The organism is Vibrio sp. FF266 (assembly GCF_041439695.1).
GTDB lineage: Bacteria > Pseudomonadota > Gammaproteobacteria > Enterobacterales > Vibrionaceae > Vibrio > Vibrio tasmaniensis_A.
The window spans coordinates 1-57,671 of record NZ_JBGOOO010000008.1; the positions used below are offsets into that span (position 1 = coordinate 1).

At 43.8% G+C, this 57,671-nt stretch carries 51 protein-coding genes, 1 tRNA gene and 2 rRNA genes (1 of these 54 running past the window's edge); 39 read left to right on the forward strand and 15 right to left on the reverse strand.

Going from position 1 to position 57,671, the window contains the following annotated elements:
- From ACED59_RS08435 to ACED59_RS08455, 5 genes are all read left to right on the forward strand, one after another.
- A 23S ribosomal RNA gene (locus ACED59_RS08435) occupies nucleotides 1–750 on the forward strand; the annotation flags it as partial.
- 147 nt (nucleotides 751–897) lie between these two features.
- Nucleotides 898–1,013, forward strand: a 5S ribosomal RNA gene (gene rrf / locus ACED59_RS08440).
- A gap of 43 nt (nucleotides 1,014–1,056) precedes the next feature.
- Nucleotides 1,057–1,133: transfer RNA gene (locus tag ACED59_RS08445), tRNA-Asp, on the forward strand.
- Between the two features lie 347 nt (nucleotides 1,134–1,480).
- Nucleotides 1,481–2,320: a penicillin-insensitive murein endopeptidase gene (mepA, locus tag ACED59_RS08450; RefSeq protein ID WP_017098092.1), complete on the forward strand. Its 840-nt coding sequence runs from the start codon at nucleotides 1,481–1,483 to the stop codon at nucleotides 2,318–2,320.
- A 278-nt stretch (nucleotides 2,321–2,598) separates the two neighbouring features.
- Complete coding sequence (locus ACED59_RS08455) at nucleotides 2,599–2,907, forward strand: hypothetical protein (protein WP_009848260.1); 309 nt, start codon at nucleotides 2,599–2,601, stop codon at nucleotides 2,905–2,907.
- Nucleotides 2,908–2,949: 42 nt separating this feature from the next.
- Here the strand turns inward: ACED59_RS08455 and ACED59_RS08460 are convergent, their stop codons facing one another.
- The 3 genes from ACED59_RS08460 to rdgC form a co-directional block, all read right to left on the reverse strand.
- Nucleotides 2,950–3,204 carry a YfhL family 4Fe-4S dicluster ferredoxin gene (locus tag ACED59_RS08460; RefSeq protein WP_004735061.1) on the reverse strand — a complete coding sequence of 85 codons (255 nt, stop codon included), beginning with the start codon at nucleotides 3,202–3,204 and terminating at the stop codon, nucleotides 2,950–2,952.
- Between the two features lie 20 nt (nucleotides 3,205–3,224).
- On the reverse strand, nucleotides 3,225–4,643 hold the full coding sequence (yegQ, locus tag ACED59_RS08465) for a tRNA 5-hydroxyuridine modification protein YegQ (RefSeq protein ID WP_017098091.1): 1,419 nt from the start codon (nucleotides 4,641–4,643) through the stop codon (nucleotides 3,225–3,227).
- A 205-nt stretch (nucleotides 4,644–4,848) separates the two neighbouring features.
- Nucleotides 4,849–5,763 (reverse strand): recombination-associated protein RdgC, encoded by a 915-nt coding sequence (gene rdgC / locus ACED59_RS08470; RefSeq protein WP_004735063.1) that lies wholly within the window; start codon nucleotides 5,761–5,763, stop codon nucleotides 4,849–4,851.
- Between the two features lie 193 nt (nucleotides 5,764–5,956).
- On the opposite strand from rdgC, the gene phoB reads away from it, so the two are divergent.
- From phoB to ACED59_RS08485, 3 genes are read left to right on the forward strand one after another with little or no spacing between them, the layout of a single operon-like run.
- The gene (phoB, locus tag ACED59_RS08475) at nucleotides 5,957–6,646 is read left to right on the forward strand and encodes a phosphate regulon transcriptional regulator PhoB (RefSeq protein WP_004735064.1); all 690 of its coding nucleotides are present in this window, start codon (nucleotides 5,957–5,959) and stop codon (nucleotides 6,644–6,646) included.
- A gap of 33 nt (nucleotides 6,647–6,679) precedes the next feature.
- Complete coding sequence (gene phoR, locus ACED59_RS08480; RefSeq protein ID WP_009848263.1) at nucleotides 6,680–7,978, forward strand: phosphate regulon sensor histidine kinase PhoR; 1,299 nt, start codon at nucleotides 6,680–6,682, stop codon at nucleotides 7,976–7,978.
- Between the two features lie 17 nt (nucleotides 7,979–7,995).
- A complete protein-coding gene (locus tag ACED59_RS08485) occupies nucleotides 7,996–8,952 on the forward strand; it encodes a PstS family phosphate ABC transporter substrate-binding protein (RefSeq protein ID WP_029223961.1) in 957 nt (318 codons plus the stop codon).
- Nucleotides 8,953–9,030: 78 nt separating this feature from the next.
- Here the strand turns inward: ACED59_RS08485 and ppx are convergent, their stop codons facing one another.
- Nucleotides 9,031–10,542: an exopolyphosphatase gene (gene ppx / locus ACED59_RS08490; protein ID WP_017098090.1), complete on the reverse strand. Its 1,512-nt coding sequence runs from the start codon at nucleotides 10,540–10,542 to the stop codon at nucleotides 9,031–9,033.
- Complete coding sequence (gene ppk1 / locus ACED59_RS08495) at nucleotides 10,533–12,629, reverse strand: polyphosphate kinase 1 (protein WP_371704880.1); 2,097 nt, start codon at nucleotides 12,627–12,629, stop codon at nucleotides 10,533–10,535. The genes ppx and ppk1 overlap by 10 nt, the downstream gene beginning before the upstream one ends.
- A 200-nt stretch (nucleotides 12,630–12,829) precedes the next feature.
- Here ppk1 and ACED59_RS08500 point away from each other — a divergent pair, with 200 nt between their 5' ends.
- The 4 genes from ACED59_RS08500 to phoU all read left to right on the forward strand — a co-directional run bounded on the left by ACED59_RS08500 (nucleotide 12,830) and on the right by phoU (nucleotide 18,459).
- Entirely contained in the window at nucleotides 12,830–15,046 is a 2,217-nt protein-coding gene (locus ACED59_RS08500) for an ABC transporter permease subunit (RefSeq protein WP_371704881.1), read from the forward strand.
- Nucleotides 15,047–15,156: 110 nt separating this feature from the next.
- Nucleotides 15,157–16,866, forward strand: coding sequence for a phosphate ABC transporter permease PstA (gene pstA / locus ACED59_RS08505; protein WP_017098087.1), 1,710 nt, complete (start codon nucleotides 15,157–15,159; stop codon nucleotides 16,864–16,866).
- Nucleotides 16,867–17,685, forward strand: a complete 819-nt coding sequence (pstB, locus tag ACED59_RS08510) for a phosphate ABC transporter ATP-binding protein PstB (RefSeq protein ID WP_004735071.1) — start codon at nucleotides 16,867–16,869, stop codon at nucleotides 17,683–17,685. It abuts the gene before it with no gap.
- Nucleotides 17,686–17,760: 75 nt separating this feature from the next.
- Complete coding sequence (gene phoU, locus ACED59_RS08515; protein WP_017098086.1) at nucleotides 17,761–18,459, forward strand: phosphate signaling complex protein PhoU; 699 nt, start codon at nucleotides 17,761–17,763, stop codon at nucleotides 18,457–18,459.
- Between the two features lie 9 nt (nucleotides 18,460–18,468).
- Here the strand turns inward: phoU and ACED59_RS08520 are convergent, their stop codons facing one another.
- Nucleotides 18,469–18,960, reverse strand: a complete 492-nt coding sequence (locus ACED59_RS08520; protein WP_029223960.1) for a hypothetical protein — start codon at nucleotides 18,958–18,960, stop codon at nucleotides 18,469–18,471.
- A gap of 382 nt (nucleotides 18,961–19,342) precedes the next feature.
- Between ACED59_RS08520 and ACED59_RS08525 the strand changes: the two genes are divergently transcribed.
- Nucleotides 19,343–20,038 (forward strand): hypothetical protein, encoded by a 696-nt coding sequence (locus tag ACED59_RS08525; protein ID WP_017098084.1) that lies wholly within the window; start codon nucleotides 19,343–19,345, stop codon nucleotides 20,036–20,038.
- Nucleotides 20,039–20,065: 27 nt separating this feature from the next.
- On the opposite strand, the gene ACED59_RS08530 is transcribed toward ACED59_RS08525, so the two are convergent.
- The 3 genes from ACED59_RS08530 to ACED59_RS08540 form a co-directional block, all read right to left on the reverse strand.
- Entirely contained in the window at nucleotides 20,066–20,995 is a 930-nt protein-coding gene (locus ACED59_RS08530; protein WP_017098083.1) for a LysR family transcriptional regulator, read from the reverse strand.
- Between the two features lie 100 nt (nucleotides 20,996–21,095).
- Complete coding sequence (locus ACED59_RS08535) at nucleotides 21,096–21,839, reverse strand: copper homeostasis protein CutC (RefSeq protein WP_017098082.1); 744 nt, start codon at nucleotides 21,837–21,839, stop codon at nucleotides 21,096–21,098.
- 317 nt (nucleotides 21,840–22,156) lie between these two features.
- Nucleotides 22,157–22,765, reverse strand: a complete 609-nt coding sequence (locus tag ACED59_RS08540; RefSeq protein ID WP_009848275.1) for a peroxiredoxin C — start codon at nucleotides 22,763–22,765, stop codon at nucleotides 22,157–22,159.
- Nucleotides 22,766–22,974: 209 nt separating this feature from the next.
- Here ACED59_RS08540 and ACED59_RS08545 point away from each other — a divergent pair, with 209 nt between their 5' ends.
- On the forward strand, nucleotides 22,975–23,880 hold the full coding sequence (locus ACED59_RS08545) for a hydrogen peroxide-inducible genes activator (RefSeq protein WP_009848276.1): 906 nt from the start codon (nucleotides 22,975–22,977) through the stop codon (nucleotides 23,878–23,880).
- A gap of 126 nt (nucleotides 23,881–24,006) precedes the next feature.
- Here ACED59_RS08545 and ACED59_RS08550 read toward each other — a convergent pair whose 3' ends face one another.
- From ACED59_RS08550 to ACED59_RS08565, 4 genes are all read right to left on the reverse strand, one after another.
- Nucleotides 24,007–25,947: a methyl-accepting chemotaxis protein gene (locus ACED59_RS08550; protein ID WP_017098081.1), complete on the reverse strand. Its 1,941-nt coding sequence runs from the start codon at nucleotides 25,945–25,947 to the stop codon at nucleotides 24,007–24,009.
- A 309-nt stretch (nucleotides 25,948–26,256) separates the two neighbouring features.
- Entirely contained in the window at nucleotides 26,257–27,183 is a 927-nt protein-coding gene (locus tag ACED59_RS08555) for an aminoimidazole riboside kinase (protein WP_029223959.1), read from the reverse strand.
- Nucleotides 27,184–27,272: 89 nt separating this feature from the next.
- Nucleotides 27,273–28,643, reverse strand: a complete 1,371-nt coding sequence (locus tag ACED59_RS08560) for a PTS transporter subunit EIIC (protein WP_017098079.1) — start codon at nucleotides 28,641–28,643, stop codon at nucleotides 27,273–27,275.
- A 16-nt stretch (nucleotides 28,644–28,659) separates the two neighbouring features.
- Nucleotides 28,660–30,102 (reverse strand): glycoside hydrolase family 32 protein, encoded by a 1,443-nt coding sequence (locus ACED59_RS08565; RefSeq protein WP_017098078.1) that lies wholly within the window; start codon nucleotides 30,100–30,102, stop codon nucleotides 28,660–28,662.
- A gap of 198 nt (nucleotides 30,103–30,300) precedes the next feature.
- Between ACED59_RS08565 and ACED59_RS08570 the strand changes: the two genes are divergently transcribed.
- A complete protein-coding gene (locus ACED59_RS08570; RefSeq protein WP_017098077.1) occupies nucleotides 30,301–31,314 on the forward strand; it encodes a LacI family DNA-binding transcriptional regulator in 1,014 nt (337 codons plus the stop codon).
- A gap of 43 nt (nucleotides 31,315–31,357) precedes the next feature.
- Here the strand turns inward: ACED59_RS08570 and ACED59_RS08575 are convergent, their stop codons facing one another.
- Nucleotides 31,358–31,798 (reverse strand): CBS domain-containing protein, encoded by a 441-nt coding sequence (locus tag ACED59_RS08575; protein ID WP_017098076.1) that lies wholly within the window; start codon nucleotides 31,796–31,798, stop codon nucleotides 31,358–31,360.
- 334 nt (nucleotides 31,799–32,132) lie between these two features.
- Here ACED59_RS08575 and queA point away from each other — a divergent pair, with 334 nt between their 5' ends.
- The 5 genes from queA to secF all read left to right on the forward strand — a co-directional run bounded on the left by queA (nucleotide 32,133) and on the right by secF (nucleotide 37,795).
- Entirely contained in the window at nucleotides 32,133–33,185 is a 1,053-nt protein-coding gene (queA, locus tag ACED59_RS08580; RefSeq protein ID WP_017098075.1) for a tRNA preQ1(34) S-adenosylmethionine ribosyltransferase-isomerase QueA, read from the forward strand.
- 194 nt (nucleotides 33,186–33,379) lie between these two features.
- Nucleotides 33,380–34,516, forward strand: coding sequence for a tRNA guanosine(34) transglycosylase Tgt (tgt, locus tag ACED59_RS08585; RefSeq protein WP_009848280.1), 1,137 nt, complete (start codon nucleotides 33,380–33,382; stop codon nucleotides 34,514–34,516).
- Nucleotides 34,517–34,626: 110 nt separating this feature from the next.
- Nucleotides 34,627–34,956, forward strand: coding sequence for a preprotein translocase subunit YajC (gene yajC, locus ACED59_RS08590; RefSeq protein WP_371704882.1), 330 nt, complete (start codon nucleotides 34,627–34,629; stop codon nucleotides 34,954–34,956).
- Nucleotides 34,957–34,976: 20 nt separating this feature from the next.
- Complete coding sequence (secD, locus tag ACED59_RS08595) at nucleotides 34,977–36,833, forward strand: protein translocase subunit SecD (RefSeq protein ID WP_371704883.1); 1,857 nt, start codon at nucleotides 34,977–34,979, stop codon at nucleotides 36,831–36,833.
- Between the two features lie 14 nt (nucleotides 36,834–36,847).
- Nucleotides 36,848–37,795, forward strand: a complete 948-nt coding sequence (gene secF, locus ACED59_RS08600) for a protein translocase subunit SecF (RefSeq protein WP_012603308.1) — start codon at nucleotides 36,848–36,850, stop codon at nucleotides 37,793–37,795.
- 335 nt (nucleotides 37,796–38,130) lie between these two features.
- Here the strand turns inward: secF and suhB are convergent, their stop codons facing one another.
- Complete coding sequence (gene suhB, locus ACED59_RS08605) at nucleotides 38,131–38,934, reverse strand: inositol-1-monophosphatase (RefSeq protein ID WP_009848284.1); 804 nt, start codon at nucleotides 38,932–38,934, stop codon at nucleotides 38,131–38,133.
- A 181-nt stretch (nucleotides 38,935–39,115) separates the two neighbouring features.
- Between suhB and trmJ the strand changes: the two genes are divergently transcribed.
- From trmJ to ACED59_RS08700, 19 genes are all read left to right on the forward strand, one after another.
- Complete coding sequence (trmJ, locus tag ACED59_RS08610; protein WP_004735091.1) at nucleotides 39,116–39,844, forward strand: tRNA (cytosine(32)/uridine(32)-2'-O)-methyltransferase TrmJ; 729 nt, start codon at nucleotides 39,116–39,118, stop codon at nucleotides 39,842–39,844.
- A gap of 116 nt (nucleotides 39,845–39,960) precedes the next feature.
- Nucleotides 39,961–40,482 (forward strand): Fe-S cluster assembly transcriptional regulator IscR, encoded by a 522-nt coding sequence (gene iscR, locus ACED59_RS08615; RefSeq protein ID WP_012603310.1) that lies wholly within the window; start codon nucleotides 39,961–39,963, stop codon nucleotides 40,480–40,482.
- A gap of 27 nt (nucleotides 40,483–40,509) precedes the next feature.
- Nucleotides 40,510–41,724 carry an IscS subfamily cysteine desulfurase gene (locus tag ACED59_RS08620; RefSeq protein ID WP_009848287.1) on the forward strand — a complete coding sequence of 405 codons (1,215 nt, stop codon included), beginning with the start codon at nucleotides 40,510–40,512 and terminating at the stop codon, nucleotides 41,722–41,724.
- A 33-nt stretch (nucleotides 41,725–41,757) separates the two neighbouring features.
- On the forward strand, nucleotides 41,758–42,135 hold the full coding sequence (gene iscU, locus ACED59_RS08625; protein ID WP_004735094.1) for a Fe-S cluster assembly scaffold IscU: 378 nt from the start codon (nucleotides 41,758–41,760) through the stop codon (nucleotides 42,133–42,135).
- A 101-nt stretch (nucleotides 42,136–42,236) separates the two neighbouring features.
- Nucleotides 42,237–42,560, forward strand: a complete 324-nt coding sequence (iscA, locus tag ACED59_RS08630; protein WP_004735095.1) for an iron-sulfur cluster assembly protein IscA — start codon at nucleotides 42,237–42,239, stop codon at nucleotides 42,558–42,560.
- Between the two features lie 80 nt (nucleotides 42,561–42,640).
- Nucleotides 42,641–43,156 carry a co-chaperone HscB gene (gene hscB / locus ACED59_RS08635; RefSeq protein WP_371704884.1) on the forward strand — a complete coding sequence of 172 codons (516 nt, stop codon included), beginning with the start codon at nucleotides 42,641–42,643 and terminating at the stop codon, nucleotides 43,154–43,156.
- Nucleotides 43,157–43,178: 22 nt separating this feature from the next.
- Nucleotides 43,179–45,029 carry a Fe-S protein assembly chaperone HscA gene (hscA, locus tag ACED59_RS08640; protein WP_017098074.1) on the forward strand — a complete coding sequence of 617 codons (1,851 nt, stop codon included), beginning with the start codon at nucleotides 43,179–43,181 and terminating at the stop codon, nucleotides 45,027–45,029.
- A 20-nt stretch (nucleotides 45,030–45,049) separates the two neighbouring features.
- Nucleotides 45,050–45,388, forward strand: coding sequence for an ISC system 2Fe-2S type ferredoxin (fdx, locus tag ACED59_RS08645; protein WP_017098073.1), 339 nt, complete (start codon nucleotides 45,050–45,052; stop codon nucleotides 45,386–45,388).
- A 92-nt stretch (nucleotides 45,389–45,480) separates the two neighbouring features.
- Complete coding sequence (gene iscX, locus ACED59_RS08650) at nucleotides 45,481–45,681, forward strand: Fe-S cluster assembly protein IscX (protein ID WP_017098072.1); 201 nt, start codon at nucleotides 45,481–45,483, stop codon at nucleotides 45,679–45,681.
- 206 nt (nucleotides 45,682–45,887) lie between these two features.
- The gene (gene pepB / locus ACED59_RS08655) at nucleotides 45,888–47,183 is read left to right on the forward strand and encodes an aminopeptidase PepB (protein ID WP_017098071.1); all 1,296 of its coding nucleotides are present in this window, start codon (nucleotides 45,888–45,890) and stop codon (nucleotides 47,181–47,183) included.
- 106 nt (nucleotides 47,184–47,289) lie between these two features.
- Complete coding sequence (gene ndk, locus ACED59_RS08660) at nucleotides 47,290–47,724, forward strand: nucleoside-diphosphate kinase (RefSeq protein ID WP_004735101.1); 435 nt, start codon at nucleotides 47,290–47,292, stop codon at nucleotides 47,722–47,724.
- A 473-nt stretch (nucleotides 47,725–48,197) separates the two neighbouring features.
- Entirely contained in the window at nucleotides 48,198–49,340 is a 1,143-nt protein-coding gene (locus ACED59_RS08665; protein ID WP_004735102.1) for a bifunctional tRNA (adenosine(37)-C2)-methyltransferase TrmG/ribosomal RNA large subunit methyltransferase RlmN, read from the forward strand.
- A gap of 440 nt (nucleotides 49,341–49,780) precedes the next feature.
- Nucleotides 49,781–50,716 (forward strand): cytoskeleton protein RodZ, encoded by a 936-nt coding sequence (rodZ, locus tag ACED59_RS08670; RefSeq protein ID WP_017098070.1) that lies wholly within the window; start codon nucleotides 49,781–49,783, stop codon nucleotides 50,714–50,716.
- Nucleotides 50,717–50,723: 7 nt separating this feature from the next.
- On the forward strand, nucleotides 50,724–51,845 hold the full coding sequence (ispG, locus tag ACED59_RS08675; RefSeq protein ID WP_004735104.1) for a flavodoxin-dependent (E)-4-hydroxy-3-methylbut-2-enyl-diphosphate synthase: 1,122 nt from the start codon (nucleotides 50,724–50,726) through the stop codon (nucleotides 51,843–51,845).
- A 70-nt stretch (nucleotides 51,846–51,915) separates the two neighbouring features.
- Nucleotides 51,916–53,184: a histidine--tRNA ligase gene (hisS, locus tag ACED59_RS08680; RefSeq protein WP_004735105.1), complete on the forward strand. Its 1,269-nt coding sequence runs from the start codon at nucleotides 51,916–51,918 to the stop codon at nucleotides 53,182–53,184.
- Nucleotides 53,185–53,263: 79 nt separating this feature from the next.
- Nucleotides 53,264–53,878, forward strand: coding sequence for a YfgM family protein (locus tag ACED59_RS08685; protein WP_004735106.1), 615 nt, complete (start codon nucleotides 53,264–53,266; stop codon nucleotides 53,876–53,878).
- A 10-nt stretch (nucleotides 53,879–53,888) separates the two neighbouring features.
- Nucleotides 53,889–55,049 (forward strand): outer membrane protein assembly factor BamB, encoded by a 1,161-nt coding sequence (gene bamB, locus ACED59_RS08690; RefSeq protein WP_017084409.1) that lies wholly within the window; start codon nucleotides 53,889–53,891, stop codon nucleotides 55,047–55,049.
- 158 nt (nucleotides 55,050–55,207) lie between these two features.
- Nucleotides 55,208–56,689: a ribosome biogenesis GTPase Der gene (gene der, locus ACED59_RS08695; protein ID WP_004735108.1), complete on the forward strand. Its 1,482-nt coding sequence runs from the start codon at nucleotides 55,208–55,210 to the stop codon at nucleotides 56,687–56,689.
- A 133-nt stretch (nucleotides 56,690–56,822) separates the two neighbouring features.
- A protein-coding gene (locus ACED59_RS08700; protein ID WP_017098068.1) for a metal-dependent hydrolase crosses the window boundary here: on the forward strand, nucleotides 56,823–57,671 show its 5' portion. Its footprint extends 72 nt past the window's final position; the window shows 849 of its 921 coding nt (coding positions 1–849); it begins with the start codon at nucleotides 56,823–56,825; its stop codon lies beyond the right edge, outside the window.

Sequence of the window (57,671 nt, forward strand, 5' to 3'; positions counted from 1 at the left end):
GGAGTCGTCCTTGAAATACCACCCTTGTAGTTTTGATGTTCTAACGTTGGTCCCTGAATCGGGATTACGGACAGTGCCTGGTGGGTAGTTTGACTGGGGCGGTCTCCTCCCAAAGAGTAACGGAGGAGCACGAAGGTGGGCTAAACACGGTTGGACATCGTGTGGTTAGTGCAATGGCATAAGCCCGCTTGACTGCGAGAATGACAATTCGAGCAGGTGCGAAAGCAGGTCATAGTGATCCGGTGGTTCTGAATGGAAGGGCCATCGCTCAACGGATAAAAGGTACTCCGGGGATAACAGGCTGATACCGCCCAAGAGTTCATATCGACGGCGGTGTTTGGCACCTCGATGTCGGCTCATCACATCCTGGGGCTGAAGTCGGTCCCAAGGGTATGGCTGTTCGCCATTTAAAGTGGTACGCGAGCTGGGTTTAGAACGTCGTGAGACAGTTCGGTCCCTATCTGCCGTGGGCGTTGGAAAATTGAAAGGGGCTGCTCCTAGTACGAGAGGACCGGAGTGGACGAACCTCTGGTGTTCGGGTTGTCATGCCAATGGCATTGCCCGGTAGCTAAGTTCGGAATCGATAACCGCTGAAAGCATCTAAGCGGGAAGCGAGCCTTGAGATGAGTTTTCCCTGGCACTATAAGTGTCCTAAAGGGTTGTCGTAGACTACGACGTTGATAGGCAGGGTGTGTAAGTGCTGCGAGGCATTGAGCTAACCTGTACTAATTGCCCGTGAGGCTTAACCATACAACACCCAAGGGGTTTTGTGGACTCAGATATACCAGACCTTGAATGCGTTTGAAGAGAAACTTTTATAGCTCTATTAAATAGAGAAGCAGTTTTCCAGATTATTTTGCCTTCAGTTTTTAAAACTGAAAGTAAAAGCAAAATTTGCTTGGCGACCATAGCATTGTGGACCCACCTGATTCCATGCCGAACTCAGAAGTGAAACACAATAGCGCCGATGGTAGTGTGGGGCTTCCCCATGTGAGAGTAGGACATCGCCAGGCTTTAAATTTGAACACTTGTCAGCGACGACAAGTATTCCACTGCGGAGTGGTAGTTCAGTTGGTTAGAATACCGGCCTGTCACGCCGGGGGTCGCGGGTTCGAGTCCCGTCCACTCCGCCACTTATAAGACAAAGCCCTAACAGAAATGTTAGGGCTTTTTCGTGTCTAGTGTTTTGGTCTGCGACCAACGAGTCCCGGTGCCTGCAACCCCAGCCGTTCCGCCATTTATTAGAAAGCCTAGTCTTATGACTAGGCTTTCGTCGTTTCAGGGCTGTGAGTTTTTGTCTTCGACTACGATAATATCGCTACAGATTGAGAAGATTCGCTAGGAATAGTGAAGCTTTTTCACTTAAATATCTAAAGTCAGTAGATAACTCTCAAGCTATCCCAAAAATATCACTCTCGACATACACCAATTCCCTAATGACGACTAGTATAAAAACAGTGATCGTTTATTTGGAATTGTTATGAGGTTATTTTGTACATTGGCTCTTATCTTTTGTTCGTTTGTTGTATCTGCAACCTCGTGGGAAAAAGAGAAAAGCCCAACAAGAAATTCAACCTCATCCATAGGTAGTTACGCTAATGGTTGTCTTGACGGGGCGCAAGCTTTGCCAATTAATGGGCAAGGTTATCAGGTGATCCGCCCTCAGAGAGAGCGCTATTATGGCCACACAGAGTCAATTCAGTTTATTGAAAGGCTAGGTTTAACTACAAGCAAACAACTCAACACAAATCTATTGGTGGGTGATATTTCTCTGCCTCGTGGAGGGCGTTTTTCTTCGGGTCATTCAAGTCACCAGACTGGTTTGGATATTGATATATGGTTAAGGCTCACTGATAAAAAACTTTCAGAGAATGAACTTGCCGTACCTAAGCCATTGAGCGTTGTCGATCTCACTAACTACAAATTGCGTGAATCGAATTGGACCGATGATCATTTTCAAGTGATTCGCTATGCAGCCAAAGATGAAAAAGTGGTGCGTATTTTTGTTCACCCAGTTATTAAGCACACCCTTTGTGAACAAGAAAACTCTGATGCCAATGGGAGAGCTTGGTTAGGTAAAATTAGGCCTTGGTGGGGACATCATTCTCATTTTCATGTTCGTTTAAAATGCCCTAAAGGCAGCTCAAACTGTATAGCTCAAGCAAGCCCTCCTAAAGGTGATGGTTGTGGAGATGAACTTGCAAGTTGGGCTCCAAAGACCATTCCCGTTCCTCCACCTAAAAAAGTCGCTAAAAGTAAGAAAAAAAAGAGAGTTAAAGTGATGCCAAGTCAATGTTTGGCCTTGATATCAAATAAGTAATCCTGTTCATCGAGAATTTTTGCAGTGGTAATGCCACTGGTTTTCTCGACTCTAAAACTGGAGAAATATCACACTTTTGTCTAGAGTTTATAAACACGAGATTAAGAACATCGTTTGATATCAATAAAACCAATAACGATATCAGCAAAGGCGACGATGACGAATTTGACAAGGTTTGGTCAGGGATTGAGTGTTTTTTGGGGTGAAAGATGCGGCTTATACGCAGTATGCGAAATCAGAGTCTGATGCCCGTCGATAGATAATTCAAGGATAAGACTATGACTATGATTTGTGCAAAGGAATTTTCCGAATGGTTAAGACATAGGTTCAACGCTGAAAGCTCGGGTATTTCTATTTCAAGAGCTGATATCAATCAGCTAACAGGCAGACAACGTTTAGACCCTAGCTTCGTAAATGATGTTCACTATGAATTAATGCAGTATGGAATGGCATTTGTGACTGATACCAGTAGAGAAAACTTCTATCTTGTTCCGATAGCTCAATCAATAAACTGGCGTGAACGACTCGAATATCAATTTGAGAAAGAGATGTTCTGCAACATATATCCCATTGAAAAATCGGGTTAAAAAAAAGGTTCAACTTGATGATTAAGTTGAACCTTTTACCTTTTAGGTCAAGCCTTGAATAATGACAAACTTTTCTAATAATTCGTCGTCAGTTTCAATATGGTTTGGGTCAGTGATTATGCATTTTGTAATGGGACACACTGACTGACATGTTGGCTTCTCATAGTGACCTTTACACTCAGTACATAAATCAGGATCGATTTCGAAGATACTGTCACCCATCGTGATTGCGCCATTTGGGCATTCTGGGTCACACATATCGCAGTTTATGCACTTGTCAGTTATTAGTAGAGCCATTTATCTTTCCAAAGTAACCGTTATTTACCTGAAGCGTTACGTGTATCTTGGCCTGCGCTCAAGTTACGCATTAACAAACCAAATTCTAGATCAAGATCAGCAGGTACAGGAATAAATACGAAGTGACCGTTACCTTTTGCGTCGTCTACCGCTTCAGATTTACGGTTTTCCATAACTTCTAGTTTGAAAACAATGTTACCTTTCGGTGTCATCATTTCTAGGCTGTCACCAACTAGGAATTTGTTTTTCACTTCTACTTCAGCTAGGTCGCCACGGCGTTTACCTGTGAATTCACCAACAAACTGTTGAGTATCAGAGATAGAATAACCGTATTCGTAGTTTTGGTATGAATCGTGAGTGTGACGACGTAGGAAGCCTTCAGTGTAACCTCGGTGAGCTAGGCTCTCTAGCGTACCCATTAGACTCTCATCAAATGGCTTACCTGCAACAGCATCGTCGATAGCTTTACGGTAAACCTGTGCTGTACGTGCACAGTAGTAGAAAGACTTAGTACGACCTTCGATTTTCAGAGAGTGAACGCCCATCTTAGTTAAACGCTCAACGTGTTGGATTGCGCGAAGATCTTTTGAGTTCATGATGTAAGTACCATGCTCATCTTCAAACGCTGCCATTTTCTCTTCTGGCTTGTGTGACTCAGAAAGCAACACGACTTCGTCTGTTGGCTTGCCAAGGCCTAGAGTGTTGTCTGGGCGTTCGTCTTGAACTTCAATACCTTGAGTTTCTACTTCTTGAATAGCAACACCTGTTGGGTTTGCTTCAACGATCTGACCATTTTCGTCTTCTTTCGCAGCTTCGGTCTTGTATTCCCAACGACAAGCGTTAGTACAAGTACCTTGGTTTGGATCGCGTTTGTTCATGTAGCCAGAAAGTAGGCAACGACCAGAGTAAGCCATGCATAGAGCACCGTGAACAAAGATTTCTAGCTCTGTTTCTGGGCAGTGTTCGCGAATCTCTTCGATTTCTTCAAGAGATAGCTCACGAGATAGGATCACACGCTCAACGCCTTGAGTTGACCAGAACTTAACGGTCGCCCAGTTTACTGCGTTTGCTTGAACTGAAAGGTGGATCGGCATTTCAGGGAATGATTCACGTACCATCATGATAAGACCTGGATCTGACATGATAAGTGCGTCTGGGCCCATCTCAACAACTGGCTTAAGGTCGCGGATAAATGTTTTTAATTTAGAGTTGTGTGGCTGAATGTTACATACAACATATAACTTTTTGCCTTGAGCATGAGCTTCATCGATACCGATTTGTAGGTTTTCGTGATTGAACTCGTTGTTACGAACACGAAGGCTGTAACGTGGCTGGCCTGCGTATACTGCATCTGCGCCATAGGCGAATGCGTAACGCATGTTTTTAAGGCTTCCTGCCGGTGATAATAGTTCAGGTACAAATGGTTTTTGTGTCGTCATTGCTTCGTTCTCTAATCTGATCTCAAGTCAGGTTGATACCACCAAGTGATATCAAAGGGGCGCAAATTTTACGCTAAAATGAGTTTGGTTGATAGCCCTAAAGATAACAATGGTATTGCGAAGAGTGTTGTTAGGTGTTGATAGGCGGGGTGGAGAAGAAAACAAGCTCAGATATCGTCGACACCTGAGCTCTAAATCGGAACAATTAAGCGTTAGGTTGAGTTAACCCGCCTAATGATTCAAATAGGTTTGGTAGGAAAACACTGAACTCACCACAAAGTAGAGAGAAGTCTGCATCAAAACGTGCAGCTTGATCTTCACGAGGAATATCGTCGTTCTCATCTTTTAATTCATCACTGAATTTCAGGCGCTTGATGCTGCCATCTTCAGCAAGAATGAACTCAATGCGATCTTGCCAGTTGATCAGAAGCTTAGTCACAACTTTGTTGGCTTCAATGTGGTTCTTAATCTCATCAGCTTCTAGTTCTTGTTTCTTAACTCGAACAATACCACCGTCTTCTTGGATTGATTTAAGCTCTGCTTCATCGAGCATAGTGATACCTTGAGGCGTATCACCTGATTTCACCCATTCAGTTAACGTTGTTTCAATCGCTTGTTCTGGAATAGCCGGCACTACAGGCAGGCTACCCATAGTTTTACGTAGTAATGCCAATACGTCTTCAGCTTTTTTGTAGCTGCTAGCATCAACCACAATAAAGCCTTCTTTCGGCATGATCAGCGCGTAAGTAAAGTTACTGCGGCTGAAAGCACGAGGAAGAAGATCGATGATGATGTCTTCTTTTAGGCTGTCTTTCTCTTTCTTTTTCAAAGGAGTACCAGACTCTGCCTCAAGCGTTTCTACTTTTGCATTCAATGAATCTTTGATCACTGAAGCTGGAAGCATTTTCTCTTCTTTCTTTGCACAGATGAGAATGCGGTTTTCTGATACGTGCGTCATCATATCGCCGTGTCTACCCATCGCGTTTACCCAACCAAACTTCTGTTTGTCTTGGCTGCCACAAGGGGTAAAACGGAACTCTTCAAGTTGTTTCTCTAGCTGATCTGCGTTGAAGTCTATATCACGATTAAAGCGATAGACGAGGCAATTCTTAAACCACATAAATATTTCTCATACCTTTATCTGAAGACGCTCATCATAGGAGATTTCGATCCATTTGTCTTATACCTGCAATAAAAATTAAAAGTGAAATGTTTGAGACAGTTATATGAAAATTTGTTTTCAAAGGTCACAAAAGTGTCATAATTAAACCAGATAATGCAATGCGTTGATTAAATACTAAGGCTATTCAATTATGTCGAGAAGGATTCTGGTCGTTGAAGATGAAGCACCTATTCGTGAGATGTTGTGTTTTGTACTTGAGCAAAAAGGCTACCAAGCAGTAGAGGCTGAAGATTACGATACAGCGGTAAACAAGCTATGTGAACCTTTCCCAGATCTAGTATTACTAGATTGGATGCTACCTGGTGGTAGCGGGATAAACTTTATCAAGCACATGAAGCGTGAAGAGTTAACTCGCAACATCCCAGTGGTGATGCTGACGGCTCGTGGCGAAGAAGAAGATAAGGTGCGTGGTTTAGAAGTGGGCGCTGATGATTACATCACCAAGCCATTTTCACCAAAAGAGCTCGTAGCTCGCCTGAAAGCGGTTATCCGCCGTGTAACGCCTACTGCACTAGAAGATGTGATTGATGTACAAGGCCTTAAGCTAGACCCTGTATCTCACCGCGTTACCGCAAGTGAAGGTCCAGTTGATATGGGTCCAACCGAGTTCAAAATGCTGCATTTCTTTATGACTCACCAAGAGCGAGTATACAGCCGAGAGCAACTGCTAAATAACGTTTGGGGTACTAACGTTTACGTTGAAGATCGTACGGTTGATGTTCATATTCGACGTTTACGCAAAGCACTTGAATCTGCTGGTCATGACAAATTAATTCAAACGGTTCGCGGTGCAGGCTACCGTTTTTCTACAAAGGCTTAATGTGGCTTCACTGCCCAGTTTATGGAGTCCTGAATGGTTGAGAAGTTAACCTGGAAAAAGCTAGCTTGGGAGCTGGCTTTTTTTTACGCACCTTGGATTATAGTCGGATGGATATTCGGTTATTTACCTTGGTTATTGCTGGCTGCAACAGTATTACAGTTAGCATGGCATCTACACTATCAAATGCGTTTGTCTGCTTGGTTGTGGGATGAAAAGCGGTTAACACCCCCTTCAGGTTCTGGAAACTGGGAGTCTCTGTTTAACGGTATCTATCGTATGCAGCAGAGACAGCGTCGTAAGCGCAAAGAATTGACCAACCTTATCCGCCGTTTCAGAAACGGTGCTGAATCCCTTCCCGATGCCGTTGTGGTGTTTCGCGGTGAAGGCAATATTGTTTGGTGCAACAAGCTTGCTCAGTATTTACTGGGTTTTCGCTGGCCAGACGATTCAGGTCAACCGATCTCTAACTTGATCCGCACGCCGGACTTCATCAAGTACCTTAATAAACAAGATTTCTCAGAGCCGTTAGAGATGCCTTCGCCACTTAATGTGGAGCGCATGCTTGAGCTTCGTATAGTACCGTATACCGAGGGCGAACACCTCATGGTAGTACGTGATGTTACTCAGCTAAAACAGCTAGAAGGCATGCGTCGTAACTTTTTCGCTAACGTTTCTCACGAGCTACGCACTCCAATGACCGTACTTCAGGGCTATCTTGAAATGACGGAAGATCCAGACATGGTCGTTGGACCTATGTGGCCTAAGGCTCATGGTGTGATGACTGAGCAGTTAAATCGTATGAACAGTTTGGTCAATCAGCTTCTTACTCTTTCTAAGATAGAAGCGGCGCCAATGCATGAATTGGATGAAGTGGTGAATGTTCCGGCGATGTTGGAAGTTCTTGAAAAAGAAGCCGCTAGTCTCAGTGGAGAGCGAGAACACAAGCTGAAATTTGATATCGATAAGAGTTTACGCGTATTAGCGGATGAAGATCAGCTGAGAAGTGCGATATCGAATCTGGTTTACAATGCAGTGAAATACACGCCGCCTGGTGCGACCGTAAAGGTTCGTTGGTATCAAACCAGTCAAGGTGCGTGTTTGGATGTGTCAGACACCGGAGACGGTATCGAACCACAACACTTGCATCGACTTACAGAGCGTTTCTATCGTGTTGATAAAGCACGCTCACGCGATACTGGGGGCAGTGGCCTAGGGTTAGCGATTGTGAAACATGCGCTTAGTCACCATGATTCACATTTAGAAATTCAAAGTGAAGTGGGTGTTGGTAGCCGATTCCATTTCACGCTACCTAGCCGATTGACAGTGTCATGAGTTCCTTAATACGCCGGATGCGTTTCCCCATCAGTTCATTATTAGCATTAGCTTTGGTTACCCCTGTTCATGCCGAGCAAAGTGTCGATTCTCTTCCTGATTATTCTAAGGTTCCGGGTATTTCTGGCAGCTTGTTGTCTGTCGGTTCCGATACCTTAGCGGGAATGACAACGTTATGGGTTGAAGAGTTTAAGTCTTACTACCCGAACGTGAATGCTCAAGTTCAGGCTTCTGGTTCATCCACTGCACCTCCTGCATTAACGGAAGGTACTGCTCACCTTGGGCCTATGAGTCGTCCAATGCGCCTACGAGAAGTGGAAGCGTTCGAAAGGGAGCATGGCTATAAGCCGACGGCGCTTCGAGTTGCTATCGATGCGATTGGTCTTTTTGTGCATCGTGATAATCCTATCGAGGGGCTTAATTTTCGCGAAATTGACAGCATATTTTCGGAGACATTGCGCTGTGGCGCGACTAAGCCGCTAAACAATTGGCAAGATTTAGGTATCAGCCAGCCGTGGGCAAAACATAGATTCCAACTGTTCGGTCGTAATTCCGTTTCGGGAACCTACGGCTACTTCAAACAAAACGCATTATGCAGTGGCGACTTCAAGAACCGAGTCAATGAACAGCCAGGCTCAGCGTCGGTTGTACAGTCGGTCGCTTCATCAATCAGCGGGATAGGGTACTCAGGTATTGGTTATCGAGTGGCTGGTGTAAAGTTAATTCCTATTGCGGAGCATGGTTCTGATTACGTAGAGCCTACTCGAGCGAATATTTTAAGCGGAGATTACCCTCTATCGCGCTTTCTCTATGTGTATGTGAATAAACACCCAGATAAACCGCTTTCTCCTGTAGAGAGAGAGTTCCTCACTTTTGTATTCTCGAAGCAAGGGCAAGAACTGGTAGAGAAAGATGGCTATTTAGCGATACCGCCTGAGTTCGCGGAGCAAGAGTTGGCAAAAGTCGGGCTCTGATTGAGGCTAATACAAACTTAGAAAACGAACGTATGAACAGCTTGCTAAGTCGCAGGCTGTTTTTATTTTGACTGGTCGTTATTCTACCTTTAACGACCATCCAGCATTTTGCCAACGTTGTTGTTCTTCTTTGAGTTCATATTCAAGCAGTTGGTTTTGGGCCAACCAATAGCTGTTAGATCCTTTCAATCCCCAGTTATCCTGTTGTTCAATCGTTAGAGTCGTGTCTGGGACTAGTGCTTGATTTCTCTGACGATTGAGTAAGATAGCGAGTCTTAATATGCGAATTAGTAGCGTTATTTGTTGTGGAGAAAATAGAGACAGTTCCGGCAAGTCTTGTCGCTTAATCGCTTTTCTTTGGTGGCGAACCAATGTCGAGATAAGACGTTGTTGCTCAGTATTGAAACCGGGCATTGTCGTGTGCTTAAGCAGATAAGCCGAATGGCGGTGATAGCCTTGGAATGCGATGCTTTGCCCTACCTCATGAAGTAGTGCAGCCCAACCAACTAGATCATACAGCTCATTAGTGACCATAGTCGTTACTTGAGGCTGCACTTGTTTCAGTAATGCAAGGGCGAGTTCTTTGACTCTCTGGCCATGAGCTACGTCAACATGGTATCGAGAGACCAGCGTTTCGGCAGTTCTTGTTCGAACATCAATATCTTTAAACCTATCCTCCATGTCATAAAGAACGCCTTCTCTCAGGGCGCCATCAGAAAAATGTAACTCCTTTATGTCTAGCGTATCCATGGCTGCTGAAAGAATGATGACGCCAGCAGCAAACACCGGCTTTCTCTCATCACTTAAACCTGAAAGGTCTAAGGTTTTGGATGATGAAAACTCACATAAGTGATTTTTCAAATAGGACAGACGTTGCGGCGTAATGAGACCATCGGTAAAGCCTAAACCAATGAGTACCTCTTTTATTGACTTAGTCGTTCCTGATGAGCCAAAGGCGATTTCCCAAGGCGCCTTTGTATATTCTTCAATCAATGGCATCAATAGACGAGTAGCCGCGGTATAAGCATCTGAGAAGTGTTGTGAGGTTAGCTCTCCGTCAGCAAAGAAGTGTTGAGTGAAGCTGACGCATCCCATAGGTAAACTGCGCATAATTAGGGGCGTAAAGCCTTTCCCTGCGACGAGTTCCGTACTCCCTCCACCGATATCAATAACCAATTTAGATTCAGAAGCGGTTTGAGTGTGTTCTACACCGTTATAGATTATTCGAGCTTCTTCTTGACCTGAAATGATCTCTATTGGAAAAGGAAACAGTGGTTTGGCTTGCTCTAAGAAGTCTTGAGCGTTTTTGGCTTTTCTTAGGGTATGAGTCGCAACAACTCTTACATCATCAAGTTCAAAATCCGCTAGTCGTTCTGCGAACACTTTGAGGCACTCCAAGCCTCGCTCGATAACACTTTCGGATAAGAAGTTAAACTCATCCAACCCATCACCTAATCTCACTTTCTGTTTGTGTCTGCTGACTAATTGCAGGTGTTGTTCGAATACTCGGGCAACCACCATATGAAAACTGTTCGAACCCAAGTCGATAGCGGCAATACATCGAGAATGTTTGTTATCAATTAGCGGCATGATTTCTTCTCTTGTTTGTACTTCTTGCGAGCAAGTTTTTCCATACGTTTAATATAGTGGTAAGTGGAGAGTTGTGACGTCGGGTAATCGAGTGGGTTTGTTGGAGCTTGTATGTAAGGATTGCTCATCGATTGGTCTAGCACTCGAGCTTTGTTGCTGTCATCGAAATGAAACTCGGTGATATCGATAATGGTTTGCTTGATCTTTGGATCTAAAATTGGAGTGGCGACTTCGATGCGGTGATCGAAGTTTCGTGTCATCCAGTCGGCAGAGGAGATATAGACTTTTGGATTACCAGCGTTACCAAAGATCATCACTCTTGGGTGTTCGAGAAAACGATCGACCACACTAACAATCTCAATCTGCTCACTGATGTTGGAGACTCCCGGTACGAGAGAGCACATACCACGAATGACCATTCTCACTTTTACATTGGCTTGGCTGGCCTGATAGAGCTTCTCAATGATCTCTCGGTCGACCAAATTGTTGAGTTTTAGAGTGATGCTTGCAGGCTTGCTCTCTATCGCGTTTTGTATTTCATTATCTATCAACTGATACAGGCGTTTTCTTGTATTCTTTGGTGACACAATCAGTTGTTTGAACTGTGATTTTTGATAAGGGTTTTCAATATACTTAAAGACTTGTCTCACCTCTTGGGTCAAATCTTCATTCGCAGTGAGCAGAGAAAAATCGGTATACACGCGCGCTGTTACTTCATGAAAGTTACCGGTGCCAATATGAGCGTAATGCGCCGTATGCTTGCCTTCTTTCCGTTTAATGAGCAGAAGCTTAGAGTGAATTTTCAAACTTGGGATGCCATGGATGACTTTTATACCGGCTTCTTGAAGTTTCTTGGTCCACTGAATATTGACTTGTTCATCAAAGCGGGCTTGTAGCTCAACGACGACAGTTACTTTCTTACCATTGTGTGCAGCATCGATGATCGAGCTAAGGAGCTTTGAGCCTTCTGCAACACGGTAAACGTTTATTTTTATGGAGGTTACCTTCGGGTCAAAGGAGGCTTGCCTCACGAGTTCAGTGATGTGATTAAAGGTGTGATAAGGGTAATGCAACAAGATGTCACGAGCTTTGATCGCTTCGAAATAGTTTGGGTAGTGGCTGAAATGCGCACACTTAATCGCGGGAAGTGGGCGATTAACTAAATCACGCCTATTAAGGCTTGGAAATTCGCAGAAATGCTTGAAGTTATGATAGCGACCACCCGCAATGACACTGTCATAGTCAGACAGCTTAAGTCTGACTTGCAAGAAATTGAGCATTTCAGCTGGCATTTCTGACTCATAGATAAGGCGTATCGGTAGTGCCGTTAAGCGCTGTTCTAAACCTAAAGACATCGATTTTAATAGGTTACTTTCATTGTTCTCTTGAAGATCATAATCGGCATCACGCGTCATTTTTATCGCAAAACAACGTAATGAGTCATACTCAAAGAATCCTTTAAGCAAGTCATCTAAACAAAATCGAACTATATTATCTAACAAGATCAAAGTTGTACGCTGTGAACCAGAAGTGTCTGGTAACTTAACAAACCGAGGGAGGGCTTCTGATGGGATTTCGAGTAAGACATATTGAGAAGATGTCTCTCGCTCAATGTCGATGGCTAAGTAACTTTGCTCGTCTTTGATAATATTGAGCAACTGGCTATCTTCGTTCAAGAGAAACGGAGTTAAATGTGGCAGCACTTTTTTCTTAAAATACTTTTTGATCCACTCACTCTGTTCTTCGCTGATTTGTTGTTCGTTGACCAGAAAAATACGATTGCGTGCCAGTTCCAATAGTAAGTCGCTATACAGCTCATGGAATTGAGCGTCGAGCTTACTTGCTTGGCTCTGCATTTGAGTTAGCAGGGTTTTCTGCGAGTTGGCAGGTAATTGAGGATCTTGAAGTAAGATCTTTCGTTTCACATCAGCAAATCGGACTTTGTAAAACTCATCGAGGTTTTTCGAGTAAATACCTAAAAAACGAACTCTTTCGATTAAGGGTACTGATTTGTCGGCTGCTTCTTGGAGCACTCTTTCGTTGAAGGATAACCAGCTAAGTTCTTTTGTGACATAGTCTTTTTCCATCGAGATGATAATCCTTGAGTACTGGCTATAGAGCTGGTTACTTTAATTTAGAATGACAAGATTCACAAAATCTATGATCTTACTTTAAGAAATATGGTCAACAAACTTGTTATTAGTTTCAGTTGTTTAACGTAACTTGTAATATAATTGTCATCTAACGTACATATTATGTCAGTAGCTAAAAAAAGGTAGATAAACAGATGGCTTCAGCCCAATTTTCATTGAAAGAGCGCGACAAAAAAAGATGGTTGAAAGATCGTCTCGTCCGTTTTTCGGTGACATGTGGCGCGGTCAGTGTTCTAGCTGCTCTGGTGCTGATCTTTGTTTACTTGGCGATGGTCATTTTACCGGTATTTTCTGATACTGGTTTAGAGACAGACCAAGCCGTGAAGACCGTAGCCATAGAAAAGCCTATCGCCTTATCCGTGGATGAATACGGTCAGCATGCGTTTACTATCGAAAAATCCGGTTTGGTGCAGTTTTGGGATTTAGAGTCTCAAAATACACATTCTTACTTTGAGCGTAATGTTTTAGCTAACCCCATCGCTTTTTCTCGAAATACCCCATCTGAAAACTGGTTTGCCTTTGCTGATAGCGCAAGTAACCTTACTTTTTTCTACCCTGAGTATAGTGCGCCTGTGCTGCAAAAGGGCAGTGAAGCCGAACCTAAAATTGAGCAAATCGATCTCCCGGAACCGTTTTTAAATGATGAATCATCAAACGGAACAACAATCGAAAAATTTGCGTTCTCTAAGAATGGACGTGGTATCACGGTTGCCGCTCAGCTAAGCGATCAACGAGTTTTGGTTAAGTGGTACCAGAGTGATCTTACTGGTCAGTATGTTTTTCAGAAGAGCCAATGGCTTTCGGATAAGTTGGGTTTACAGCAACAGCTGTTAGTCACGCCTGATGGCCAAACCTTATATCTTCGAGCACAATCTGATTTAGTGGTATTGAAGCTATCCGATAGCGGCTTCAATGTTCGTGAAGTGATTGATCTTAGCTTAAATGATGCGAAGCACTCGGTGAAAAGTATCGATTTACTGTCTGGAGCTTATTCACTGTTGGTTACGCATGAGGACGGACAGGTTTCTCAGTGGTTCGATGTACTCAAAGATGAAAAGCGTAGCCTGACCCATATTCGCGACTTCCAACTCGCCGAAGAGGTTCAGTTTATTCTGCCAGATACTTATAGAAAGGGTTTTTATAGTTTCTATCAGAATGGCACATTACAAAGCCACTATACGACCAGTGAAAAGCTGTCGCTGTTTGAGCGCGCATTTGATAAGTCACCACAATTAGCGGCTATGTCTGCTAACGAACTGCATTTGGCGACGCTGATTGATGGCACCATCAGCGTGGCTAAAGTTGATAACGAATATCCGCAAATATCATTCTCATCGCTTTGGCAAAAAGTCTGGTACGAAAGCTATCCTGAGCCACAATACGTTTGGCAATCAACGTCGGCGAACGATGACTTTGAAGAAAAATTCAGTTTAGTCCCTATCACATTCGGTACTATCAAAGCCGCTTTGTTTGCGATGATGTTTGCCGTGCCGGTTGCTGTGCTCGGAGCCATTTACACCGCATACTTCATGTCTCCACGAATGCGAAGAGTCGTGAAGCCGTCGATAGAACTGATGGAAGCTCTTCCGACCGTTATCATCGGATTCTTGGCTGGGCTTTGGTTTGCTCCCATTGTTGAAACGCATTTAACGGCCGTCTTCTCGTTAATGGTGCTATTACCACTGAGCACGCTACTGACTGGGCTTGTTTGGTTCTGTTTGCCAAAAATGGTGACGAGCCGTTTTACTAATGGTTGGCATGCTCTGATATTGATCCCGGTATTGGTGATTACTGTGATGGCAGTCTTTGCTGGTGAAAATGGTATGGAAGCCTTGTTGTTTGGTGGTGATATTCGTACCTTCTTGGCTAACTATGGCATCGACTTTGACCAACGTAATGCGCTGGTGGTTGGCTTCGCTATGGGCTTTGCTGTCATCCCGACAATTTTCACGATTGCAGAAGACGCTATTTTCTCTGTGCCAAAACATTTATCCGATGGCTCACTGGCGCTGGGCGCAACAGCGTGGCAGACCCTTATTTATGTGGTGTTATTGACGGCTAGCCCAGGTATCTTTTCTGCAATCATGATGGGGTTAGGACGAGCGGTTGGCGAGACTATGATTGTCTTGATGGCGACAGGTAACACCCCAATTCTTGACTGGAATATTTTGGAAGGGATGAGGACATTATCGGCAACAATTGCTGTCGAGTTACCAGAGTCCGAGGTGGGTGGTTCTCACTTCCGATTGTTGTTCTTAGCAGCACTCTTACTGTTTATTTTTACGTTCGCGGTGAACTCTGTCGCAGAGTGGGTTAGACAAAGACTGAGAGATAAATATCGTGCGCTGTAGTTTTAAAACTCTACCTCAATCTCTATCAATGGCTGTTCGCTGTTTGATTAGCGTATCTCACGAACTTGGTTCTTTCTTGGGTTCAGCACGTCAGAGCAAGGTCGTTCATGATGAATAAACTGAAGTCATTATTGTCTTGGATTAAATCAGGCTCTCCGTGGATCTGGCTTACGGGCGGGGCGGTGAGCATCAGTATGCTTTCGGTTCTTGGCCTAATGCTGTTGATTGGCTGGAAGGGCTTGACTTATTTTTGGCCTGCTCCTTTGTACCAATGGCAAGTGGATTCTAAAGATGCATCGTTAGTTGTCGGCCTCGACGAAACGGTAGTAAAGCAAGATGTATTGATTGGCCAGTTATATGAACGAAAATACATCCCGATAGAGCAAGTCCCACAAGTACACGACCTCTTGTCGACTCAAAACCTGTCGACTGGGCTAATTCAGCGCTTAAGTATCAAAGTTGCCAACAGGGAGATTTATCCAGCGGACTTTGTTTCCATTTTGGATGTGAACTTACGTGAACCAACCACCCCACCTGACTGGGCTGTGATTGAGCGAAGTCGAGGTGGTTATTTCTTTGGTAAACCAGTGGGTTTTATAACCGCTTCTGGCACCTTTGATTCGAACATAGACCAAAAGCTCGAGCAAGGCTTGGCGTTCGCTGATACGTTACGTAAAGAAACGTCGCGTGTAGTGAACCAAGAAATCCGCAATATCAGCTGGCAATTGGAAAATTTGCGCTTAGAAAAACGTAAGCTTGAACTCAATGAGTCAGTGAGCGATGAATACCTTAAAACCTATACTCAAACTAAACTGGAATTAAATCGCCAGTTGGCTGAAGCCGAAGTAAAGCTTGAGCATCTTAGAACACAGCTCAATGTCGAAAGCTTGTTGGTAGAAGATATGACAGGAGAGCAGGTTGAAATTTCGCTCAGTCATATTTTGGATTATTGGTACCCGAATAATATGTCTTATCTTGAAAAGGTTGGACATTGGGGAAAACAAGTTTGGAAGTTCTTGTCGGAGAACCCACGAGACTCAAACTCTGAAGGCGGTGTGTTTCCTGCGATTTTTGGCACGGTACTGTTGGTTATTCTTATGTCGATTGTAGTGATGCCTCTTGGTGTGGTTGCTGCGATATATCTTCATGAATATGCAAAAAACAACGCATTAACACGTTTGATTCGTATTGCCGTAATTAACTTAGCGGGTGTACCGTCGATTGTGTATGGTGTATTCGGCTTAGGATTCTTTGTGTATACCATAGGTGGCTCAATCGATTCTTTGTTTTACGCAGAACGGTTACCCGCTCCGACATTTGGTACGCCGGGCCTATTATGGTCCGCACTGACCTTAGCGGTATTAACATTACCCGTTGTTATTGTAACAACGGAAGAGGGCTTAACGCGCATCCCTAGCTCCGTGAGGCACGGTTCATTAGCGCTTGGTGCTACTCAATTCGAGACGCTTTGGCGCATTGTTTTACCGATGGCAAGCCCTGCGATTATCACCGGTTTGATTTTGGCAATCGCGAGAGCTGCGGGGGAGGTTGCCCCATTAATGCTGGTGGGTGTGGTGAAACTCGCATCAAGCTTGCCTGTGGATGGTCAGTTCCCATACCTGCATTTAGACAGAAAGTTCATGCATTTAGGTTTTCATATCTATGATGTTGGGTTTCAAACCTCTAATATCGAAGCGGCACGACCTTTAGTGTATGCGACTTCATTTTTACTGGTTACTGTGATTGTTGGATTGAATTTAACGGCCATCAATATCCGTAATAACTTGCGTGAAAAATACCGAACCTTAGGACAAGATTAGATGTTCTCGATTAATGAAACCTTGGGTTACCAAGCACCACTTGATGTTCACAATTTGAAGGATGAGCAAATTGCTATCTCGATTGAAGGGCTGAATCTTTATTATAAAGAGAGCCAAGCACTTGATGATATTTCAATGCAAATCCCAAAGGGACAGGTGACCGCGTTTATTGGCCCATCAGGGTGTGGTAAGTCGACTCTACTGCGCTGCATTAATCGCATGAACGATCTTGTTGAAGGTTGTAAGGTTTCCGGAAAAGTGAAGCTTCATGGTAAGAACGTGTATCACCCTAAGGTTGATGTCGCGACCTTACGACGTCGTGTTGGTATGGTATTCCAGCGTCCCAACCCTTTTCCTAAATCTATCTATGAGAATGTGGTTTATGGATTGAGGTTGCAAGGTGTGAGCAACAGCCGAGATTTGGATGATGCAGTTGAACGCTCTCTGCGCGCCGCGGCGTTGTGGGATGAAGTGAAAGACCGTTTGCATGAGAACGCTTTTGGTTTATCGGGTGGACAACAGCAGCGTTTGGTTATCGCTCGTGCAGTTGCCATCGAACCTGAAGTGTTGTTATTGGATGAGCCAACATCGGCACTCGATCCGATTTCGACATTGACGATTGAAGAGTTGATCAACGAACTTAAAACCCAATACACCGTTGTTATTGTTACTCATAACATGCAGCAGGCAGCTCGCGTGAGTGACCACACCGCTTTTATCCATATGGGTAAGTTGATCGAGTACTCAGATACTGATTCTATATTTACTTCGCCATTGAAAAATCAAACGGAAGACTACATTACAGGTAGATACGGCTAACATTTAAGTTCGCGCTATCTAGAGCTAAGTCACTCTGAAATAAACGACTTTATTCATTTCTTTTAAGGAGCTGACATGCATTTTGGTCGCCACATCTCAGGACAGTTTAATGTCGAATTAGAATCTATCCGTACACACGTATTAACTATGGGTGGATTGGTAGAGCAGCAGTTGTCTTTTGCGATGCAAGCGCTTCATAAAGACGATGTTGAATTGGCCAAAAAAGTGATTCGTGATGACCACAAAGTGAATGCGATGGAAGTGTCGATTGATGAGGCGTGTACTCGAATCATTGCAAAGCGTCAGCCGACAGCGAAAGATCTGCGTTTGATTATGGCGATCATCAAAACGATTACCGATCTGGAACGTATTGGTGATGTTGCCTCTAAAATTGCTCAAGGCGCGATAGATATCCCTTCGACCAAAGAGCAAAAATTCCATGTCTCGTTAGAGCCTCTTTGCCGTCAGGCAATCACTATGCTGCATCAAGTATTAGATGCTTTTGCTCGTATGGATGTCGATGCGGCAGCAGAAGTACATAAACTTGATGATAAGCTTGATGCGGAATATGAAGCTGTGATTCGTCAGTTAATGACTTATATGATGGAAGACCCTAAGAATATTCCTAACATTTTACAAGTGATGTGGTCAGCTCGTGCGATTGAGCGAGTGGGCGATCGTTGCCAAAATATCTGTGAATACATTATTTACTTTGTGAAGGGTAAAGATGTACGCCACCTTGGTGATCAAAGCCTAGATGACGCACTGAAGTAGGTATTAACTTTAGAACCGAATAATTGCACCAAGGTTAAGGTTGATTGTTGTGTCGTAAGGCACGAAGGTCTTATTGTGATCAAAAATATTCATATCAACACCAGCTCGTAGCCCAAGCACTGGTGTTGCTTGGTAAACATAGGCTCCACTAAGACTTAATCCATGTGCTGTCTTCTCTTCAATTTCGCCGTTACGCGTTTTTGCCCCGTCATAACTCGCTACGCCAATCTCCGCCTGAAAGCCGTGGTTCTGGTTTCTTCCAAACATATTTTGAATACCAACGCGGTACGCATCGACATTTTCATCGTATCGGTCGCTGTCATACCAAAGGTGAGAATAGCTCAGGTAAACCGCACCTAGATTCGCCACATCAGTAATGCCTGCTTGTATTCCAAAGCCATGATAAGAACCAATCTTTAGTTCAGGAGATAAGTGAAGACCATTTGAAAGTGCAGAGGTTGAGAATAAAGCTGAAGCTAAAAGCAGTGTTTTAAATTTCATGGTACCACCGAGGTAATTTTGCGCTCTCCTTAGCATTAGGTCGATCCATGCGTGAACCCAGTGAAATCACTGGCTAACGGTGATCATTATATGGGCTTTGAAAGAGCAGGCTAATTCGCATTGGTTATCTCTGTGATAATGCTTGCTTATCAGCAGGGGGGATCATTACACGTGATCTTTGGGTCTTACGTAGCCTTACAAAACGAGCTTGATAGAAGTGTCTAAACATAAGCTGATGTTCTGTAATGTATTTGTTTAAGGCACATGAGAAAAATAACGATAGTATCGATATAGCTCATTGATGCTCGCTATATTCTTACTTATCTTTAATTTATTCTTCTACTGAATTTTTCCTTACATTTATTTTTAGGTAGATATCAGTATGAAGAAGTTTCTTTTCGTTGTGACTCCTCTTTTCGCGTTAACTGCGTGCGGCAGCGTTGCCATCATGGACAAATCAGATGCGGTTAATCAGCAGCCAAAACTCATGGTTAAAACTGATGGTGATTTTTGGGGGTTAGGACAAGAAGGGACGTTTGATATTGCAGGTATGTACCAAGGTAAATATAGCCGAGATTCATCAGGTTCAACATGGTTTGAGACTGTTTCATTTAAAGAGGGTGAGCTGGCTGCTGAAATCACGAGAGTCGATAATGGCCAAGTGTGGAACTTAGTCTGTTCTGGCGGTGGCACTTCAGTTAACTACATGGGTGTTGATTTTGGTGGCAATAAACCTTACCGCTGTTCTGTATCTCAAAGCAATGAGAATATAGGAGAGTTCGTTTTAGAGCCTCAATCTGGGATGATCAGTGTTAGCTTAGAAAAGAAAGAAGCTGGCTACATCCGAGTTGGGGCGAATAAATATGACGTAGAAACTGTCCATTCAAGTAAAGACCTTTTAATGTCGGTAGAAAAACCATTAGGGTATAGCTTTAAAAAAGTTTCTAAAGAAATAGCGGCTGCACAGACAAATGGAATGATAACGCTACAGATGTTACCTGAACTTAATGACGCTGAAAAAGACACATTAGTTATCGGTACTATTGCTAGCGCACTGAGCTGGCGTCCGGAAGAGTAAAATACAATATATAACTTTTAATCGAACTTACTTTTGTACTTGTTCTGATAAAACTTGCTCTATGAGTTTTGAAAGCCAATTTGTTAAAGGTGAGTTTCGATTTTTAATGTGTATATAACTATAGACCGGAGTTTTCAGCGTTTTTCCGTCCACTGAGACATCTATCCCGCGTAATGTCGGATAGTTTTCTACTGGGAAAAGGTTGGAATGGGGCATGTACATATCAGTATGTTGAATGACATCGATTATAGCCATGACCAATTCGCTGCGAAAACCGATACGATGCTCGATGGAAAGGTCGGTTAGAATCTGAGACGCTAAGCTAAAATTGTCATTCCAACCTGGCGTTACTAAAGATGCGATTTCGTAACCTACCATGTCATTTGGAGTCACGGTGTCTTGCTTTAAAGGGTGATCTTTCCTAACAAATATACGTCCTGTTAATTCAATGAGCTGCCTTGTATAGACTTCTTTACTTGTCTTTTCCCCTAAGTAGCTTACTCCCATCAAAACCTCGTCTTTTTGTATATCTGAGACAGACGAGTTTGACCATGGAACAAGCTTTAGTTTAGCGTTTGGTGCTTGCGCTCTTATATCTTTAAAAAGTGAGCCAGACAGACAAGAAAGCACCACTGGAGATAGGGCTATTTTCAACGTGTAATCGATCTCTTTCGGATCAAAAGTGTTTGATGTATTAACCGCGATAGATAGACCGTCCATGAACGGCTTGATTTGATTGGTGAGCTGCTCTGAAAATGCCGTAGGTTGTAAGCCTCCATGAACCTTTACGAAAAGATCATCGTTGAAGTGGTGTCTTAGCTTTTGTAGGGCTTGGCTAACCGCTGGCTGAGAAACGAATAAACGTTCCGCAGCCTTTCTGGTGTTTTTTTCTTGATAAACAATCAGAAATGTTCGTAACAGGTTTAAATCAAGAGAGCTGAATAGGTCTTTAGCCATATCTATCCATGAAAATTTTCTGTGCTATTCACTCTAATATACGCCAGTCCGCTAGATTCGTCAGCGTGGTTTCTCTGGATTTGTGTTAGTGACGACTACCCTAAGCGGTGAGGGCAGCTCTCACATTGGATATCTTATTCGTATCAGTTACTGGTATCTGATAATCATCAACATCATTACTGCCCATTTGAGCGCTTGAATTGCTTTCCATTAGGCTGGGTCTTGTCGATTTACCTGAAAGGTGAAGTGCAGGTACTTGGGTGGTGCTTTGAATCATTTTGGCATTCGTTGCGTTGACGCCAGCACCAGCCATTATATCGATTCTGCCATCGGCTTGTTTGACCATATCTGCGAGCACATTGATGCCTTGCTCTGCATTAATAGCAAGCCCTGACGTCAGGATTCTTTCACATCCGAGCTCAATAATCTGCTCTAACGCTACTTTATAATCCTGAAGTTGGTCGATTGCACGGTGGAAGGTGATTGCTAGTTTGAGTTGGTGAGCCTTGCTTGAGAGAATTTGCATTGCAGACATATCAATCTCACCATCAGGTGTTAGTACACCCAGAACGACGCCATTCAACCCTGCTCTCGCACAAGCTTCAATATCTTCCAGCATACAGAGTATATCGTCATAATCGAATATGAAGTCACCTTGTCTCGGTCGTATCATGGCATAAACTGGTACGGACGAAATTTTTGCCGCTTGCTTCATCATTCCGAAGCTTGGAGTTAACCCGCCAAGTGCTAATGAAGAGCAAAGCTCAATTCGATTCGCGCCACCAGATAGTGCGTTATATAGAGATTCTAAGTTATCGATACAGACTTCAATTTCGGTGTTCATCGTATTTATCCGTTCAAAAAGATACGGACGAAATCATAACAACCTAGATACGGATATGAATAGGTGGTAGCAGAGGAAAATAGGGGTAAAGTTTGTTCTTGTAACTGCCTCTATTAAATGTTGCAGAGACGGTTTAGGTAGAGAATTGTCGTCGGAGAGAGATGAAAAAAGCCCGAAGCGTTAACTTCGGGCTTTTAATAGGACTTTACTTCTTAACTGATTGGCGGTGCGCTTTGCGCTATTAGCTTATGCTTTATTTCTCTTTATAGAGAGTCTTCCAACCATTAACCCGCGTTGAGTTCGGGCTTAAGAGGTAATTACTTGCTTAGGTCGTCAGCGTGCTCAGATAGGAATGCAGCAACACCTTGTGGAGATGCGTCCATACCTGATTTACCTTCTTCCCATTGTGCAGGACATACTTCACCGTTCTTCTCGTGGAAGTTTAGTGCGTCTACCATGCGTAGCATTTCGTCGATGTTACGACCTAGTGGAAGATCGTTAACTACTTGGTGACGTACAAGGCCGTCTGCGTCGATTAGGAAAGAACCACGGAAAGCAACGCCTGCTTCTGGGTGCTCAACATCGTATGCTTTGCAGATTTCGTGCTTAACGTCAGCAATTAGAGGGTATTTAACTTGACCGATACCGCCGTCAGCGATAGCAGTGTTACGCCATGCGTTGTGAGAGAATTGAGAATCGATAGAAACACCGATTACTTCAACGCCTTTAGCTTGGAAATCTTCTAGACGGTTGTCGAAAGCGATTAGCTCTGAAGGACAAACGAAAGTGAAGTCTAGTGGGTAGAAGAAAACTACCGCTTTCTTACCTTTAGTGAATTCTGCGAAGTTGAAGTTATCAACGATCTCACCGTTACCTAGAACAGCTGCTGCAGTAAAGTCAGGGGCTTGACGACCTACTAGTACCATTTGGAATCTCCTAAAAAATTAGTTGGCCCAACACATCTTTGTTTGGGCTCCGTTTCTACGGGACAAACTATAGTACAATCGGTACTATAGAAAAAAGCGAATTAAATAGATTAAGTTAATCGAAAAAAGCGATAAGCTTATTCTTTGTCCGTTCCTTAGGTCAAATGACCTTCACTTAAGTTATCCTGCTCATATTACAAAGTAATTTCATGAATAAATGGCCAAGTCTTAAGCAACTTCACTATCTTGTTACTCTTCACGAAACTCGCCACTTTAGCGACGCTGCGGATCGCTGCTTCGTGAGTCAATCGACACTAAGTAAAGGCATTCAAAACCTGGAAGAACTCATTGGTTGTCCTCTCTATGAGAAGAAAGATAAAAAGAGCCCATTGGTTTTCACTCAAGCGGGTGAGCTGGTGGTTAAGCATGGTCGAGAGTTATTGGCGAAAGGGCAAGACTTGGTTGAGCTCGGAAATCTATGTAATGGAGACGCGATGCAAGGGCAGTTGCGAGTAGGGTGTATTCCAACTATTGCTCCATTCCTATTGTGCGATTTGGTACAAGAAGCGAACCAACGTTTTCCACAGTTGAACTTGTTGTTACGGGAAGACACGACCACTAACCTATTGGCTGCGTTGCGTCATGGTGAGTTGGATGTACTGATTCTGGCTTTGCCTGTCGATATCGACAACATGGAGAGCAAAGTTGTTGGGCAAGACCCTTTCAGAATGGTAATCAGCCGCAATCAAGCCGATGGTATTCGTGTTCCGATTAAATATGATGACCTGCCAGACGAATCTGTATTCTTGTTGGAGAACGAGCACTGCTTAACCGAGCACGCGGTATCAGCTTGTAAGCTAACCGACAAAGAGAAGATAAACCCGTTCACCGCCACAAGCCTACATACGTTGGTACAAATGGTGGCAAATGGTTTAGGAACCACCTTTATTCCACAAATGGCGATCGATCATGGTTTGTTGCAAAATCAGAATTTAGTGGTGATTGACCCTCCCGGTCAACAAGCTTATCGCGATATAGGCCTTGTATGGCGACCAAGCTCGTCACGTCTTGAAACCTTTCATCAGTTAGCTGATGTAGTCTCAGAATTGCTTTAAAAAACTAGAAAGTAAAATTCAAAAGAAAAAGAGCAGCTATTTGGCTGCTCTTTTTGTTTGTTTATTTGAGAAGAAAAACAAACAAATAGTGGCGTTAGAAGCTTATTTATCTATTTTACTATAACGTTAGATTTTGAAAAAACTCAGCAAGTCTTTTTGCTTAACAGCTAATGAAGAGAGTTCTTCACTTGCCTGTTTGCTCTGCTCAATTCCTGAAACATTTTGATGAACAATATCAAAGGTCAGAGAAACATTTTGTGAAATATCTTGTGTTACGCCAGATTGTTCTTCAGACGCTGTGGCTACTTGTGTGTTCATATCAGATATTAGTTGTACTGAGTCAGTGATAGAAGCGAATGCAGCACGAAGCTGTTCGCTATACTGTCTAGATTCTTCTGCTAACGAAAGATTGGATTGCATAAATTGGTTCGCATCTTTCGCTTGAGCCTGAAGGCGAGATATTATTTCTTGAATATCGACCGTTGATTGTTGTGTTTTAGCGGCAAGAGAACGAACTTCATCTGCTACCACCGCAAAGCCTCGGCCTTGCTCTCCCGCTCGAGCGGCTTCAATGGCTGCATTTAACGCAAGTAAGTTAGTTTGCTCAGAAATTGAATTGATCACTTCAATAACACTACCGATCTCTACCGAGTACTCTTGCAATTGATTAACGATGTTTGATGTTTCTTCGATCGAGTCTTCAACTTTTCGAGATATATCATCTGATGCATCGAGGGAAACACTGCCATCTTTGACATTTGTCGTTGCCCCAGTTGCAGCGCTCTCTGCGCTAGCTGCATTCTGGCTAACCTCACTCGCAGTACTAGAAAGTTCATTGATGGCTGTCGCGATTTGTTCCATTTGACTCAGTTCTTGTTGAGCATTTCCTTCTGTTTGGCTCATTACCGCGGTTAGCTCAACGGAGGCTGCTGAAACATTGTCTGAAATCTGGTGGAAACCATCGATTATTCGACGTAGTTCTTGGCGCATTTCTAAAATGTTTGCGTATATACCGGTCTCTTTACCCGTAATTGGAATCTGCTTTGAAAGATCACCAGCGGCGACTTCGGCAACAATTGTTTGGATGTCACTTGGCTCTCCTCCAACGACTTTCCATACACTGCGGTAAATCGAAACGGCAATGCTAAGAGAAGCAGCGACAACGAGAATTGAAAGAACGCCAAGCACAAATTGCGCGTTAGAGAATCGCTCGACCATATTAGGTCCGACAGAGTCTTGCTCTGACTTTGTTGATAGCTTTATCTCTTCAATTGTTTTTGCTGCATTAACACCAGCAAGATCAAGAGTCCCTGAAATGATGCCATTTCGCGTGTTTATAGTGTCAACGATCTTTGAAAATGTGTTGCGGTAAATTTTGAAGGCACTAGTGAAATCGTTTAAGTAGTTGATTTGTTCCATCGACATGAGTTGAGATTCGATTGTTTCTGCAAGTAGTGCGGCAGAGGCAAACTCTTTTTCAGCACGCTGAGCATCTTCTGTTTTATTGCTCGTCAGAAATTTAGAAGCGTACAATCTTGATAGCAATACATGCTGCTGAAGCTGTCCTGAACTGACAGCAACTTCTAAATCTTCTTCAGCTGAAGCTTGGGTCATTAGGTTGGTCACTGCCTCACGCATATTGACCCCTGATGGGTCTAAGGCCTCTTGAACTAGGTTGTTTCGAGTATTGACAAGTTGAACAACCTTGTTAAAGCCTTGGCTATATTGATCAAGCTGCTTCTTTATCGTTAGGAATTCATTTTTGTGTAGATCGTCAAGATGAGAGTCTAATATTTCATCTATCAATTGATTTGATGCGGTGATACGTCTATTCAGTTCAGAAGCATGTGACGGAATAGGGTTTTTAATATATTTAAGTGCAGATAAACGAGCTTCCAGTATATTGGCTTGGATTCGACCTGTTGAGACACTTGTTATTGCAAGAGAGCGGTAGGTGTTAAACCCATCACTCGATTGATAAAAGCGTAATGAAGCAACGACTGAAATAACCAAAATTAGCGCGAGAATCACGCCAAAACCTAAGGACAGCAATTTCTTTAAACTCATAAATATCATTCCTAGTAAGGCAGCTTGTTTTTATTCTTAACAAATTCTTACATGATTCTAACGATAAATATATCAATAAATAGTATGTATCCACTATATTTTGATGCCTAAGAATGATGGGTAAATAGGTTGTTGATATTATTGGATTTTGCTTGTTGCTCGTCTGGTTTCACATCAGCTGAGAGTTATTGTTTAGGCCTCTTCCGTATGATTAACGCATCTTTAATTTGTATTACAAAGTCATGGAGTAGGAAAGTTCGGTTTGGTATAGCCTAATAGCTTGATTATTAGGCTATTTATATTATTGGGTTAAAGCTTATTTAGGGATGTGAGTAGCTTTCTTTTCTCTGGTAAAGCGGTCATTGCGCCTTTCTGGGTTGTTGCTAATGCCCCGCAGCCATTGCCCCACATTACTGCTTGTCGAATGATTTCAGGTTGATGCCATTCCTCGTATTGTGAGAGGTAGGCGAGTAGACCTGCGACAAAGGCATCTCCCGCACCAGTAGTATCAATGGCTTGAACTTTTTGACTCGCAATGTGCTCTCGTTGTCCATCTACTATCATCAACGAACCCGTAGCACCTAAGGTGACCAAAGTGACTGGGATTTTCAATCGGTCTAGTGCTGTTATTCCTGATTCTAATGTGTTGCTTTCTGTAAGAAAAAGCAGTTCTTCTTCTGAAAACTTAACCACATCTGCTAAGGCGATGGCTTGCATAACGATAGGACGAATCTCTTCAGGGATTCGCCAAACCTCTTCTCTTAGGTTGGGGTCAAAGCTAACAAATCCTCCTTTTGATTTGATTCCTTTAAGTGCTTTCAGCGTTGTACTTCTGCTTGGCTCATTTGCTAATGCGATTGAACAGCAGTGTAGCCACTCACCTTGATTAAAGGTGGGGATATCATCTTCTGTCATGAACTGATCTGCACTGGGTTTTACCATGAAGGTAAAAGTTCGCTCGCCATCTTGGTCAAGATCGACCAGCACGGTTGATGTTCTGTGTTTTTCATCGAATTTGAGTTGGGACGTATCAACCCCTTGCTCTTGGAGAACCTCTGACATAAAACGACCAAATGGATCATTACCAACTCGGCCAAAAAAACTAGCTTGGCCTGATAAACGAGCAATACCAACCGCAACGTTTGCGGGGGCGCCGCCTGGACATTTTAAGTAGGTAGAGTCGCTCTCAGGAATTAAATCCACCACAGCATCTCCAGTTAACCATACCTTATTCATCATTATTTCCTCATATAGAAGCCCACCTGAGCATAAGTAGGTGGGAAATGGGTGACTTGCCTAGGGGGAAGCAAATCACCCAAAGTTGATTAAGCGTTTTTAACCGGGTTATAGATGCGAGTCAGCATAAATGCTGTGGCAAATGCACTAGCAATAACGGTTAGGTAACCAATGACCGCAGAAAGTGATTGCGAATAAAGAAGAATACCTGGAATAAAGGTAATGCCCATACCGGTTGCACTGATGTTGAGTAAGTAAGTAACAAGCCCACCTACAGCACCGCCTACCATGCCAAAGACAAAGACTTTTCCATATTGTAAGTTCACACCAAACAGAAGTGGCTCTGTAATACCAAATAGTGTGGATATCGAAGCACTGTAGGCATTACCTTTTTTCAGTTTATCTTTGAGTAGAGTCGCGACGGCTATCGCAGCGCCAAATTGACCTGCCATTGAAGCAGTACCAAGAGGTTGCAGTGGGTTAACACCAGTTTCATTTAATAAGCCAATCTCAATGACACCAAGAGCATGGTGTAGACCGGTGATCACGATCATTTGCTGAACGGCACCATAAAGGATGTAACCAATACCAAGAGGTAGGTCGAGCGCCATACGTACTAGAGAAGTACAGCCGTGTTCAATGCTTTGTAGAATCGGACCAAAGCCAAACAAGATGACAAATACGGCAATCGTAATGGTTAAAAATGGAGTGAAGACTAGGTCCATACTTGCTGGAATGAAGCGGCGTAGATTACGCTCCAAGTAAGAGACAAACCAACCTGCGAATATTGCTGGAAGTACAGTGCCTTGGGAGCCCACTAATGGGAAGTTGATTCCCAATAAGTTGACTATCATCGGCTCGGCACCGCCAGAGGCTACCACCCAAGCATTAGGTAATTGTGGGGCGACCATCATCAAACCAACAACGATGGCAATAATAGCATTGCCACCGAATTTCTTTGCCGCAGAATAAGCGATTAAAACGGGTAAGAAGGCAAAGGCAGTGTCGGTTAGCATGCTAAATAGGGCAAGCGTTTCGGGTGAGAAACTCATGCCAGAATGCAGCATCATGCCACGTAAACCCATCAGTAAGCCGGTGGTCACTAGTGCTGGGATCAGTGGGATCAAAATATCGGCGAGAGTGCGAACCACTTTTTGACTTATGGTCATATCTGCGAAGGCATCTTGTTTAAAATCTGAGTTATCAAGCTCTCCGCCTAATGCGTGCTTTAATGAGTCATAAACGTGAGAGACTGTACCAGTGCCAATAATAAATTGGTGTTGACCTGATTGATAAAAGTAGCCGCTGATCTGTTTAATTTCTTTTGCTTTTTCAGAATCAACTTTTTCGTTGTCTTTTAGGATGAGGCGCAAGCGTGTGGCGCAGTGTTCTGCGTTGCGGATGTTCTCTATGCCCCCGATACTCTCGAGTATCTCGTTTACGGTAGCGTCATAATTCATTTTGTTCACCATTTTATTATATTGTAAGGTAGTTAAGTTTGATATCCATACCGGTATCTTCTTTTTGTAATATATTTAATCTGTGTTCTTCATTTTCAGGGAAAAACAAACAAGTAAATACATCTCGTCCATTGTTGAGGTATATCTCAATGATGCTTTGGTCACATATAAATTTGACATCCGTTATGTCATAATTTGTTCTGTGATGTCTGACGCTTCCAAATTTCCAATCTTCTGGATGGTGGTTATATTGGCTTCGATCTAAGTGAATATCTCTGTCTTTAATAGAGAATAACAATTTCTTATTTTTAGTTTCGATGGATATTTTTATATTTCCATTGAACTCATTTACATCGAGTGAAAATGAAAGTTGCTCTAACTTAATGGGTATATTGGTTTTATTTATTTCTAATGGACGCTTATTAAAAGAGTCAGATTGCAAAATCTTCGGTTGTTGGTATAAGCGACGATTAAGAATTGATAGTGTTCTCGGCAATGTTAAACAGTTAACCCAGCCAAATTGGCGACTTGGTAGTTCTTCATCGGTCCCTGCCCATGCAATAAGAGTTTGCTCATCTGGGGTGTTCGCCATAGTTTGTGGGGCATAAAAATCAAACCCACGGTCCAATTCATCCCAGTGTTCAACTTCAAAGGTCAGTTTTTCGAAGTTGATGCTGCCTAAACAATAGATAACGTTGAATCGGTTATGGAATCGACTTCCGTTTGCCTTGCTACCTTGCGGTGAAAAAATTAAAACGTCATGGCCGTCAACGTTTAATAGATCAGGACATTCGAACATGTAACCGGTTAAGAATTCCCCTGAGAACTGAAGATCTAATTCTCCTTTGAATTCCCAACTGAGCAAGTCATCCGATTGATATATGATGATTGCCCCTGATAGATCGGCTTCTCGCTGTGCACCGAGCAACATGTAATAGTGTTCATTGTGTTTAAGGATTTTGGGATCTCGTACATGCCCGGTATACCCCTTGGGAACCGACTTAATCACTGGATTCGGACTATACTTGGTGACGGCATTAGTGTTATCGAGTAATGCTAAACATTGGTTTGCATCTCGAGATGATCCTTTTTTAATGTTTCCTGTATAAAATAAATAAGCGTTATTATTTTCTACAAAAGCACTGCCGGAATATGCTCCGTGAGATTCATAGCTTTCTTTTGGTGTTATTTTAGAACCATGCCTCTCCCAATTTAATAGGTCATTAGAAGTTAAATGCATCCAATGCTTCATTCCATGGTAGGTATCGAATGGAAACCATTGGTAAAATAAATGGTATTGATTATTGAAAAAACAAAAACCATTTGGATCATTTAATAAACCATGGGGAGGCGTAATATGAAATAAAGGTCTCATTTCTGATGATCTTTCTATTTCAGTAAACTTAGTTATTTCACTAGCCGTTGCTAAATTGATTGTTTTGTATTTTTGTTCTTGCACGATGGCTTACCTAATCATGTTGCTTGGTTTAAATCATAGGTAGGGTGACGATTTGATAAAATAGTGAGGACGAATTCTCCAGTCGTTCTGAGTGAATATTGGCTAAATCTGTAGTTGTTTGTGATGTAACACCAAGTCTTGTTACATGTTTTTGGTTAGTGTATTGGGTTGGTAGATTGTTAAAGAGAATGAGTGAACATGACTATTAGGGATGTTGCTAAACGTGCGGGTGTATCAATCGCGACAGTATCAAGGGTGCTAAATGGTAGTGAGCGTGTCTCAGAGCAAGCAAAGCTGTCTGTGATTAGTGCGATGGAAGCTCTGAACTATCAGAAACCGCCTGCGAAGCGTAAAAAGCCAACTAAGCTGTTTGCTGTCATTGTGCGAAATATGTCGAATCCTTTCTTTACTCAGCTAGTGGATGTTCTTGAGGAAGAGGCCTACAAGCATGGCCGAAGCATACTGTTGTTTAATAGCCGGAATAACTTACAGTTAGAGAAGACGTTTCTTTCGGAGTGCATCAACCATAAGGTTGATGGTGTTTTTCTAATCCCTCGCTCGTTGAAAAAAGAACATCTAGAGCCATTAGGTGAGCTACCGTTTCCTGTCGTATTGTTGACAGCGACAGACCCTACTGTTGCGAGTATAGGAACTCATCACCAGCACGGGGGTGAGCAAGTTGCCTGTTATTTTGCTAAGCGAGGGTATCGTCGTATTGGCTTTATTGGAGCCAGTGATATTCAATCGGATCGTTTTATTGGTTTTCAAACAGAACTAAAGTCTCGCGATATCCTGTTGGATAAAAAACATGTGTTAGCTCCCTATACTACGGAGTCGTTGACAGAATATATCCAACACTTGATCGTCGATAATTCTTCGCCACTGGAAGCTGTATTTTGTTCCGATGATATATCGGCTAGTCATCTATTTAATGGGTTAAAATCAGTAGACAGTCAACTGCTTGAAAGGGTTGATATTGTAGGGTTTGATGACACATTTATTGCCCAGTCATTGGGCTTTTCAAGTGTTAAGCAACCTATACATCAAATTGCGCTGTTAGGTTTTGATATGATGATGGAGTTGATTCAAATCGGAGAGTCTTTTCCAAAAGCTATGTTGCTAGAACCGACAGTCGTTATCCGACATACACCTAAAGTTCCGTCTATTTCACGTAGCCCTGAAATTCTTCGTAATAACGTACAGCAACGCTAAGGATTCGCTCTCTTTCCTTAGCGTGTCTATTGGTGAATAGTGGTTAATTTACCTCTTCCGGTTCCGCTTCTTCTTGTAGCTCTAGCAGGTTAATGGCTATCGTAACGAAATCGCTGTCTGTAATGATGCCCACGAGTTCGTGGTTCTCTACGACAGGTAAACAGCCCACTTTGTGTTTCTGCATATAAACAGCAGACTCTTTTAGTCCTGCGCGCGGCTCTACAGACATAACACTCTTGTGCATGATGTCATTGAGTGGTGTTGCAAGAGTATAGGATTGAGCTTGTGGGATGTTTTGTAGGCTGGATTCTTGAGCGGCAAGAACGTCTCGCTGTGTGACGACGCCAAGTAGTTGTCTGTCGGCATCAACAACCGGAATATGGCGGATATCAAGCGCTTCCATCATGTGCTTTGCATCGGCCAGTGAGTGTGAGCGCAATAGGGTATGAGGGTTGCGAGTCATCATATCTTCAACCTTGATCATACGGACCTCCTTCTTTTTTATTTGTTGCTATTACTATAGTTATTTATCCAAAAAATAACTGAGATCTAACGCATTTTTGGGTGAGTTTCATGCAACTAATTTTGTTTTTTTATGAGGGGGAATGGTCGTATTATTTTACGACTCTTTACAATAATCCAATGCTGTAAACCTTGCTATTGCGGCTCGTGTGCCTATACTAGCCCACTGCGAAATTTTTAGTCATGTTTACGATGTGTTTCTGGTAACGATTTACTTACCGAAACGATTGTTCGGCAACTTCGACTTATTATTCGTCAACGGCATAAATATTATCAACTAAGACAAGACTCGACACATGCAAGTTTCAGATTTTCACTTTGACCTACCAGATGAACTCATTGCTCGCTACCCTCAAGAGGAGCGCACAGCAAGCCGCCTACTTAAATTAGATGGCAACAATGGCAACCTAGCTGATGGTTCGTTTAAGGACGTTTTAGACTTGGTTGAGCCAGGCGATCTTGTTGTTTTTAATAACACTCGCGTGATTCCTGCTCGTGTATTCGGTCGCAAGGCATCAGGCGGTAAGCTTGAAGTGTTGGTTGAACGTATGCTTGATGAGAAAAGCATTCTTGCGCATGTTCGTTGTTCTAAATCACCTAAACCGGGTACCAAATTGTTCCTTGGTGAGAACGATGAGTATGAAGCTGAAATGGTGGCACGTCATGATGCGCTATTTGAAATCCATTTCACATCCGATCAAAGCGTTTTAGAGATTCTTAACAGTGTTGGTCACATGCCACTGCCTCCTTACATCGATCGTCCAGATGAAGACGCCGATAAAGAGCGCTACCAAACTGTCTATAATGAAAAGCCGGGTGCGGTTGCTGCGCCAACAGCAGGCCTTCACTTTGATGACAAGCTAATGGCTGACATGAAAGAAAAAGGTGTTGAGTTTGCTTACGTGACGCTTCACGTTGGTGCTGGTACGTTCCAGCCAGTAAAAGTCGATAATATCAATGACCACCACATGCATGCTGAGTACGTTGAAGTACCGCAAGAAGTGGTAGATACCGTTGCAGCTGCAAAAGCTCGCGGCGGACGCATCATTGCCGTTGGTACAACCTCTGTGCGTTCACTAGAAAGTGCGGCTCAAGATGCAGTGAAAAATGGCACTGAGTTAGTTCCTTTCTTTGGTGACACAGAAATCTTCATCTTCCCAGGTTATGAATATCAGCTGGTGGATTGCTTGATTACCAACTTCCACTTACCAGAATCAACGCTGATTATGTTGGTGAGTGCATTTGCTGGCTACGACAATGTGATGGGTGCATACGATCACGCAGTGAAGAGCGAATACCGTTTCTTCAGCTACGGTGATGCGATGTTCATCAATAAGAAAACGAGCTAATTTTAGCTGGTTATAAACGATATAAGCAGAATTTACGGGTGCTAGCAGTAAGCTAGGAGTCGGGCAGGGTGTCTGTCTAATCTCTCGCAAGGAATACGCGACCGCTCCTCATAGAACCCACTAGACTGAACTTTTTTTTGGCCTAAGGTTCTGAATTAACAGTCAGATTGTTTCTCTGGCATATTGGAGGCTTCGTGAAATTAAAATACGAACTTAAAAAAACTAATAGCGGCGCACGTCGTGGTCAACTTCAGTTTGAACGCGGTACCGTTGAAACCCCAGCATTCATGCCTGTAGGTACTTACGGTACGGTTAAAGGCATGACACCTGAAGAAGTAAAAGACACAGGTGCTGAAATCCTATTAGGTAATACATTCCACCTATGGCTACGTCCTGGTCAAGAAATCATGAAACTGCACGGTGATTTGCACGATTTCATGAACTGGAAAGGTCCTATCTTGACTGATTCAGGTGGCTTCCAAGTATTCAGCCTAGGTGCAACGCGTAAAATCACTGAAGAGGGTGTTCATTTCCGTAACCCTGTAAACGGTGACAAGATTTTCATGGACGCTGAGAAGTCGATGGAAATCCAAAAGGATCTAGGTTCAGACATTGTAATGATCTTTGACGAATGTACGCCTTATCCTGCAACGCACAAAGAAGCTAAAGACTCAATGGAGATGTCTCTTCGTTGGGCTCAGCGTTCACGTGATCATTTTGATAAGCAAGAAAACCCGAACTCACTGTTCGGTATTGTACAAGGTGGCGTATACGAAGACCTTCGTGATGTATCCGTTAAAGGCCTAACAGAAATTGGCTTTGACGGTTACGCAGTAGGTGGTCTAGCAGTAGGTGAACCAAAAGAAGATATGCACCGCATTCTTGAGCACACATGTCCTCAACTGCCTGAAGATAAGCCTCGTTACCTAATGGGTGTAGGCAAACCTGAAGACTTGGTTGAAGGTGTTCGTCGCGGTATCGACATGTTTGACTGTGTTATGCCAACGCGAAATGCACGTAATGGTCACCTGTTTGTAACGGAAGGTGTGATCAAGATCCGTAATGCGAAGCATAAAACCGATACAACACCACTAGATTCAGATTGTGACTGTTACACTTGTAAGAACTACAGCAAGTCGTACTTACACCATTTGGATCGTTGTAACGAAATCCTAGGTGCTCGACTGAACACGATTCACAACCTGCGTTTCTACCAACGAGTAATGTCAGACATTCGTCAGTCTATCGATGAAGATCGCTTTGAAGAGTTCGTTGCAGAGTTCTACGCAAGAATGGGGCGTGAAGTGCCACCACTAGGTAAAGAATCTTAGTATTTCTTTTTTGCGAGCCCTATCTCTCTTCCGAGTGATGGGGCTTGAAAATAAAGGGATACGACCCAATTAGACAAACAATTACGAAAATATAATAGAGGATGTTTTAAATGTTTATTTCTCAAGCTCACGCAGCAGCAGAAGGTGCACCAGCAGGCGGCGGTTTCGAAATGCTTATCATGCTAGGTATGTTCGCTGTGATCTTCTACTTCATAATCTACCGTCCACAAGCTAAGCGTGTTAAAGAGCACAAGAGCCTTATGTCTTCTATGGGCAAAGGCGATGAAGTTCTTACAAGCGGCGGCCTAATCGGCAAGATCACTAAGATTGCTGAAGACAGCGACTACGTTGCTATCGAACTGAACGCAAACAACGAAGTCGTTATCAAGAAAGACTTCGTTACAGCAGTGCTACCAAAAGGTACTCTGAAATCACTATAAACAGCTAGAGGATCCTCGCTGTGCTAAACCGTTATCCGTTATGGAAGTATTTGATGGTGATGTTTGCCATCGCTATCGCTGCGTTGTACGCACTTCCAAATATATACGGTGAAGATCCGGCAGTTCAAGTTACAGGGGCGCGTGGCGCCTCTGTAGATCTGTCTACGCTGGATGCTGTCACCAATGCTCTTGAAGCAGAAAACCTTTCTACTAAATCCGTTGCTCTCGAAAACGGTTCCATTCTTGTTCGATTTAACGATACAGATACGCAAATCAGTGCCCGTGATATCATCACAGAAGCACTAGGTGATGACGTTATCGTAGCTTTAAACCTAGCGGCTTCAACTCCTGATTGGCTTGAATCTATTGGTGCTGCACCAATGAAACTGGGTCTTGATCTACGTGGTGGTGTTCACTTCTTAATGGAAGTGGATATGGACGCTGCGATGCAAAAACTGGTTGGCCAACAAGAAGAAGCGTTCCGCAGTGAGCTTCGTGAAGAGAAAATCCGCTACCGTGCTATTCGCCCATCGGGTAAAGATGCGGTTGAAGTGATTCTGCGTAACGAAGAGCAGCTTGCTGAAGCGAAATCGCTACTGCAATCTAAGCACCAAGATATGACGTTCGTAGATTCAGAATCTAACGGTCGTTTCTCTTTGATTGCTAACTTCACTGAAACTCGTCTTCAAGAAATCCGCAATTATGCGGTAGAGCAAAACATTACTATTCTACGTAACCGTGTTAACGAACTCGGTGTTGCTGAGCCTTTGGTTCAACGTCAAGGTGCTAGCCGTATCGTAGTGGAATTGCCAGGTGTTCAAGACACGGCTCGTGCTAAAGAAATTTTAGGCGCAACCGCGACTCTTGAATTCCGTGAAGTGGACAGCAGTGCCGATTTGGCCGCTGCAGCTTCTGGCCGTGCTCCTGCTGGTAGTGAAATTAAGCAAGACCGCGATGGTCGTCCTGTAGTACTTAAGAAACGCGTTATCTTAGGCGGTTCTAGCATTACAGATGCAAGCTCAAGTGTTGATGAATATGGTCGCCCACAAGTTAACATCTCGCTAGACAGCGAAGGTGGTAGCAAGATGTCTACATTCTCTCGTCAAAATATCGGTAAGCTAATGGCAACCGTATTTGCAGAGTATAAAGACAGCGGTCGTAAAACACCTGAAGGCCGAGTGATCCTAAGTAAGCACGAAGAAGTGATTAACCAAGCGACGATTCAATCTGCGCTTGGCCGTAACTTCCGTATTACAGGTATCGACTCAACGGCTGAAGCTCATAACTTGGCACTTCTACTACGTGCAGGTGCATTGATTGCGCCTATCTCGATTGTAGAAGAGCGTACGATTGGTCCATCTATGGGTCAACAAAACATCGATATGGGTATCATGGCGATGGTTTGGGGTATGGCTGCAGTAATGCTATTTACACTGCTTTACTACCGTACTTTCGGTTTGATTGCGAACGTCGCTCTGATGGCTAACTTAGTGTTGATTATTGGTGTGATGTCGATGATTCCTGGCGCGACAATGACGCTACCAGGCATTGCCGGTATCGTATTGACGGTCGGTATGGCAGTCGATGCCAACGTTCTTATCTTTGAGCGTATACGTGAAGAACTTCGAGATGGACGCAGTCCACAACAAGCGATTCACCAAGGTTATGCAAACGCATTTAGTACAATCGCCGATGCCAACATCACCACACTACTAACAGCAATCATTCTATTTGCTGTCGGGACAGGTGCGATTAAAGGCTTCGCGGTAACGTTATCAATAGGTCTCTTGACTTCAATGTTTACAGCTATTATCGGAACACGTTGTATCGTGAACCTGATGTATGGCGGCAAACGCGTTAAGAAACTGTCGATCTAAGGCTAGGAATTAATATGTTTCAGATTCTAAAAGCAGACAAAATGATCGACTTCATGCGTTGGTCAAAGGTTGCCTTTTTATTCTCAATCTTGATGATTGGTACTGCTATCTTCACCCTAACAACGAAATCGTTGAATTGGGGTCTAGATTTTACCGGCGGTACTCTGATTGAAGTGGGCTTTGAGGAGCCAGCAAACCTACCTGACATTCGAAGCGCACTAGAAGCTGAAGGCTTTGGTGATGCTACGGTTCAGAACTTTGGTTCTGCGCGTGAGGTAATGGTTCGTCTACGTCCACGTGATGGTGTTGCGGGCGAAACGCTTGGTAACCAAATCCTGTCTGCAATTAAAGATGGTACTGGTGAGCAAGTTGAGATGCGTCGTATCGAGTTCGTTGGTCCAAACGTGGGTGATGAACTAACAGAAGCTGGTGGTCTTGCGATCTTAGTTTCTCTGATCTGTATCTTGATCTACGTATCCGTACGATTTGAATGGCGATTAGCTGCAGGTGCTGTATTAGCCCTAGCGCACGACGTTATCATCACACTAGGTGTGTTCTCTCTAATGCAAATTGAGGTCGACCTTACCATCGTAGCAGCCTTGCTAACGGTAGTCGGTTACTCCCTCAACGATACCATAGTGGTATTTGACCGTATTCGTGAGAACTTCCGTAAGATGCGTAAAGGCGAGGCACCTGAAGTGCTGAACAGCTCAATCACACAAACATTGAGCCGTACATTGATCACTTCTGGTACAACGTTATTCGTAGTTATCGCACTGTTCGTTCAGGGCGGCGCTATGATTCACGGCTTTGCGACTGCACTTCTACTGGGTATTACCGTTGGTACTTACTCTTCTATCTACGTTGCATCTGCACTAGCTATGAAGTTGGGTATTACGCGTGAACACCTAATGCCACCACAAGTGGACAAAGAAGGTGAAGAGTTTGACGAAATGCCTTAGGCTGCGGCTTAACAACTTTCGCTAAACCAAAAAAAACCGCTGGGCAACTAGCGGTTTTTTTATGTCTGTATATTGTGGGTTAGCTTTTGTATCCGACTGAACATTGCCGTATTTACCAATACCAGTACCAATACCAACACCAATACCAAGTGCCAAAGTAGCTAAGTCACTATCTAGTGGCGATCTAAATACAGCTTACAGAGCAGTGATTTATGCTCACTGTAACTAACCGACATTTTGGTCGCATCTCGTATCGCGGATACAAAAAAGCCCCGCATAGCGAGGCTTTGAAAATCTTCTGCTCTTAACTAAAGAGCATTAACGCAAGGTCTGAATTACTTCAGCATACCTTCGTTAGAGTTCTCACGAACGTGCTTAAGAATAGACTTAACACCACGCGCGCTTGAAGCTACAACATTACCAGACGTCATGTAATCAGTGCCGCCAGCAAAGTCAGTCATGATAGCACCAGCTTCACGAGCGATTAGATCGCCAGCTGCTAGATCCCATGGCTTAAGGCCTAGTTCTAGGTAACCGTCAACACGGCCAGCTGCTAGGTAACATAGGTCAAGAGCTGGAGAACCAGTACGACGGAAATCAGCACAATCAACGAATAGACCAGAGATGATCTTCATGAAAGATTCAGAGTGTTGTTTTTGCTTGAATGGGAAACCAGTCGCTAGAACAGTACCTTGAAGGTCTTTTAGTTGAGTAACACGCATACGAGCGTTGTTAAGTTGAGCGCCAGCGCCACGTTGAGCTGTGAATAGCTCGTTTAGCATTGGGTCATAAACACAAGCAACTTCTGTACGACCGTTCATGCGAACAGCGATAGATACAGAGAAGTGAGGGAAACCTTTTACAAAGTTGTTGGTGCCATCTAGTGGGTCAACGATCCATTGTACGTCAGAATCTTTACCTTCAGTTAGGCCTGACTCTTCAGAAATAATGCTGTGCTCTGGGTAAGATGATTTGATTGTCTCAATGATCATGTACTCAGCTTCTTGAGCAATGTTAGTAACGTAATCGTTGTTACCTTTTAGAGACGATTCGATCTTATCAGTTGTTTCTAGAGATTTAGCAATATGGTTGCCAGCTTTACGCGCAGCGCGTATCGCAATGTTTAGCATTGGATGCATATGGTTTTTCCCACAAGATGTTAAAGAACAATTTAAAGCGGCGGCGAGTATACCAAAGTTTCCCCAAAAGGGAAGTGGTTATTTTTTGAACTCTTGATTTCACATTCCGAGAAGGGTCTGACCATTTTACTTAGCTATGTGTTAATATCTCGCGATTATTTTTAAAGTGGTGTCATATAGCATGTTAGACAATGTAAAAGTCGTTCTGGTTGGTACGTCTCATTCGGGAAATATCGGATCAGCAGCTCGCGCAATGAAAGTGATGGGTTTGAGTCAGTTAGTTCTTGTAGACCCTCAATGTGAAGTTGACGAGCAGACCTTAGCACTGGCTGCGGGTGCAGGTGACATCGCGGAAAACGCGACCATCGTTTCTACACTGGATGAAGCAGTAAAAGACTGTGGTTTGGTGGTTGGTTCTAGTGCACGCTCTCGTACGCTTGAATGGCCAATGCTTGAGCCGCGTGAATGTGGACAAAAATTTGCAGTTGAAGGTCAAAAGCACCCTGTAGCGTTAGTGTTCGGCCGTGAGCGTACTGGCTTAACCAATGATGAACTTCAGAAGTGTCATTTCCATGTATGTATTCCTGCAAACCCAGAATACAGCTCACTAAACCTAGCAATGGCAGTACAGACTCTTAGCTATGAAGTGCGTGTAGCACACCTTGATATGGTGGCGAGTCAGTACCAGCCGCAGCAACAAGATGAGTACCCTCGTCACGAAGAACTAGAAATGTTCTATGAGCACCTTGAAAAAGTGATCATTGATACCCAATTTATCTCTAAGGATAAGCCGGGTCAGGTGATGAATAAGCTACGTCGTTTGTTCAGTCGAGCTCGTCCAGAGCTGCAAGAGATCAACACTCTACGCGGCATTTTGACTTCAATTGAGAAGAGCAAAAACGACAAATAAAGCCCATACAAACCCTAAGGGTGAATACCTGACTAAAATAGTCAACTAAATACTTGACCAATTTAGTCGGGTATGGGAAAATTCCAACCACATAAACAATGTGGATACGGTGTGATATGAAACTTACATCTAAAGGAAGATATGCGGTAACAGCTATGCTAGATGTAGCACTGCATTCGCAAAAAAGCCCAGTTCCTCTGGCTGATATTTCAGAGCGACAAGGCATCTCGTTATCTTACTTAGAACAACTTTTTTCTAAGTTACGTAAAGCTGGCTTGGTTGCTAGTGTTCGTGGTCCTGGCGGTGGTTACCGTTTAGGTGCTGAAGCGAGCGACATCGCTGTCGGAACTGTAATTGCTGCAGTTGACGAATCAGTCGATGCAACTAAGTGTCACGGTCGAGCAGATTGCCAAGGTGGTACTCGTTGTTTAACTCACACTTTATGGCGTGATTTAAGCTCCCGAATCAGCAGCTTCTTAAACGACATTACGCTCGGTGAGCTAATGAAAGATAACGAAGTTTTAGAGATTTCTGATCGTCAAGATATCGATCTTGCGGTTAATAATGGTTTTGCACATAAAAATACGAGCACTACAACGATTAGTGCAGCACCTCACGGTGTTAATGCCCGCTCTTAGCGGTCAGTTTTTACATTGGAGTAGAAAATGAAACTGCCTATTTACTTTGACTATTCAGCTACATGCCCAGTCGATCCACGTGTTGCTGAAAAAATGGTTCAGTGCATGACGATGGACGGTAACTTCGGTAACCCTGCATCTCGTTCACACCGTTACGGCTGGCAGGCAGAAGAATCAGTAGATAATGCTCGTGAGCAAATTGCCGATCTACTAAATGCAGACCCACGTGAGATTGTTTTCACGTCAGGTGCTACAGAGTCAGATAACCTTGCTATCAAAGGTGCTGCGCACTTTTACGAGAAGAAAGGTAAGCACGTAATCACGTGCAAAACAGAACACAAAGCGGTTCTTGATCCATGCCGCCAATTAGAGCGTGAAGGTTTTGAGGTGACATACCTTGAGCCAGAAGCAAACGGCATCATTGATCTAGACAAGCTACAAGCTGCAATGCGTGAAGATACTGTTCTAGTTTCTATCATGCACGTAAACAACGAGATTGGTGTAATCCAAGATATCGGTGCAATCGGCGAATTATGTCGTGCACGCAAGATTATCTTCCACGTTGATGCGGCGCAGTCTGCGGGTAAAATCCCACTAGACGTAAAAGAGATGAAAGTTGATCTTATCTCTATGTCTGCACACAAAGCATACGGCCCTAAAGGCATCGGCGCTTTGTACGTTCGTCGTAAGCCACGTATTCGCCTTGAAGCGCAAATGCACGGTGGCGGTCATGAACGTGGTTTCCGTTCTGGTACGCTTGCTACTCACCAAATCGTGGGTATGGGCGAAGCGTTTGCTATCGCTAAGCAAGACATGCAGAAAGATTACGATCACGCACTAGCACTTCGTGAGCGCCTATTGAAAGGTGTTCAAGATCTAGAAGCTGTAACCGTAAACGGCGACTTAGACCAACGTGTACCACACAACCTAAACGTGAGCTTCGCTTTCGTTGAAGGTGAGTCTCTGCTTATGTCTCTAAAAGACCTAGCGGTATCATCAGGTTCTGCATGTACATCAGCAAGCCTAGAGCCTTCATACGTTCTACGTGCTCTTGGTCTAAACGATGAACTGGCACACAGCTCAGTACGTTTCTCATTCGGCCGTTTCACAACGGAAGAAGAAATCGACTACGCGATTGCACAAATCCGTGTAGCGGTAAACAAATTACGCGACATGTCTCCTCTATGGGATATGTATAAAGAAGGGATTGATTTGAACACTGTTGAGTGGGCTCATCACTAATCTCACGGAAATAGAGGATTCGAGGTAACTATCATGGCATATAGCGAAAAAGTAATTGATCACTACGAAAACCCACGTAATGTAGGTTCGTTTGATAAAGAAGACCCAAGTGTAGGTAGCGGCATGGTTGGCGCACCGGCTTGTGGTGACGTAATGAAACTGCAAATCAAAGTATCTGCAGAAGGTATTATTGAAGACGCAAAATTCAAGACTTACGGTTGCGGTAGCGCAATCGCTTCTAGCTCACTAGTAACTGAGTGGGTTAAAGGTAAAAGTATTGATGAAGCAGCTGCTATTAAAAACTCTGAAATCGCAGAAGAGCTTGAGTTGCCACCAGTGAAAGTTCACTGTTCAATTCTTGCTGAAGATGCAATCAAAGCAGCTGTTGCGGATTACAAAAAGAAGCACTAATCGCTTCAATAACGTAATTACGTCGACAAAAAAGTAATATTTGGGAGCATCCTTTGTGCTCCCCCTGAGTTCTCAATTTATATAAAACACAAGGTTGTAGTATGGCCATCACCATGACAGATACGGCAGCAAGCCGAGTTCAAGCTTTCCTAGATAACCGTGGTAAAGGTCTCGGGTTACGCTTAGCAGTAAAAACTACTGGCTGTTCGGGTATGGCGTATGTACTGGAATTCGTTGACGAGCTTAACGAAGAAGACGAAGTGTTTGAGCATTCAGGTGTTAAGGTCATCATTGATCCAAAGAGCCTAGTATACCTTGATGGTACTGAGCTTGATTATGTAAAAGAAGGCCTAAACGAAGGTTTTGAATTCAACAACCCGAACGCGAAAGGCGAATGTGGTTGTGGTGAGAGCTTCAATGTTTAAACGCTTGAATCGTTAAGCGTTGTAAGCGAAGAATAAAATTAGGCTCTGAACAAAGAGCCTAAACTTAGGACCACCTTTACATGAATCATTTCGAATTATTTGGGCTACCACTTCAGTTTCAACTGGATGGTAGCCTTCTTTCTTCTCAGTTTAGAGATCTGCAACGCCAATTCCATCCTGATAAATTTGCGATAGCTTCTGAGCGTGACCGCTTATTAGCCGTGCAAAAAGCGACACAAATCAACGATGCGTACCAGGTATTGAAGAATCCAATCAGCCGAGCAGAATACCTGCTAGTTCAACACGGTGAAGACATTCGTGGCGAACAACAAACCATGCAAGATCCGATGTTCCTGATGGAGCAAATGGAACTGCGTGAAGAGCTGGAAGATATCGCAGACAGTTCTGATCCCGAAGATGCGCTATTTGCATTTGAAGGCAAGGTTAGCAAAATGTATAAACAACAATTAAGCGCTATCCAACAAGAACTCGAAAGCGAAGCTTGGCTAGAAGCTGCAGACCGAGTAAGAAAGCTTAAGTTTATTGCAAAATTAAAGAATGAAATCGAATTAGTTGAAGATCGTTTGATCGGCTAGTTTGTATAACAAGGACACATCCATGGCACTACTTCAGATTGCAGAACCAGGGCAAAGCGCCGCTCCTCACCAGCACAAGCTTGCTGTGGGTATTGATTTAGGTACAACAAACTCGTTGGTTGCTGCAGTACGCAGTGGCGAGGCAAGTACACTCGTTGATCAACAAGGTCGAAGCATTTTACCTTCAGTTGTTCACTATACGTCAGAGTCGTACACCACTGGCGATGAAGCTCGTGCTAACGCGCAGACTGACCCTAAAAATACCATTATCTCAGTTAAGCGATTAATCGGTCGTTCACTGTCAGATATTCAACAGCGATACCCGTCTCTGCCATATCAGTTTGAAGAAAGTGATAATGGTTTACCTGTGATCCGTACAGAACAAGGCAACAAGAACCCAATCCAGGTTTCTGCTGATATTCTACGAGCGCTTGGCCAACGTGCTGAGTCTACGCTAGGCGGTGAGTTATCTGGCGCCGTAATTACGGTTCCTGCGTATTTTGATGATGCACAGCGTGCTGGTACGAAAGACGCGGCTCAACTTGCTGGTCTTCACGTGTTACGTCTTCTTAATGAACCTACTGCGGCAGCGATTGCTTACGGTCTGGATTCAGGTAAAGAAGGGGTGATTGCGGTTTATGACCTTGGCGGTGGCACGTTTGATATCTCTATCTTACGCCTGTCTAAAGGTGTTTTTGAAGTATTAGCAACGGGTGGCGACTCTGCATTAGGCGGAGACGACTTTGACCACTTGATCGCAGAGCACTTCCAAGAGCAAATGGGCTTATCAGAGCTAACCGCAGAACAGAATCGTATTCTTCTAGATGCAGCAACAGAAGCGAAGATAGGCTTATCTGACGCTGAAAGCGTTAATGTTGAAGTGTTGGGTTGGGCTGGTTCATTAACTCGTGAAGAGTTTGAAGAGATCATCAAGCCACTGGTTAAGAAAACACTGCTTTCGTGCCGTCGTGCATTGAAAGATGCTGAAGTTGACGCGGATGATGTTCTAGAAGTCGTGATGGTCGGCGGTTCAACTCGTACATTGCTTGTCCGTGAAATGGTGGGTGACTTTTTTGGTCGTACGCCATTAACCAGCATTAACCCAGATGAAGTGGTTGCGATTGGTGCTTCTATCCAAGCGGATATCTTAGTCGGTAACAAGCCTGACTCTGAAATGCTGCTGCTTGATGTTATTCCTCTTTCCCTAGGTATCGAAACTATGGGTGGCTTGGTCGAAAAGATCATTCCACGCAATACCACGATACCTGTAGCTCGCGCACAAGAATTTACTACATTCAAAGACGGTCAAACTGCAATGACAGTGCACACCGTGCAAGGCGAACGTGAGATGGTTGATGACTGTCGTTCATTGGCTCGTTTTGCTCTAAAAGGTATTCCACCAATGGCGGCTGGTGCGGCGCATATTCGTGTCACTTACCAAGTAGACGCTGATGGCCTGCTATCGGTTACTGCTATGGAGAAGAGCACAGGTGTTCAAGCTGAAATTCAGGTTAAACCGTCTTACGGCTTAAGCGATAATGAAGTGGCGAGCATGCTGAAAGATTCGATGACGTTTGCTAAAGAAGACATGCAAGCGCGTGCTCTAGCTGAGCAACGTGTAGAAGCAGATCGTGTTATCGAAGGCCTTATTGCAGCAATGCAAGCTGATGGCGATGAGCTGCTTGATGAGCAAGAAAAGCAGCACCTTCTACAAGCTATTGAAGCACTGATTGAAGTGCGCAATGGCGAAAGCGCTGATGCCATCGAACTAGAAATTAAGAATACCGACAAAGCGAGCCAAGACTTTGCTTCTCGTCGTATGGATAAATCAATTCGAGCTGCACTGTCAGGTCAGTCAGTCGATAATATTTAATAGTTAGAGAATAGATAAACATGCCAAAGATTATTGTTTTACCTCACGAAGATCTATGTCCAGAAGGCGCAGTTTTAGAAGCAAAAACTGGTGAGACGGTTCTTGATGTTGCACTGAAGGCCGGTATTGGTATTGAACACGCATGTGAGAAGTCGTGTGCATGTACTACATGTCACGTCGTGATTCGTGAAGGTTTCGACTCATTAGAAGAAAGTGATGACCTAGAAGACGACATGCTAGATAAAGCATGGGGTTTAGAGATGGAATCTCGCCTTGGTTGCCAAGCTAAAGTGGCTGATTCGGATCTTGTTGTAGAGATTCCAAAGTACACACTGAACTTAGCTTCTGAAGAGCACTAAGAACTCAGCTCGACTAAACGTGTTAGTAAAACTGGCATAAAATATAAATCATTAAGATGACAAATCGTCGCTGATAAAGATAAGGAAGTGTTATGAGCTTGAAATGGATTGATTCGCGAGATATTGCGATTGAGCTATGTGATTTATACCCTGAGACTGATCCTAAAACCGTACGTTTTACGGACTTGCATCAATGGGTGTTAGATCTTGAAGATTTTGATGATGAGCCGAATCACTCGAATGAGAAAATTCTAGAGGCCATTATATTGTGCTGGATGGATGAGATGGATTAATCCTCTTGTCTAATCACTTGGTCGCGGGTTGGTATCAGTCCAATGTAAAACGCAGCCAAGTTAACAATTCTTACTAAAAAAAGCGGACCTTATGGTCCGTTTTTTTATCAAAATGACATTTTCCTCCTACATAATGCTAACATCAGTGCGCTAATAAAAAACAATCAGGATCACATACTCAAAGTGGTTCATGACAAGGAGAAATCATGTCTACACAGATGTCAGTATTTTTAAGTCAAGAAGCTGCCCAGCCTCAGTGGGGAGCAAGAGCTATTTTATCGTTCTCAGAAGCGGGAGCGACAATTCACATTGGTGAAGGCCACGATCTAGGCGCGGTTCAACGTGCGGGTCGTACGCTTGACGGACAAGGTATCGCATTGGTTGCACTTAGCGGTGAAGGCTGGGATCTAGAAAGCGTTTGGGCTTTTTACCAAGGCTACCGTGGACCAAAGAAAAAAAATGCATTGGAGTGGGATGCTCTAGCTGAAGCTGATCAAGTTGAATTAGAAGCACGTATCCGCGCGACAGATTGGACTCGTGACATCATCAACAAAACGGCAGAAGAAGTTGCCCCTCGTCAATTAGCGACAATGGCAGCTGAATACATCAAGTCAGTGGCACCAGCAGGCACTGTTAAAGCAAAAATCGTTAAAGACAAAGATCTCCTAACTGAAGGTTGGGAAGGCATCTACGCGGTAGGTCGCGGCTCTGAACGTACTTCTGCAATGCTTCAATTGGACTTCAACCCAACTGGCGATGAAAACGCACCTGTGTTTGCTTGCCTTGTGGGTAAAGGTATCACTTTCGACTCAGGCGGTTACAGCATCAAGCCAGGTCAATTCATGACAGCAATGAAGGCTGACATGGGTGGCGCAGCGACTATTACCGGTGGTTTAGGTCTAGCGATTGAACGCGGTCTGAACAAGCGTATCAAGCTTATCTTATGTTGTGCTGAGAACATGATCTCGGGTCGTGCATTGAAGCTTGGCGACATCATTACTTACAAAAATGGTAAAACTGTCGAGATCATGAATACCGATGCGGAAGGTCGTTTAGTTTTAGCTGATGGCCTGATGTTCGCAAGCGCTCAGAATCCAGAGTTGATCATCGACTGTGCAACACTAACAGGCGCGGCTAAAAATGCATTAGGTAACGACTACCACGCATTATTGAGCTTTGATGATGAGTTGTCTCATCAAGCACTAACGGCTGCGAACCAAGAGAAAGAAGGTCTATGGCCATTGCCGCTTGCTGATTTCCACCGTGGTATGTTGCCTTCAAACTTTGCTGATCTTTCAAACATCAGCTCTGGTGATTACACACCGGGTGCAAGTACCGCTGCTGCGTTCCTTTCTTACTTTGTAGATGACTACAAAAAAGGTTGGATTCACATGGATTGCGCGGGTACTTACCGTAAGTCATCTAGTGATAAGTGGGCTGCAGGCGCGACCGGTATGGGTGTTCGTACACTGGCTCGTCTTCTTATCGATCAAGCAAAATAATAATAAGAGTGAGCGGTATTTCGATACCGCTTATTCATAAACTCAGATCGAATGATCTTAGTAATTTCAGTATTTAATAACAAAAAAATGAAGTGAAGGAATCCCTATGGCTCTAGAAAGAACGTTCTCAATTGTTAAGCCGGATGCAGTTAAGCGTAACCTTGTTGGTGAAATCTACCACCGCATTGAAAAAGCAGGCCTACAGATTATTGCCGCTAAAATGGTTTCTCTTACTGAAGCGCAAGCAAGTGGCTTCTATGCAGAACATGAAGGTAAAGAGTTCTTTGGACCACTAAAAGAGTTCATGACTTCTGGTCCTATCATGGTTCAAGTACTTGAAGGCGAAAATGCGATCGCTCGTTACCGTGAACTAATGGGTAAAACTAACCCAGAAGAAGCGGCATGCGGCACTATCCGTGCTGACTACGCAATCAGCATGCGTTACAACTCAGTACACGGCAGTGACAGCCCTGAGTCTGCAGCTCGCGAGATCGAATTCTTCTTCCCAGAATCTGAAATTTGCCCACGTCCAGCTGAATAAGCAGACAACAGCAAATATCAATAAAGGCTTCACTTCGGTGAAGCCTTTTTCGTATGTGGACTTTGCATTCTCGATAATCTATTTAGTCGCCATTCCCGAGAGCGACGTAGGAGTGTAAGCGGGAATCTCTGTTAGTTGTTGGAGATTCCAGATACCTCGTTCCTCAGTTCTGGAATGACGGGCTTTGAGGCGTTCATGACCTTATAGCGATGAATGGCGGGGCCACAATCTTGTGGTAAGTATTGGTGAGCTTGTGGAGATTATTTACGTCATTCCCGAAAGCGACGGAGGAGCGTAATCGGGAATCTTTTCTTTAATTTAGGTATTCTCAGACCGAACAAAACAATTGTTCAAGTTTTAATCGCTTAACTTTGAATGTCTTAATAAACACAGGGTTTTACAGCGCTTGTTGAAGTTGCGTAAAGCCTGTACAATTCGCGCCCTTAATTATTGTTCCGTCATTGAGAGGCATCATGACCACAGCTAAAGTCAATCTACTCGATTTTGATCGTAAAGGTCTTCGTAAATTTTTCACAGAAGAACTGAATGAGAAAGCGTTTCGAGCAGAGCAAGTGATGAAGTGGATTTATCACTTCGGTGTCGATGACTTCGAACAAATGAACAACATCAACAAAAAATTACGCGAGAAACTTCTGCATCGCTGTGAGATTGTTGCACCTATCGTTTCTGAAGCTCAGCACTCTGCAGATGGCACCATTAAATGGGCTATGAGCGTTGGTGACCAAGACGTTGAGACGGTATACATCCCAGATGGTGACCGTGCGACGCTATGTGTATCTTCACAGGTTGGTTGTGCACTAGAATGTAAATTCTGCTCTACGGCTCAACAAGGCTTCAACCGTAACCTGAAAGTTTCAGAGATCGTTGGTCAAATCTGGCGCGCTGCACGTGAAATCGGTTTAGAGAAAGATACGGGTCGTCGTCCAATTACTAACGTCGTAATGATGGGTATGGGTGAGCCTCTGCTTAACATGAAGAACCTAATTCCATCATTAGAGCTGATGCTTGATGATCTAGGATTCTCACTGTCTAAGCGTCGTGTGACAGTATCAACATCTGGTGTTGTTTCTGGTCTTGATCAGATGACAGACAACATCGATGTAGCTCTGGCGATTTCTCTACACGCACCAAACGATGCACTACGTAGCCAAATCATGCCAATCAACGACCGTTGGGATATCCAAGATTTCCTAGCATCGGTTCGTCGCTACATTGCTTCTTCAAATGCTAACCGCGGTAAAGTAACGGTTGAGTACGTTCTATTGGATCATGTGAATGATGATATGGACCACGCTCGTGAACTTGCTGAGCTAATGAAAGAGACGCCTTGTAAGATCAACTTGATTCCATTCAACCCTTATCCGGGTTCGCCTTACAAGAAGCCAAGCAACTCTCGTATTGATCGCTTCCAAAAAACGCTGATGGAATACAACTACACAGTAACGGTTCGTAAAACACGTGGCGATGATATTGATGCCGCATGTGGTCAGTTGGTTGGTGATGTCATTGATAGAACCAAGCGTACTAAAATGCTGAAAGCCGCCTCTGAAGCTAACTTAATCGCAGGTGATGTGATTCAAGTAAAAGCGGTTTAAATACCATTTAGATCTAAACAAGCCAGAAGGATTCCTTCTGGCTTGTTGCTTTTCTGGAAGGTGAATTTCCAAAAATTGGATTTTTTCCCCACGCTTTCTTACATTTTTCGTTAAATTTTGGACAAAACCATGAGCTGACGGTAAATTTTGTCGAAAGTGTTTTTGCCTTGTAATGGCATTAGCTTATGATTAAATAATCTTAAATTAATTTAAGTGCTCGCTTGTTACCCGATAATCGTCAATGTGTCTATTTAGGTTGGCTACTTGATAAACTAGCTTCCTGAGAAAGTCGCTCACCAACAGTGTGTGGTTTTCTACTTTAAGGGTTGATGAACCGGGTGACAGGAAAAATTCCACATAGTAGGTTGTAAGATTGAGCTTAAACGAAAATAAAAAATGCTCTCATCAACCTGCAATAATACTTTAGAAGTTCACTCTCTATGAACACAGAACAAGAAACACAAACGCAAGAAACTGTCGCTCCAGCAATTGAAGCGGGAACGCTGCTCAAAAATAAACGAGAATCTCTTGGTTTAACACAAAAGCAGATCTCTGATCGCTTGAAGCTACGCGTTACGCTTATCCAGCAAATTGAAGAAAACCAATTCGAGTCAGATCAGGTTGCCACCTTTATGCGTGGTTACATTCGTTCATACGCGAAATACGTCAATCTTGATGAAAAAGTCGTGTTGAATGCGCTTCATCATTCTGGTGATGCCCAACATCAAGAACAAGAAATGTTGAGCTTCTCTCGTAAGACTAAAACCGAGAAGCACAACAGCCGTATTATGCTCCTTACTTGGAGCATCTTTGCTGTGATTGTGGGTATCTCCTCACTTTGGTGGTGGCAGAATCAACAGCAAGATACCTTATCTCAATCTTTAGCCAATACTGAAAGCTCGGAAGAGCTAGTGGTAGAAGAGTCGCTTGATCCTGAGCTGACTTCACTCGAAGTGATTGAAGCAGAACAAAACGCAGAGATATCTCCTGCTACTGAAAATTCTGATGAGCTTACTGAAGTGAGTTCAGCTGAAGATTCAGTAACTCTTGACCCCGTTGAAGTCATTGAAGAAGCACCAGAAGCAGCAGACGTTGCTTCGGTTACTGCGGAACCAGAGACTGTAGCGTCTGAAGCTGTGGTTAATGAGCTAGTGATGCAGTTCTCTGCTGATTGCTGGATCCAAGTGAAAGATGCTTCGGGCAAAACGTTATCTACCGGCATTAAAAAAGCAGGCCAGACATTAAATCTTTCTGGAACTGCACCATATAAAGTGATTCTGGGTGCGCCTGAAGGCGTATCGATGACATTTGCAAGTGAACCTGTCGACCTTTCTGGGTATACTTCAGGCAAAGTAGCTAGAATAACCTTACCTTAGAGTTAATATGCAACACGAATCTCCTATTATTCGTCGCAAATCAACCCGTATTTATGTGGGTGATGTGCCGATCGGTGATGGTGCACCAATTGCTGTGCAATCCATGACCAACACAAGAACAACAGATGTCGCCGCGACCGTCGCTCAAATTAGAGCTTTGGAAAAAGTGGGGGCAGATATCGTTCGCGTATCTGTACCGACTATGGAGGCCGCTGAAGCTTTTAAGCTAATCAAGCAGCAGGTCTCTGTTCCTTTGGTTGCTGACATTCACTTCGACTACCGTATCGCTCTTAAAGTGGCAGAGTATGGGGTTGACTGTCTGCGTATCAACCCAGGTAACATCGGTAACGAAAGCCGCATTCGCTCTGTTGTGGATTGTGCTCGTGATATGAATATCCCGATTCGTATTGGTGTTAACGGTGGTTCTCTTGAAAAAGAGATCCAAGAGAAATACACAGAGCCTACAGCAGAAGCGCTAGTTGAATCTGCAATGCGTCACGTCGATATCCTAGACCGTCTGAACTTTGATCAATTCAAAGTCAGCGTGAAGGCTTCTGATGTATTCCTAGCCGTCGGTTCTTACCGTTTGCTTGCTAAGCAGATTGACCAACCACTTCACCTAGGTATTACTGAAGCGGGTGGAGCTCGTGCGGGTTCTGTGAAATCGGCTGTAGGTTTGGGCATGTTATTGTCTGAAGGTATCGGCGATACGCTGCGTATCTCGCTAGCAGCAGATCCAATCGAAGAGATCAAAGTTGGCTTTGATATTCTTAAATCTTTGCGCATTCGCTCACGTGGTATCAACTTCATTGCGTGTCCGAGCTGTTCTCGCCAAGAATTCGATGTTATCAACACGGTTAACGCCCTTGAAGAGCGCTTGGAAGACATAGTGACTCCAATGGATGTCTCTATCATCGGTTGTGTCGTTAACGGCCCTGGTGAAGCTGAAGTGTCTCACTTAGGCCTTGCGGGTAGTGCTCGTAAGAGTGCCTTCTACGAAGACGGTAAGCGTCAGAAAGAGCGTTTTGACAACGATGACCTTGTCGACAAGCTTGAAGCGAAGATCCGAGCAAAAGCATCGGTGCTTGATAAAGCAAATCGCATTGATGTAGAAAACTTAGAAGATTAATACAACGCGATGGGGTGTGATTGTCTATTCGCACTAACACCTGGTCGTGAGAAATTACGGAATAAATACTGTGGCTAAAAATATCCAAGCAATTCGAGGCATGAACGACTGCCTACCAACTCAATCACCACTGTGGCAGAAAGTAGAAAGCGCAGTTAAAAGTGTGGTGAGTGCATACGGTTACAACGAAGTACGTATGCCTATCGTTGAAGAAACGAACCTATTTAGCCGTGCGGTTGGTGAAGAGACAGACGTTGTTTCTAAAGAAATGTACACCTTTGATGACCGTAATGGCGACAGCCTAACGCTGCGTCCAGAAGGCACAGCAGGTTGTGTACGTTCATGTATTCAAAACAGCCTTATCAACCGTGATGAGCAGCGCCTATGGTACATGGGTCCAATGTTCCGTCACGAGCGTCCTCAAAAAGGTCGTTACCGTCAATTCCACCAATGTGGTGTTGAAGTGTTTGGCCTAGACGGTCCAGACGTTGACGCAGAACTTATCATGATGACAGCACGTCTATGGCGTGAACTAGGCATCGATAAGCACGTTCGCCTCGAGTTGAACTCAATCGGTTCTCAAGAAGATCGCGTAAGCTACCGCACTGCGTTAGTGGCTTTCCTTGAGCAACACATTGATGTGCTAGATGAAGACTGCAAACGTCGCATGCACACTAACCCTCTACGTGTACTTGATACTAAGAACCCGGATGTTCAAGCGATCTTAGGTGACGCACCTCGACTATCTGAATATTTAGGTGAAGAATCGAAGCAACATTTTGCTGGTTTGTGTGAACTTCTTGACGCTGTTGGTATCGAATACCAAGTTAATGAGCGTCTAGTACGTGGCCTAGATTACTACAACCGCACAGTATTTGAGTGGATCACTGACAGTCTTGGTGCTCAAGGTACAGTTTGTGGCGGCGGTCGTTACGATGGTCTTGTTGAGCAACTAGGCGGCAAAGCAACCAATGCTGTTGGCTTCGCTATGGGTCTAGAGCGTCTGGTTCTTATGATGGAAACGCTAGAGCTAACAGAAGTTCGCCGTAGCGTTGACGTATACGTGGTTGCTGCTGGCGAAGGTACTATGATCGCAGGCATGCAGTTAGCGAATCAATTACGCGATACCGTAGAAGGCGTACGCGTAATGAACCACTTCGGTGGTGGTAACTTCAAGAAGCAATTCAAGCGTGCTGACAAAGTAGGTGCTGTTGTAGCACTGGTACTTGGTGAGAACGAAGTTGCTGACAATACAGTTGTGCTAAAAGATCTGGTTGGCGGCGAGCAAGAAACCGTGTCTCAAACGGAAGTTGCAGAGAAAGTTGCTGCGCTAATCTAATTAGCCATTGAGCAAACGCTCATCATGAATATCAACGTCAGCACTATGCTGGCGTTTAAAGAATTAAAGAGGACAGGAAGTGGAACTTTACGATAGCGAAGAGCAACAAGTTGAAGCCATTAAAGATTGGTGGAAAGAGAACGGTAAAGCCGTAATCTTTGGTGCAGTTATTGGTTTAGGCGGTCTATTTGGCTGGCGCTATTACCAAGATTCAGTCGTTGAAGCGCGTGAAGTAGCTTCAGAAGGCTACACCTCTGTAATTTCAGCTCTTGATGCTAAGGGCGTTGATGCTCAATCTGATATTCAAGCTTTTATCGACGCTAACAAAGACGCTGAATACTCTGTACTTGCTGCTATGCAATTAGCAAAAGCGCAAGTTCAAGCGGGTGACCTTGCAGCTGCACTTGAACAGCTTGAGTGGGCAAAATCGGCAACTAAGGATGCGGCACTTACGCCACTACTGACTTACCGTGCTGCACGTATCAAAGCTGAGCAAGGTGAATTTGACGCAGCATTGACTGATCTTGAAGCGATGACTGACGAATCTTGGACTGGCCGTGTTGCTGAACTGCGTGGTGATATCTCACTTCGTAAAGGCGATACAGATGCGGCTTACAGTGCTTACTCTGAAGCACAACAAGCAGCTGATGCGAGCCAAACGCTTCAAATCAAACTTGACGACCTAGCTAAATAAGGCGCTTTGAATGAAGAAGATGTTTCCAAAAGCGGCGTTGTGTGCGATTGCTCTTGGCCTATTGGCTGGCTGTGCGGGTGAAGAAGACACCGTAATCATGGCGCCAGTACCAACAGTAAATAGCGAGTTCACTCCTAGCCAGGAATGGTCTACGTCGGTTGGTGATGGTGTTGGCCACTACTTTTCAAAACTAACGCCAGAATTGGCTTACGACAAAGTGTTTGTTGCGAGCCGTGAAGGTATGGTTAAAGCGCTTGACCCTGAAACAGGTAAAGAGCTGTGGAAAGTCGATCTTGAGAAAGAAGTACTGGCTCGTTTATCGGGTGGCTTAACGGCGGCTTACGGCAAAGTATTTGTTGGTTCTGAAAATGGCGAAGTGATCGCGATGGATGAATCAACCGGTGAAGAGCTGTGGCGTGTATCAGTGAATGGTGAGGTGCTTGCATCCCCAGCAACTGAAAGCAACATGGTTATTGTTCATACCAGTCGCGGTATGTTGATCGCGTTAGATCAAGAAAGCGGCGAACAAAAATGGACGATTAGCACTGAAGTTCCAAGCCTAACACTTCGTGGCGATAGCTCGCCTGTTGCGGTTTCTGGTGGTGTATTCTGGGGGACTGCAAATGGTCGTTTAGCAGCCGCTATTGTTGACCGTGGTCAGCTTATTTGGCAACAGCCAGTAGGCACACCAAAAGGTGCAACGGAAATAGATCGCTTAGTTGATGTTGATGCATCACCGATTGTTCTTGGCGGAACCCTGTATACAGTAGGTATCAATGGTCAGCTAATCGCTATCGATCTTCGTTCTGGTAAGCCAATTTGGAAGCGTAACTACTCGTCAGCGATTGACTTAGCGAGTGATGGTAGCCGTTTGTTTGTCGTTACCGACAAAGATCATGTAGTTGCGGTTGATGCGCGTAGTGGTACTGAACTTTGGAGCACTCCATTGTTAGAAAACCGCTTACTGACAGCACCTGCTATTATTAATGGTTATGTAGTTGTGGGTGATACAGAAGGTTATCTGCACTGGTTAGATCGTTCATCGGGTGAGTTTGTTGCTCAACAACTCGTCGATGATAGCGGCTTTGCAGTTGCGCCAATTGAAATGCCTGAAGGTTACTTAGTGACGACTCGCAATGGCGATGTAAAGAAACTAACGATTAGCCAATAAAAGCGTGATACAATTCACAGTCGGCTCCTGGTTGGTAACAGCTAGGAGCCGTTTTGTTGTTATGAATTAATAAACCGTGTGGTTATAGGTAAGAGTTTAAACTTGCGATCAAGTGCTTACCTATAACTACATTTAGAGAAGAAATTGTAGAGGTTGTTATGGTACCTGTTGTTGCTCTAGTAGGGCGTCCGAATGTAGGTAAATCTACGTTATTTAACCGATTGACTCGAACTCGTGATGCATTGGTTGCGGATTTCCCTGGCTTAACGCGTGACCGTAAATACGGTCATGCTCATTTTAGCGAGCATGACTTTATTGTTATTGACACTGGTGGTATCGACGGTACCGAAGAAGGTGTTGAAACTAAAATGGCTGAACAGTCGCTAGCGGCGATTGATGAAGCTGATGTCGTTCTATTTATGGTAGATGGCCGTGCGGGTCTAACACCTTCAGATGTGGCTATTGCTAAGCACCTTCGTCAACTAGAAAAGCCTTCAATGCTAGTAGTAAACAAGGTTGATGGTATCGACCCTGATGCTGCAAGTGCTGATTTCTGGCAACTAGGTGTAGAAGACATGTACCAAATCGCTGCAGCGCACGGTCGTGGCGTAACAGCGTTGATTGATCTTGCTCTTAACCCGTTCGCAGAAGCGTTAAAAGCTGAGAATGGTGAAGTAAGCGATTTAACTGAGTTTGAAGACGAAGAAGAAGAGCAAGTTGATTTCACTGAAGAAGAAGCTGAAGAAGAATTCAAGCGCCTTCAAGATCAACCAATTAAGCTAGCGATCATTGGCCGTCCTAACGTTGGTAAATCAACACTAACTAACCGTATTCTTGGTGAAGAACGTGTTGTTGTTTACGATATGCCAGGCACAACTCGTGACTCTATCTACATTCCAATGCAGCGTGATGAGCGTGAATACGTTCTGATTGATACTGCTGGTGTTCGTCGTCGTAAAAATATCAACGAAACAGTAGAGAAGTTCTCAGTGGTTAAAACACTGAAAGCAATTGAAGATGCTAACGTTGTATTGCTACTTATTGATGCTCGAGACAACATCTCTGATCAAGATTTAAGCTTGTTAGGCTTTGCGTTGAATGCTGGTCGTTCAATTGTTATTGCAGTAAACAAGTGGGATGGTCTAGACAGTGATGTTAAAGATCGCGTTAAGAAAGAACTAGACCGTCGTTTAGGTTTCGTTGATTTCGCACGTATTCACTTTATCTCTGCACTTCACGGTACAGGTGTTGGTCACTTGTTTGAATCTGTTCAAGAAGCTTACAAGTCAGCAACGACTCGTGTTGGTACTTCTGTGCTAACTCGTATCATGAAGATGGCGACTGATGATCACCAACCGCCTATGGTTCGTGGCCGTCGTGTTAAATTGAAATACGCACACGCAGGTGGCTACAACCCACCGATTATCGTTATCCACGGTAACCAAGTACGTAACTTGCCAGATTCATACAAACGATTCTTGATGAACTACTACCGTCGTTCATTAGAGATTATGGGTACACCTATTCGCATTCAATTCCAGAACAGCGAGAACCCATTTGAAGCTAAGACAACCAAGCTGACAATTTCTCAAGAACGTAAACGTAAGCGTATGATGAGCATGGTTAAAGGTCGTAAGTAAACCTTTCCAATAGATTTGATACCCGAGCCTGTCTCGGGTATTTTTTTAAGCAAAATTCACGTTAAGCCATAACCTCATATCTCCATATCGTGATGGGTTAACGAATTAGGCTCAATTTCAAAAGAAGAACGATATGACCACTAGCGATTCAATGACACTAGCGACATCCATGAAACCAATAATAGTTATCACACCAACCATTACTCAATTTTGTCATCAGGCTTGGCAGATCAAAGCAAAGGCGTTGTACGTTGAAAACGATGACAGCAAAACCTACCTGATCACCGACGTGACACCTTTCCACCCAGTAAGTCATATTTGGCCAGACCACCCTGCAGACCGAGGTTTTGTCAGCCTAAATGGTGAACAGTATATTGTTGAAGACTGTCTTGTTGGTGCAGTAGAACAATCTACTGGTAAACTTCATATCGCAGCAGATATTCCTGTTAAGCGTGATACGGAAGGGTGGGCGTTTGTGGTTGTCCACCAGCTCCCCGCATCTGCTTCTAGGATTAAGGTTAGCGACGAAGTCCTGTTGACGGTTGATCAAGAGTACCAAGCAAGCCTTAGCCGCGGTCACAGTGCTGGCCACATCGCTTTTTTAGCGCTGAATAAAGTATTGGCTGAGAGTTATTGGCGTAAAGATGCAGACCGAAAAGATCCACTCGGCAGCTACGACTTCAATAGCTACGCTCAAGTCACCAGCTTTGTGACGCCAGAATTATGTACAGACAAGTATCGTTTAGGCAAAACCCTGAAGAAGCGCGGTTTGAACGTTGCAGACATGCTAACCAATCTTGATGGTATCGAAGCCGATATCAATCAGATGATTAAAGGTTGGCTCGCAGACTCGACGCCAGTAACAATGAGACTGGAAGGTGAGGCATTAACAGACTCTCGCTATTGGGAATGGCAGTTGGATAGCGACACTTTAGTGTCTATCCCGTGTGGTGGTACTCACATTGAGAATACGTCAGAGCTT

Bases quoted from the DNA above. Each gene is read 5' to 3' on its own strand.
- mepA (WP_017098092.1), top strand. From the start codon at position 1,481: ATGAGGTTATTTTGTACATTGGCTCTTATCTTTTGTTCGTTTGTTGTA.
- ACED59_RS08455 (WP_009848260.1), top strand. From the start codon at position 2,599: ATGACTATGATTTGTGCAAAGGAATTTTCCGAATGGTTAAGACATAGG.
- ACED59_RS08460 (WP_004735061.1), bottom strand. From the start codon at position 3,204: ATGGCTCTACTAATAACTGACAAGTGCATAAACTGCGATATGTGTGAC.
- yegQ (WP_017098091.1), bottom strand. From the start codon at position 4,643: ATGACGACACAAAAACCATTTGTACCTGAACTATTATCACCGGCAGGA.
- rdgC (WP_004735063.1), bottom strand. From the start codon at position 5,763: ATGTGGTTTAAGAATTGCCTCGTCTATCGCTTTAATCGTGATATAGAC.
- phoB (WP_004735064.1), top strand. From the start codon at position 5,957: ATGTCGAGAAGGATTCTGGTCGTTGAAGATGAAGCACCTATTCGTGAG.
- phoR (WP_009848263.1), top strand. From the start codon at position 6,680: ATGGTTGAGAAGTTAACCTGGAAAAAGCTAGCTTGGGAGCTGGCTTTT.
- ACED59_RS08485 (WP_029223961.1), top strand. From the start codon at position 7,996: ATGCGTTTCCCCATCAGTTCATTATTAGCATTAGCTTTGGTTACCCCT.
- ppx (WP_017098090.1), bottom strand. From the start codon at position 10,542: ATGCCGCTAATTGATAACAAACATTCTCGATGTATTGCCGCTATCGAC.
- ppk1 (WP_371704880.1), bottom strand. From the start codon at position 12,629: ATGGAAAAAGACTATGTCACAAAAGAACTTAGCTGGTTATCCTTCAAC.
- ACED59_RS08500 (WP_371704881.1), top strand. From the start codon at position 12,830: ATGGCTTCAGCCCAATTTTCATTGAAAGAGCGCGACAAAAAAAGATGG.
- pstA (WP_017098087.1), top strand. From the start codon at position 15,157: ATGAATAAACTGAAGTCATTATTGTCTTGGATTAAATCAGGCTCTCCG.
- pstB (WP_004735071.1), top strand. From the start codon at position 16,867: ATGTTCTCGATTAATGAAACCTTGGGTTACCAAGCACCACTTGATGTT.
- phoU (WP_017098086.1), top strand. From the start codon at position 17,761: ATGCATTTTGGTCGCCACATCTCAGGACAGTTTAATGTCGAATTAGAA.
- ACED59_RS08520 (WP_029223960.1), bottom strand. From the start codon at position 18,960: ATGAAATTTAAAACACTGCTTTTAGCTTCAGCTTTATTCTCAACCTCT.
- ACED59_RS08525 (WP_017098084.1), top strand. From the start codon at position 19,343: ATGAAGAAGTTTCTTTTCGTTGTGACTCCTCTTTTCGCGTTAACTGCG.
- ACED59_RS08530 (WP_017098083.1), bottom strand. From the start codon at position 20,995: ATGGCTAAAGACCTATTCAGCTCTCTTGATTTAAACCTGTTACGAACA.
- ACED59_RS08535 (WP_017098082.1), bottom strand. From the start codon at position 21,839: ATGAACACCGAAATTGAAGTCTGTATCGATAACTTAGAATCTCTATAT.
- ACED59_RS08540 (WP_009848275.1), bottom strand. From the start codon at position 22,765: ATGGTACTAGTAGGTCGTCAAGCCCCTGACTTTACTGCAGCAGCTGTT.
- ACED59_RS08545 (WP_009848276.1), top strand. From the start codon at position 22,975: ATGAATAAATGGCCAAGTCTTAAGCAACTTCACTATCTTGTTACTCTT.
- ACED59_RS08550 (WP_017098081.1), bottom strand. From the start codon at position 25,947: ATGAGTTTAAAGAAATTGCTGTCCTTAGGTTTTGGCGTGATTCTCGCG.
- ACED59_RS08555 (WP_029223959.1), bottom strand. From the start codon at position 27,183: ATGAATAAGGTATGGTTAACTGGAGATGCTGTGGTGGATTTAATTCCT.
- ACED59_RS08560 (WP_017098079.1), bottom strand. From the start codon at position 28,643: ATGAATTATGACGCTACCGTAAACGAGATACTCGAGAGTATCGGGGGC.
- ACED59_RS08570 (WP_017098077.1), top strand. From the start codon at position 30,301: ATGACTATTAGGGATGTTGCTAAACGTGCGGGTGTATCAATCGCGACA.
- ACED59_RS08575 (WP_017098076.1), bottom strand. From the start codon at position 31,798: ATGATCAAGGTTGAAGATATGATGACTCGCAACCCTCATACCCTATTG.
- queA (WP_017098075.1), top strand. From the start codon at position 32,133: ATGCAAGTTTCAGATTTTCACTTTGACCTACCAGATGAACTCATTGCT.
- yajC (WP_371704882.1), top strand. From the start codon at position 34,627: ATGTTTATTTCTCAAGCTCACGCAGCAGCAGAAGGTGCACCAGCAGGC.
- secF (WP_012603308.1), top strand. From the start codon at position 36,848: ATGTTTCAGATTCTAAAAGCAGACAAAATGATCGACTTCATGCGTTGG.
- suhB (WP_009848284.1), bottom strand. From the start codon at position 38,934: ATGCATCCAATGCTAAACATTGCGATACGCGCTGCGCGTAAAGCTGGC.
- trmJ (WP_004735091.1), top strand. From the start codon at position 39,116: ATGTTAGACAATGTAAAAGTCGTTCTGGTTGGTACGTCTCATTCGGGA.
- iscR (WP_012603310.1), top strand. From the start codon at position 39,961: ATGAAACTTACATCTAAAGGAAGATATGCGGTAACAGCTATGCTAGAT.
- ACED59_RS08620 (WP_009848287.1), top strand. From the start codon at position 40,510: ATGAAACTGCCTATTTACTTTGACTATTCAGCTACATGCCCAGTCGAT.
- iscU (WP_004735094.1), top strand. From the start codon at position 41,758: ATGGCATATAGCGAAAAAGTAATTGATCACTACGAAAACCCACGTAAT.
- iscA (WP_004735095.1), top strand. From the start codon at position 42,237: ATGGCCATCACCATGACAGATACGGCAGCAAGCCGAGTTCAAGCTTTC.
- hscB (WP_371704884.1), top strand. From the start codon at position 42,641: ATGAATCATTTCGAATTATTTGGGCTACCACTTCAGTTTCAACTGGAT.
- hscA (WP_017098074.1), top strand. From the start codon at position 43,179: ATGGCACTACTTCAGATTGCAGAACCAGGGCAAAGCGCCGCTCCTCAC.
- fdx (WP_017098073.1), top strand. From the start codon at position 45,050: ATGCCAAAGATTATTGTTTTACCTCACGAAGATCTATGTCCAGAAGGC.
- iscX (WP_017098072.1), top strand. From the start codon at position 45,481: ATGAGCTTGAAATGGATTGATTCGCGAGATATTGCGATTGAGCTATGT.
- pepB (WP_017098071.1), top strand. From the start codon at position 45,888: ATGTCTACACAGATGTCAGTATTTTTAAGTCAAGAAGCTGCCCAGCCT.
- ndk (WP_004735101.1), top strand. From the start codon at position 47,290: ATGGCTCTAGAAAGAACGTTCTCAATTGTTAAGCCGGATGCAGTTAAG.
- ACED59_RS08665 (WP_004735102.1), top strand. From the start codon at position 48,198: ATGACCACAGCTAAAGTCAATCTACTCGATTTTGATCGTAAAGGTCTT.
- rodZ (WP_017098070.1), top strand. From the start codon at position 49,781: ATGAACACAGAACAAGAAACACAAACGCAAGAAACTGTCGCTCCAGCA.
- ispG (WP_004735104.1), top strand. From the start codon at position 50,724: ATGCAACACGAATCTCCTATTATTCGTCGCAAATCAACCCGTATTTAT.
- bamB (WP_017084409.1), top strand. From the start codon at position 53,889: ATGAAGAAGATGTTTCCAAAAGCGGCGTTGTGTGCGATTGCTCTTGGC.
- der (WP_004735108.1), top strand. From the start codon at position 55,208: ATGGTACCTGTTGTTGCTCTAGTAGGGCGTCCGAATGTAGGTAAATCT.